Source organism: Parvimonas sp. KA00067 (genome assembly GCF_001553085.1).
GTDB classification, from domain to species: Bacteria; Bacillota; Clostridia; order Tissierellales; family Peptoniphilaceae; genus Parvimonas; species Parvimonas parva.
Genome location: NZ_KQ960149.1, coordinates 1 through 46,223, shown reverse-complemented (window position 1 = coordinate 46,223; position 46,223 = coordinate 1). Strand labels below are relative to the sequence as shown.

42 protein-coding genes and 1 other annotated feature are annotated in these 46,223 nt (G+C 30.5%); of the genes, 32 read left to right on the top strand and 10 right to left on the bottom strand.

Translation table 11 applies throughout. The features are described 5' to 3' along the window. Positions 1–48 precede the first annotated feature (48 nt). Both HMPREF3181_RS03980 and HMPREF3181_RS03975 read right to left on the bottom strand, forming a co-directional pair. Positions 49–1,575 (bottom strand): BCCT family transporter, encoded by a 1,527-nt coding sequence (locus HMPREF3181_RS03980; RefSeq protein ID WP_068473326.1) that lies wholly within the window; start codon positions 1,573–1,575, stop codon positions 49–51. A gap of 1 nt (position 1,576) precedes the next feature. Next, positions 1,577–3,328, bottom strand: coding sequence for an NTP transferase domain-containing protein (locus HMPREF3181_RS03975; RefSeq protein WP_068473323.1), 1,752 nt, complete (start codon positions 3,326–3,328; stop codon positions 1,577–1,579). A gap of 287 nt (positions 3,329–3,615) precedes the next feature. Here HMPREF3181_RS03975 and HMPREF3181_RS03970 point away from each other — a divergent pair, with 287 nt between their 5' ends. From HMPREF3181_RS03970 to fni, 3 genes are read left to right on the top strand one after another with little or no spacing between them, the layout of a single operon-like run. Beyond that, entirely contained in the window at positions 3,616–4,158 is a 543-nt protein-coding gene (locus HMPREF3181_RS03970; RefSeq protein ID WP_068473319.1) for an isochorismatase family protein, read from the top strand. Between the two features lie 12 nt (positions 4,159–4,170). After that, positions 4,171–5,160 carry an LCP family protein gene (locus HMPREF3181_RS03965; protein ID WP_068473316.1) on the top strand — a complete coding sequence of 330 codons (990 nt, stop codon included), beginning with the start codon at positions 4,171–4,173 and terminating at the stop codon, positions 5,158–5,160. An 11-nt stretch (positions 5,161–5,171) separates the two neighbouring features. Further along, entirely contained in the window at positions 5,172–6,188 is a 1,017-nt protein-coding gene (gene fni / locus HMPREF3181_RS03960) for a type 2 isopentenyl-diphosphate Delta-isomerase (RefSeq protein WP_068473314.1), read from the top strand. A 51-nt stretch (positions 6,189–6,239) separates the two neighbouring features. Here the strand turns inward: fni and HMPREF3181_RS03955 are convergent, their stop codons facing one another. The 7 genes from HMPREF3181_RS03955 to rpmH form a co-directional block, all read right to left on the bottom strand. Further along, entirely contained in the window at positions 6,240–7,484 is a 1,245-nt protein-coding gene (locus tag HMPREF3181_RS03955) for an MFS transporter (protein ID WP_068473311.1), read from the bottom strand. Between the two features lie 306 nt (positions 7,485–7,790). After that, on the bottom strand, positions 7,791–9,161 hold the full coding sequence (mnmE, locus tag HMPREF3181_RS03950; protein WP_068473308.1) for a tRNA uridine-5-carboxymethylaminomethyl(34) synthesis GTPase MnmE: 1,371 nt from the start codon (positions 9,159–9,161) through the stop codon (positions 7,791–7,793). Between the two features lie 85 nt (positions 9,162–9,246). Further along, positions 9,247–9,924 carry an RNA-binding cell elongation regulator Jag/EloR gene (gene jag / locus HMPREF3181_RS03945; protein WP_068473305.1) on the bottom strand — a complete coding sequence of 226 codons (678 nt, stop codon included), beginning with the start codon at positions 9,922–9,924 and terminating at the stop codon, positions 9,247–9,249. A 16-nt stretch (positions 9,925–9,940) separates the two neighbouring features. Then, positions 9,941–10,639 carry a YidC/Oxa1 family membrane protein insertase gene (locus HMPREF3181_RS03940; RefSeq protein ID WP_068473302.1) on the bottom strand — a complete coding sequence of 233 codons (699 nt, stop codon included), beginning with the start codon at positions 10,637–10,639 and terminating at the stop codon, positions 9,941–9,943. A gap of 9 nt (positions 10,640–10,648) precedes the next feature. Next, complete coding sequence (yidD, locus tag HMPREF3181_RS03935) at positions 10,649–10,849, bottom strand: membrane protein insertion efficiency factor YidD (RefSeq protein ID WP_068473624.1); 201 nt, start codon at positions 10,847–10,849, stop codon at positions 10,649–10,651. A gap of 8 nt (positions 10,850–10,857) precedes the next feature. Further along, entirely contained in the window at positions 10,858–11,199 is a 342-nt protein-coding gene (gene rnpA, locus HMPREF3181_RS03930; RefSeq protein WP_068473299.1) for a ribonuclease P protein component, read from the bottom strand. A gap of 67 nt (positions 11,200–11,266) precedes the next feature. Next, positions 11,267–11,401 (bottom strand): 50S ribosomal protein L34, encoded by a 135-nt coding sequence (rpmH, locus tag HMPREF3181_RS03925; protein WP_068473295.1) that lies wholly within the window; start codon positions 11,399–11,401, stop codon positions 11,267–11,269. Between the two features lie 590 nt (positions 11,402–11,991). Between rpmH and dnaA the strand changes: the two genes are divergently transcribed. The 12 genes from dnaA to HMPREF3181_RS03865 all read left to right on the top strand — a co-directional run bounded on the left by dnaA (position 11,992) and on the right by HMPREF3181_RS03865 (position 25,531). Further along, positions 11,992–13,407 carry a chromosomal replication initiator protein DnaA gene (gene dnaA, locus HMPREF3181_RS03920; protein ID WP_068473292.1) on the top strand — a complete coding sequence of 472 codons (1,416 nt, stop codon included), beginning with the start codon at positions 11,992–11,994 and terminating at the stop codon, positions 13,405–13,407. A 378-nt stretch (positions 13,408–13,785) separates the two neighbouring features. Continuing rightward, on the top strand, positions 13,786–14,892 hold the full coding sequence (gene dnaN, locus HMPREF3181_RS03915) for a DNA polymerase III subunit beta (protein WP_068473289.1): 1,107 nt from the start codon (positions 13,786–13,788) through the stop codon (positions 14,890–14,892). 9 nt (positions 14,893–14,901) lie between these two features. Beyond that, on the top strand, positions 14,902–15,123 hold the full coding sequence (locus HMPREF3181_RS03910) for an RNA-binding S4 domain-containing protein (RefSeq protein WP_068473285.1): 222 nt from the start codon (positions 14,902–14,904) through the stop codon (positions 15,121–15,123). A 2-nt stretch (positions 15,124–15,125) separates the two neighbouring features. Further along, positions 15,126–16,226, top strand: a complete 1,101-nt coding sequence (locus HMPREF3181_RS07515) for a DNA replication/repair protein RecF (RefSeq protein WP_156435987.1) — start codon at positions 15,126–15,128, stop codon at positions 16,224–16,226. Then, the gene (gyrB, locus tag HMPREF3181_RS03900) at positions 16,219–18,135 is read left to right on the top strand and encodes a DNA topoisomerase (ATP-hydrolyzing) subunit B (RefSeq protein WP_068473281.1); all 1,917 of its coding nucleotides are present in this window, start codon (positions 16,219–16,221) and stop codon (positions 18,133–18,135) included. Before HMPREF3181_RS07515 ends, gyrB begins: the two co-directional genes overlap by 8 nt. A gap of 9 nt (positions 18,136–18,144) precedes the next feature. Beyond that, on the top strand, positions 18,145–20,574 hold the full coding sequence (gene gyrA, locus HMPREF3181_RS03895) for a DNA gyrase subunit A (protein WP_068473279.1): 2,430 nt from the start codon (positions 18,145–18,147) through the stop codon (positions 20,572–20,574). 11 nt (positions 20,575–20,585) lie between these two features. Further along, positions 20,586–20,891 carry an STAS domain-containing protein gene (locus HMPREF3181_RS03890; RefSeq protein ID WP_068473276.1) on the top strand — a complete coding sequence of 102 codons (306 nt, stop codon included), beginning with the start codon at positions 20,586–20,588 and terminating at the stop codon, positions 20,889–20,891. Between the two features lie 2 nt (positions 20,892–20,893). After that, positions 20,894–21,241: an ATP-binding protein gene (locus tag HMPREF3181_RS03885; protein WP_068473273.1), complete on the top strand. Its 348-nt coding sequence runs from the start codon at positions 20,894–20,896 to the stop codon at positions 21,239–21,241. 4 nt (positions 21,242–21,245) lie between these two features. Next, positions 21,246–22,013, top strand: a complete 768-nt coding sequence (locus tag HMPREF3181_RS03880) for a SigB/SigF/SigG family RNA polymerase sigma factor (RefSeq protein ID WP_068473269.1) — start codon at positions 21,246–21,248, stop codon at positions 22,011–22,013. A 326-nt stretch (positions 22,014–22,339) separates the two neighbouring features. Next, the gene (locus tag HMPREF3181_RS03875; protein ID WP_068473267.1) at positions 22,340–23,476 is read left to right on the top strand and encodes a cysteine desulfurase family protein; all 1,137 of its coding nucleotides are present in this window, start codon (positions 22,340–22,342) and stop codon (positions 23,474–23,476) included. Further along, on the top strand, positions 23,476–24,648 hold the full coding sequence (thiI, locus tag HMPREF3181_RS03870; protein WP_068473264.1) for a tRNA uracil 4-sulfurtransferase ThiI: 1,173 nt from the start codon (positions 23,476–23,478) through the stop codon (positions 24,646–24,648). Before HMPREF3181_RS03875 ends, thiI begins: the two co-directional genes overlap by 1 nt. Continuing rightward, positions 24,638–25,531 (top strand): DMT family transporter, encoded by an 894-nt coding sequence (locus HMPREF3181_RS03865; protein WP_068473261.1) that lies wholly within the window; start codon positions 24,638–24,640, stop codon positions 25,529–25,531. Before thiI ends, HMPREF3181_RS03865 begins: the two co-directional genes overlap by 11 nt. Positions 25,532–25,684: 153 nt before the next feature. Here the strand turns inward: HMPREF3181_RS03865 and brnQ are convergent, their stop codons facing one another. After that, the gene (gene brnQ / locus HMPREF3181_RS03860; protein WP_068473258.1) at positions 25,685–27,016 is read right to left on the bottom strand and encodes a branched-chain amino acid transport system II carrier protein; all 1,332 of its coding nucleotides are present in this window, start codon (positions 27,014–27,016) and stop codon (positions 25,685–25,687) included. Positions 27,017–27,100: 84 nt separating this feature from the next. Next, positions 27,101–27,327, bottom strand: a binding site (T-box leader). A 190-nt stretch (positions 27,328–27,517) separates the two neighbouring features. Here brnQ and HMPREF3181_RS03855 point away from each other — a divergent pair. From HMPREF3181_RS03855 to glpK, 17 genes are all read left to right on the top strand, one after another. Further along, entirely contained in the window at positions 27,518–28,204 is a 687-nt protein-coding gene (locus tag HMPREF3181_RS03855; RefSeq protein WP_068473256.1) for a Crp/Fnr family transcriptional regulator, read from the top strand. Between the two features lie 238 nt (positions 28,205–28,442). After that, positions 28,443–29,276, top strand: a complete 834-nt coding sequence (gene modA / locus HMPREF3181_RS03850; RefSeq protein ID WP_068473253.1) for a molybdate ABC transporter substrate-binding protein — start codon at positions 28,443–28,445, stop codon at positions 29,274–29,276. Positions 29,277–29,322: 46 nt separating this feature from the next. Then, a complete protein-coding gene (gene modB / locus HMPREF3181_RS03845; RefSeq protein WP_068473250.1) occupies positions 29,323–29,985 on the top strand; it encodes a molybdate ABC transporter permease subunit in 663 nt (220 codons plus the stop codon). 19 nt (positions 29,986–30,004) lie between these two features. Then, positions 30,005–31,048: a sulfate/molybdate ABC transporter ATP-binding protein gene (locus tag HMPREF3181_RS03840; protein ID WP_068473248.1), complete on the top strand. Its 1,044-nt coding sequence runs from the start codon at positions 30,005–30,007 to the stop codon at positions 31,046–31,048. A gap of 22 nt (positions 31,049–31,070) precedes the next feature. Then, entirely contained in the window at positions 31,071–32,012 is a 942-nt protein-coding gene (moaA, locus tag HMPREF3181_RS03835) for a GTP 3',8-cyclase MoaA (RefSeq protein WP_068473245.1), read from the top strand. 1 nt (position 32,013) lies between these two features. After that, a complete protein-coding gene (gene moaC, locus HMPREF3181_RS03830) occupies positions 32,014–32,517 on the top strand; it encodes a cyclic pyranopterin monophosphate synthase MoaC (protein ID WP_068473243.1) in 504 nt (167 codons plus the stop codon). Continuing rightward, complete coding sequence (locus HMPREF3181_RS03825) at positions 32,498–32,935, top strand: MOSC domain-containing protein (protein ID WP_068473240.1); 438 nt, start codon at positions 32,498–32,500, stop codon at positions 32,933–32,935. Before moaC ends, HMPREF3181_RS03825 begins: the two co-directional genes overlap by 20 nt. 536 nt (positions 32,936–33,471) lie before the next feature. Beyond that, complete coding sequence (locus tag HMPREF3181_RS03820) at positions 33,472–34,476, top strand: ABC transporter ATP-binding protein (protein ID WP_068473236.1); 1,005 nt, start codon at positions 33,472–33,474, stop codon at positions 34,474–34,476. Beyond that, the gene (locus HMPREF3181_RS03815; RefSeq protein ID WP_068473234.1) at positions 34,476–35,411 is read left to right on the top strand and encodes an ATP-binding cassette domain-containing protein; all 936 of its coding nucleotides are present in this window, start codon (positions 34,476–34,478) and stop codon (positions 35,409–35,411) included. Before HMPREF3181_RS03820 ends, HMPREF3181_RS03815 begins: the two co-directional genes overlap by 1 nt. A gap of 1 nt (position 35,412) precedes the next feature. Continuing rightward, positions 35,413–36,369, top strand: coding sequence for an oligopeptide ABC transporter permease (gene opp4B / locus HMPREF3181_RS03810; protein ID WP_068473231.1), 957 nt, complete (start codon positions 35,413–35,415; stop codon positions 36,367–36,369). Positions 36,370–36,385: 16 nt separating this feature from the next. Then, positions 36,386–37,300 (top strand): ABC transporter permease, encoded by a 915-nt coding sequence (locus tag HMPREF3181_RS03805; RefSeq protein ID WP_068473228.1) that lies wholly within the window; start codon positions 36,386–36,388, stop codon positions 37,298–37,300. A 578-nt stretch (positions 37,301–37,878) separates the two neighbouring features. Beyond that, positions 37,879–39,645, top strand: a complete 1,767-nt coding sequence (locus HMPREF3181_RS03800; RefSeq protein WP_068473225.1) for an oligopeptide ABC transporter substrate-binding protein — start codon at positions 37,879–37,881, stop codon at positions 39,643–39,645. A 542-nt stretch (positions 39,646–40,187) separates the two neighbouring features. Next, a complete protein-coding gene (locus HMPREF3181_RS03795) occupies positions 40,188–41,975 on the top strand; it encodes an oligopeptide ABC transporter substrate-binding protein (protein ID WP_068473222.1) in 1,788 nt (595 codons plus the stop codon). A 310-nt stretch (positions 41,976–42,285) separates the two neighbouring features. After that, positions 42,286–42,972: a 5'-methylthioadenosine/adenosylhomocysteine nucleosidase gene (locus HMPREF3181_RS03790; protein WP_082713897.1), complete on the top strand. Its 687-nt coding sequence runs from the start codon at positions 42,286–42,288 to the stop codon at positions 42,970–42,972. 2 nt (positions 42,973–42,974) lie between these two features. Continuing rightward, the gene (locus tag HMPREF3181_RS03785; protein WP_068473220.1) at positions 42,975–43,826 is read left to right on the top strand and encodes an ATP-binding cassette domain-containing protein; all 852 of its coding nucleotides are present in this window, start codon (positions 42,975–42,977) and stop codon (positions 43,824–43,826) included. A 1-nt stretch (position 43,827) separates the two neighbouring features. Beyond that, complete coding sequence (locus HMPREF3181_RS03780; RefSeq protein WP_068473217.1) at positions 43,828–44,487, top strand: hypothetical protein; 660 nt, start codon at positions 43,828–43,830, stop codon at positions 44,485–44,487. Between the two features lie 8 nt (positions 44,488–44,495). Next, positions 44,496–45,986, top strand: a complete 1,491-nt coding sequence (gene glpK, locus HMPREF3181_RS03775) for a glycerol kinase GlpK (protein ID WP_068473214.1) — start codon at positions 44,496–44,498, stop codon at positions 45,984–45,986. Positions 45,987–46,223 lie beyond the last annotated feature (237 nt).

Here is a 46,223-nt window from a genome sequence, read left to right as displayed (position 1 = left end):
GGTTACAGAGTCGATAAAAATGGAAGATGGATAAAATAAAAAAGGGGGCTATCCCCTTTTTTTGTTCTCGTTTAAGTAATTCTTAGCATCTTTAAAAAAGCTAAAAACTATTAATAAAACTATTATTCCTATCGGAAATGCTGAAATAATAGCAATGGATTGTAAACTATACATAGATTTTTCCATAAATATCAATGAAATTGGAAATAATATAAATACTATTGACCAAAATACTTTTACCAATCTATGAGGTTCTTCGTTTATTGGCAATTTTTTATATGAATATGATGCTATTACCATTGTTAATGCATCAAATGTTGTTGAATAAAAAGCTATCATAGTTATAACCAACAGCAAAAGTCCTATTTCGGTAAAAGGTAATGTGTCAAAAATTTTAAGGATAGCATCTGAATGACTTCCTCCGTTTGATATAAATCCTGATATATCAATTCCTTTTTTTAATTGGACACTCATTCCATAATTTCCAAGAATTATAAATGAGGTAAATGTTCCTAAAATTCCCCAGGAATATCCACCTAGAATTGTCTGTTTAATAGTTCTTCCTTTTGAAATTTTTCCGATGAAAAACGGAGTTGCAACACACCAAACCATCCAATAAGCCCAATAATAAATTGTCCAATGTTGTGGAAATGAAGTTTCTCTAAGTGGGTCCATCCAAGTTGATAATCCGATAAAATTTTGTAATAAATTTCCAACTGCACTAAAACCTGTCTCTAGAATATATCTTGTTTCTCCTCCTAAAAACAAAAAGTAAAATAGTAGTGCAAAGAAAAAATATGAACAGAAATTTGCAAGTGTTGAGATTCCTTTCATTCCAAATAAAACTGCAAAAGTATATACAAAGGCAATCAAAAGCAAAATTAAAACGGTTAAAATGGTACTGTTTTGAATGTGAAAAACTTTTGCTATTGATGAAGATAATAAAGGTGTTGCAAGTGAAAAAGTAGTCGCCGTTCCTGCTATAAGTGCAAAAACTGCTATCAAATCTATAATCTTACCAACAATTCCGTCAACCCTATTTCCCAAAATTGCTCTACAACCTTCTGAGAATTTTTGTTTTTCTCTTCCTCTAACATGTAACATAAAACCAAAAGCCACCGCAAGGATTATGTAAAAGCTCCAAGCTATTGGCCCCCAATGAAATAGTGGATAGGTAGATGCCCATTTTTGAATTCCACCCATATTTTTAATATGTGCTTCATTTGAATATAAAGCCCATTCACATAATGAATAAAATAGAATATCTGCCGCCATTGTGGATGTAAAAATCATAACGCCCCAAGTAAAAGATGAAAATTCTATCTTATCGTCTTTTTTTCCAAGTTTTATTGTCCCATATTTTGAAAAAGCAATATACAAACTGCAAAGAAGTATTCCAACACCTAAAATTGCATAGTAAATTCCAAAATCATCACCTAAAAATGTTCTTATACTTTCCAAAACAAAAGTAGAACTTTCAGATTGAAATAAAAATAATATACTTACTATTACAACTCCTACCAATGGAACAATCGTAGCTATCCAGTCTATTCGATTCTTTAAATTATTTTCCATATTAAAAATCCTCTCCTAATAATTCTTTTACAATCTTATAATAATCTTTGGCATATCTGTATTGTTTAAGAGAATACTCTCCAAACTCGACACCAAAATCTAACTTATACTCACACCAATTACTCCAAAGTAATCCGCAACAAGCAATATATGCATAAATTTTTATTTTAGTATTTTTTGGTACCCCACCTTCAAAGTATATATCAATCAAATTATCAATCTGTTTTTTATCGTAAAGAGAGTATATGCAAAACATTGCAATATCTATATCAGGGTCTTGCATAGATGCATATTCCCAGTCAATCAAACGAAGAGATGAGTCTTTTGAAAACAAAAAGTTATCACAATTTGCATCAATATGAGCTAGACATTTAGTTTTTATATTTTTTTCTATAAAATCTTTTAAAGAAAAAATTTTTTCCTTTGTATCCTTATAATCAGAATAAATAGATTTTTTATTTTTCCATAAAGATTCATAAAAATTTATTTTTTCAAAAATATCAAATTCGTGATTTACTTTTAAATTCAAAGAATGTAACAGCTTTATTTTTTCCATACATTTTTTTAAATCATCATTATTTTTGTCATCACAAGTTCTTGAATTTTCAATAAACTTTGTAATTTTATAGCCGTTTTCGGGATTGATATAAACTAAATCATCACAAATTCCTTTATCTTTTATAACAGAATACACTTGGGCCTCTTGCTTTCTATCTATAAGTTCTGAAGTTCCCTCTCCTGGAATTCTCATAATATATTTTTCACCTTTAACAGTAAATATAAATGAACGATTTGTCATTCCTTTTTTTAAAACTTTAATTTCCTTAATATCTTCAATTCCAACATTTAAACAATCACATATTATATTTATCGCATCTGTTTGCAAATTATTAGAACCGCTGTCAATTTCTCTTAGCTGTTCGTAAGTATTTATTTCAAAATATTTTTTTGAACTAACAAGTTTTGGATAAATTAAAAATTTATTATCCTTAGTCAATGCACTTTCCCAAAATAAATTTCTATTTTTATTAAATTTAACTAAATCAGATACTCTTTTCTTTACAAAATCAGCCTCTTTTCCACAAAGGTAAGAAATCCCAATCATTTTATTTCCATTTTCCGTTTCGCATGCACAAACAAGATTGTTTTTCTTATTTACCTTTACAGTACTATTTTCATCAAGCTCATCTGTAACCATATACCAAGAATATGTTTCAACTTCATTAAATGGATTTTCCTTACACAAAATATCACAAGGAATTATATATGAATTATCTAAATTTTCCAAAACCAAATTTAATGAAAATAAATTATTTTTAGTAGCGTACTGTGGATTAATAATAAGTTCAACACCAAATTTATCTATTAAATACTCAAACTTTTCCTTTAAAAACCCTACAACAACAAATATCTTATTTATTCCTTTTTCCCTTAATTGCCTTATAGTTCTCTCTATTAAAACCTCTCCATTAACTTCAAGCAGAGCCTTTGGCGTTTCTACATTTATAGGTACCATTCTCATACCGAAACCTGCAGACAAAATAATGGCACTTTTTGGACGGTTATCATTTATTAATTTTTTTGAAATATTTGTCAAATTGATATTTTCATCAATATATTCATTTTCCAATAAATTTTTTATAGCCTTATTTACAGCTCCTAGAGAATATCCTGTTAACTTTGACAATTCTCTTTGATTAGTATATTTATTTTTATAAATATGCTTTAGTATATCTAAATCAATTCTGTTCATAAACACCTCTTAATATTACTTTATGAACATTATATATTAAATATTACTAAAAGTCAACAAATTTTATCTAAAATTGAATAATAAATTTAAAAAATTATAAAATTTTTTTGCTTTAAAATTCTAATAACAAATATTGTGTCTTAATTAAAATGTTAGCTTTTTTTAATAGAATTTTACCAATATTTTCACAAAATATGAAAAAATTTTCCATTTCTGTTGAAAAAATATCTATAAAATGATAAAATAGTTACCAATGGTTTATATTTTAATTTAGAATGGAGAATTTTATGAAAATAGAAAATATGATTTTATTGGTGTTGGACATTCAAGAAAGGCTAATGCCGGTAATAAAAAATAATGAAAGAATAATAAAATACACAGATATTTTGATTAAGGCTTGTAAAGAGCTTAACATCCCGATAATTTATACCGAACAATATCCTAAGGGGATTGGAGAAACTGTTACAGAAATTAAATCCTCTTTGTTAGATGCAAATGCAAAATATTTTTCTAAAAATTGTTTCTCTGCTTATCCGATTATTGAAGATGAGCTTTTGAAACTTAAAGAAAACGGAAAAACTTCTATAATCGTTACGGGTGTAGAAACTCATATTTGTGTATATCAAACAGTTAGAGATTTAAAAGAGCATTTTGAAGTTTTTGTTCCTTTTGAAACTGTCGGTTCAAGAAGTGAAGAAAATTTAAAAAACGGCTTGGATTTAATTAAAGAATTGGGTGCAAGTGTTACTAATGTTGAAACTATCCTTTTTGATTTGATAAAAACGTCAGAGCATAGTAGTTTTAAGGTAATTAGTAAATTAATAAAATAGGGAGAGCGTTATATGAAAAAGAAATTTATAATAACTTTTGTAATATCTTTAGCTTTATTTGCAGGAATATTTTGGGTAGCTAATAAAGTTTTAGATGTTATGGAAGTTACTTCAAAGGTAGAATTTTTAGGCCATGATTTAGGCGAAGGCAACATTATTGAGCAAGTTGTTGATAATGAACTTTTATTTTTAGTTCTTGGACTTGATAGCGATGACTTTAGTGGTGCTACTACTGAGCAAAACAGAACAGATACGATGATTTTAGCAAAAGTTAATTTTGAAACGGGAAAGGTAGATATTTTATCCATCCCTCGTGATTCAAGAGTTATGGTTAGAGGACAGTTAGACAAAATTAACCACGCTCATCACTTTGGCGGTCTTAAACTTGCTATGAAAACTACAAGAGATTTCTTAAACTTGGATATTGACTACTATGTAAGAGTTAATTTCTTCTCAGTTAAAGATATTGTAGATGTACTTGGCGGTATTGAAGTAGATGTTCCTGTTCAAGTTGACGTAGCAGAAGATAATGTTCATTTAAAACCGTGTAAACAAGTTTTAAATGGAAAGCAAGCTCTACAATTTGCAAGATTTAGAGCAGGATATGCTGAAGGAGATATGGGTCGTGTTAAATCTCAACAATTAATCATAAAAGCTCTTGTAAAAGAATTGACTAAACCTAAAAATCTTGCGAAAATTCCGGAAATTTTAGATGTTGTAAAGAAAACTGTAAATACAAATATTCCTTTCTCTACAATAGCAAAATCAGCTTTAAAAGCAGGTAATTTAAATGTAGATAAGATGAATACACAAATTGTTCCGGGTGAACCTGCTTATATAAATAACATAAGTTATTTTATTCCAAACCGTTCAAAATTAAATACAATTGTTAAAGAAATGTTTGGTGATTATTTAATTAATCAAAATAACGGCTCACAAATAAATACTAATAAAAACAAAAATACAAACAACAATACTAATAATAACAACAATAACAATTAATTAGGTTAGATATGGAAAACGAAAGAAAAAAAGAACATATAGAAAATTTTTTAAAGAGTAATTTTAAATCGAATACTTTGTTTGAAAATGTATATATCGAACACTTTGCATTAACAGACTTAAACTTCGATGAAATCGACACTTCGGTTGAATTTTTAGGAAAAAAACTATCTTTTCCACTTCTTGTAAATGCAATGACAGGAGGCGCTGAAACTTCTTTTGATGTGAATGAGGATCTTTCAAGACTTTGTAAAAATTTCAATCTTGCATTTGAAGTTGGTAGCCAAAAGGTAGCTTTAAAAGATGAGGAGCTTGTTGAAACTTTTACGGTGGTAAATGATGTCTTGGACAAGAAAAATATTTTAATTTCAAACCTTTCTGCATTATCAAGTCTTGATGATGTCAAAAAAAGCATTGAAATGATTAACGCTGATGCAATTTCTCTTCACCTAAACCCTGCTCAAGAGATTGTTCAGTTTGAGGGAGATAGAAATTTTTTCGGTATTTTGGAAAATATTGAAAATATTGTAAAAAATATTGATGTACCGGTAATTGTAAAAGAAACAGGCTGTGGCATTTCGAAGAAAACTTGTGAAAAACTACTTAGCGTTGGAGTAAAATACATTGATGTAAGCGGTTTTGGTGGAACAAATTTTATTGAAATCGAAGATTTAAGAAGAACAGACTTGGACTTTACAAATATTTACAGTTGGGGCATACCAACCGCAAAATGTATCATAGATTGCAGAAAAATTTCCGATGATTTTACATTAATCGGCTCGGGTGGAATAAAAACTGGAGAGGATATTGTAAAAGCAATCGTACTTGGTAGCGATATGGTTGCCATTGCAGGAGAAATTCTAAGATATTTAATCCATGGAGGATACAAATTCGCAGAAGATTACTTAAAATCTTTGATATACCAAACAAAGATGATTATGTTACTACTTGGAGTAAAAAATATCGAAGAATTAAAAAAAGTTGAATATAAAACATTTGGAAAATTAAAAGATATATGTGAATATTAAAAAATGAGAGTTTTGATAACTCTCATTTTTTTATACTAAGAAAGGGAGACCTTAAAAACTCTTTGTCTTTAAATCTACTTTTAAAATATATGGTACAAATACAAATACCAATAAAACTAATCCTGAAAAAATGAATATATATGAGCTTTTGAAATTATCAAATAAAATAGAATAGAATAATATCCCAAGTGGATTTAAAAGCTGACAACCCGTTTCAATAATACTAAAAACTCTACCCTGATATTCATGTGGAACAGCCTTTGTAAACCATACAAACATCGGAGTATTTACAAAATTTCCAACAAAATTAACTCCAAATGCAAATATCACAAATACTATAAAATATGAAAAAGTGCTAAGTTTAAATAAAAGGGCAATTCCTAAAAATAATAAAACTCCAGCAGTTCCACGTATCCATTTAAAAGAAAACTCCAAAGGACTTTCTATATCTTTCATCATTGACAAAATTATAGATGAAACTATCATTGCTACTGGAAATGTCGCATTTACAATACCGTAAAGATAATCAGAAATCTTAATCTCATTAATCAAAACATAGGGCAGTCCAACCGAAACAGACGCAAAAATGAAATTTATAAACATCGCAAAGAAGATAATAAAAACTAAAACTTCTTTGTTTCTTATATATTTGATACCTTCGACGAACATCTTTAAAACTTTCTTTTCTTCATAATTCTCTGTTACTTCAGTCTTAATAAGATTAAAATTAATAAAAAGTACAATTAAAATAGTTATAAACTCAATAACCGCTTCCAAAAGCACAAAATAGATTAACTCTAATTTTGTAAGTAAAAAAACTGCTAAAACCGGAGAAATAATATAAACTCCTGAAGATGCTATCTGTTGAAAGGATTTTACCTTTTGAATATACTCTTCACATACAACTTTTTTTACAGAAGATGCAAAAGCATTATTTAAAAATTGATCTGCAACTTTTAAACAAATTAATAACATATAGGTATTAATTAAATTAGTTTCGGCATTAGAATTTAAACTTAAAGCATATAAAAGCAAACTTACAATACTAAAAAGCTGAGCAATTACAATTACAATCTTCTTATTATACTTATCTACAACAGCTCCAACAAAAGGAACTAAAACAAGAGCAACCAAAGGTCCTATAACTTGAGAAATACCAAAATTTAAAGCAGACTCAGTCTTTTTTAAAATCAAAAGTCCAATAATAAATGACAAAATAGAACTACCAAAATTTCCCGTTATAGTTGTCATAATTAATTTTATCATCTGTTTTCTTGATTCTTTTACAATATCCATAACTTTTACCTCTTAACACTTTATTTTGATTATATTATAAAACATATAATATAATATGTCAATAGTTTTTTGAGAATTTTTTTGTTGGTGATTAGTTTGGGGGATTGTAATTATTATTTAAGTCCTTTACAGGACCTACTATTGCTTGTTCACAAGCAATAGTAGGTCTGACGCAAAGATTGTTCAAATCTTTGATTTGAGTACAATCGACTGCGGAAATCTCACACTTATGCTTGCACACAAGCATAAGTGAATGTATCACAGATACATAAATAATTTCCCATAAAAAAAGACGGTGCACCGTCTTTATTTTCCAATACAGAAATTTGAAAATATATTGTCCAATATATTCTCTGAAATATTTTCTCCGATTATTTCTCCAAGCAATTCGTAGGAACGTCTTAAATCAACTTCACAACAGTCGAGTGGTACCATATTTTTAATATCTCCATAGAATGATTTTAAAAATTCCAATGAAGTTTTAAGACTGTTTTCATGTCTAACATTTGTGATTAATGCCTTATCTTTTATTTCTATTTTTCCATCGAAAAACATATCAATGATTGATTTTTCAAGTTTTGAAATACCTTCATTTTTAAGTGCAGAGATTTCTATAAGCTCAAAATTAATTTTTTCTTTTAATTTTTCTACATTCAAATTTTTATCCAAATCAACCTTATTTAAAATTCCAATAGATTTAGTTGTATTTGCAAGATTTATTATTTTTTCGTCTTCTTCGTCCAATTCTCTTGAAATATCGAACAAAACTAAATTCAAATCTGAATTTTTAACGGCCTCAATTGACTTTTGAACACCGATTTTCTCAACTACATCTGCAGTTTCTCTGATACCTGCAGTATCATTTATATTTAATTTGATTCCGGCAAGTTCAATATCCTCTTTAATTAAATCTCTTGTAGTTCCTGCAATATCTGTTACGATTGCTCTTTCTTGTCTTAGGATTCTGTTAAGTAAAGAGGACTTTCCAACATTCGGCTTTCCGATTATTGAAACATTTATCCCGTCTTTTAAGATTTTTCCCTTGTTTGACTCTCCAAGCAGATTTTCCATATCACTTATCAAGTTTTCAGTTTTTAAAATTACATTATCAAGTGGCAATTCCTCTTGCATATCTTCTGTGAAATTTATAGAATACTCTACAAAACTCAAAATATCAAGAAGTTTTTCTCTAAATTCTTTAATTTTCTTACTTAAATGTCCCTCTAATTGATTGATAGCACTCTTATGAGAAAATTCAGTCTTTGCCTTTATTAAGTCGATAACACCCTCAGCTTGAGAAAGATCAAGACGACCGTTTAAAAAAGCTCTTTTTGTAAATTCTCCCTTTTCAGCCAATACCGCTCCATTTTCAAGACATAGATTTAAAACTCTTTTAAGACAGACAATCCCTCCATGAGTGAAAATTTCAACAACATTTTCTCTAGTGTATGTATGAGGTGCAAACATAAAACAAGTCATAACTTCATCAACAAGTTCGTCTTGGTCGTAAATATGTCCGTATTTCATCATTCTGTTGGAGTTTTTATCTATTTCTTTTTTATCAAAAGGAATAAAAATCTTTTTTACAATATCTATTGAATTTTCTCCACTTAATCTTACAATGCCAATACCGGCCTCTCCAGTAGCAGTTGCAATAGCAACAATAGTATTTTCCATATTTTCTCCTTCAACGGGTGGGTGCCCGGGAATATTGTTCCACAATAAAGCAAAAGAACGCCTAAACGTTCTTTTTTGTTGCATATTAAAATTTAGGTTTTATTACAACCTTTCTATAAGGTTCATCACCTTCGCTAACTGTAAATACACCTTTCATATTGTGTAAAGTTGCATGAACAATTCTTCTTTCGTAAGCATTCATAGGTCTAAGTCTCATAACTTTTCTATACTTAATAGCTTTTTTAGCAAAAGTCATAGCCATTTCTCTTATAGATTCTTCTTTTCTCTTCTTATATCCATTTACATCTAAATAAACTCTTTTTTCTAAAGAAGTATTTCTTCTGGCAAAAATATTTAAAATGTATTGGATACTTTCTAAAGTTTCTCCTGATTTTCCGATTAACATCTTGAAATCTTCAGATTTTTCAATATCTATACTGATTGCTTCTTCATCTTCACTAAAGATTAATTCACAATCTGTTCCCATTTTTGAAATTAAATCTCTTAAGAAAACTTCTAATTTTTCTATATATTCATTTTTATCTATATTGTTTTCTTCTTTACAACAAGTTTCTTTAGACATTTCTATTTTTTCATCTTTTAATGTAACCTCAACTAAAGCATCTCTTGAGCCAAAGCCAAGAAAACCGCTCTTTGGTTTTTCAATTACATTAACATCAACACAAGAAATGTCAACTTTTAATTCATCTAACGCAAGTTTTACAGCTTCATCAATAGTTTTTGCTGATTTTGTAACGCTCATCATTTGCCCCTTTCTACTACTTACTTTCTTTTCTATTTTCATAAGCAGTTAAAGCTAATCTTAATAAAATTTCAACAACATTTGTACATGCCCAGTAAAGAGCAAGACCTGCTGAGAAACTTCTAGCTGAAATAAATATTATCAAAGGAAATATGTATTTCATAGTATCCATAGATTTTGCAGCAGGGTTATCTTGTTGGTCCCTATTGCTCAAATCAAGATAAATATATTGAGTAACAGCATTTATCAAAGGAAGTCCATATAAAAGTGGGTCAGGTGCAGATAAATCCTTTATCCAAAAGAAATTTTTCATAACATCAGCCTTTGCATCCCCAAAGATATATAACAAAGGTTCTCTCATTACTGAGAACATAGCTAAAACTAGAATCAAGTTGAAAATCATAGGTAGGCAACCACCTAATTGTTTAATTCCATGCTCCTTATTGAACTCCATAAGCTTCATATTCATAGCTTGTTGGTCATGTTTATATTTTTCTCTTATCTTTTGTTGTTCTTTAGCAAATTTTGCTTGAATCTTTTGATTTTTTATAGTACTTAAAAATACAGGGAAAAGTACAACCTTAAAAATTATTGAAATTATAATAATACTAATAGCTAAATATGAAATACTAGCCGGTTCAGTAGGTAAAATTGACGCTACCCCTTCATAAATAAATTTCAATAATGACCCCATTAAATTTCTTAAAAACGCCATTAATTCCTCCTATTTTAGTGGGTCATACCCACCTTTTCCAAAAGGATTACATCTTAAAATTCTCCATATAACTAAAAAAGTCGCCTTGAAAAAATTATATTTTTGATATGCTAAAATCGCATATTCCGAACAAGTTGGAGTAAATTTACACTTACCAAAACCCAAAAGTCCTGAAATATATTTTCTATAAAACTTTATAAGTAAAATCATTAATCTTCTCAATTTAAAACCTTCTTCAAAGCACAATTTATAAGTCTTAATAAAGACTTCTCAAGTTCAATGTAATCAATCTCTAAAGTGTTTTTTTTCGGTAAAATTACCATTTCATAACCTAAACCTAAATCGCACACATTAAGTCTAATAATCTCTTTTATTCTTCTCTTAATCAAATTACGCTTGTTTGCCTTTCCAAACTTTTTAGTAATGGAAACCCCAAACCTAGCTCTTTTTTTATTTGTTGGTCTAATAAAAATAGTGAATTCCTTATTCCAAAAATTCTTACCACGTCTATAAACAGTTTGAAATTCTCTATTTTTTCTTAATCTAATTTCCTTTTTCATACATCATCTTTCTATACATTAAAAAGCACAAATGTGAAGTTTAGAAAAAGGCCACACTAATGTTGGCCTATGCTGATAAAACTTTTCTATTTTTAAGTCTTCTTCTCTTTAATACAGTTCTACCTGCTTTTGTACTCATTCTTTTTCTAAAACCGTGAATTTTACTTCTTTTTCTTCTATTTGGTTGATAAGTTCTTTTCATTATAGATGACACCTCCTTGTTATAATCACCTTTAGGTTATTTAATAAAACACTACCATAAATTATAAGCTATTTAGAGTATAATTGTCAAGTCAAAAATACAAAAAAATTACAAATTTTTATACATATTTAGAGCAAACATATTTAAAGCAAAGTTTTTTTCCTTTTTTATCCAAGTAATTCAATCAAAACTCTTCTTTATATATTAATTTGAATTTTTTATCTGTTTTTGGTATAATTTAACTGTATAAAAATCTTTAAATATTTTAAAATTTTTTTTAAATTTAAGTTCGTTTGGGCTTTAATTTTTTTTGATTTTATTTTTTACAAAATCGTAATATGTGGATAAGTGGAATAAATATGTGGATAAATTGTTTATTATTTTTTAATAAATTTTGAAAAATTTTTTTAAAATTTGTATTTTTAAGCATTTTTTTATAAACAGGATAACTTTTAAATTATTGTGGATAACTTTTTAAAGTCTTTAAATAATTTTTTTGAAACAGCTTTTAAATGTTTAAATTTAAAGCTTTTAAAAATTTTATTCACTGTGGATAAATATGTTAATAACTTTTTTATGAGGAGTAATTTATGTTTGAGAATGAAATAATGGTCGATAGTTTATGGCTTGAAGTTTGTAATGAATTAAAAACAAAACTTGGGGAAAGCCGATTTGCTACTTGGATTGACGTTTTAAAGCCAATTTGTTATGTGGATAACAAGTTGATGGTGCTTTGTCAATCGAATTATATTAAAAATTTTATAAATGGTAATTTTAAGGAATATATTGAAGATGCAATAAATAACCAACTTTTTCCTTTGACTCAAGAAAAATCCGAGCTTTTACCTGTTGTTGCAACAGATGAAGTTTATTTAAATGCGATTAAAAATTCAGGTGGACAAACTTCGTTTTTTACAACTAGTAGTGAAAAGGGGAATAAAAAAGGAAAGTTAAAGAAGATTTCTTCTTCAAATAATTCTTCTTCTTTTCCTGATAAATTTACTTTTGACAATTTCATAAAGGGTAAAAATAACGAGTTTGCAATGGCTGCAGCTGAGGCAGTTGCCAAAAATCCTGCCGGAACTTACAACCCACTTTTCATTTATGGAAACTCAGGACTTGGAAAAACTCACCTTATGAAGGCAATAGGATATGAAATTCAAAAACATTTTGATTGTAAAGTTTTATACTTAAGTAGTGAAAAATTTACGATTGATTTGATTGATTCAATTAGGGATAAAAATCAAAATTCTGAATCCGAATTTAGGAAAAAATACAGAAATGTTGATGTTTTGCTTATTGACGATATTCAATTTATCGCTGGAAAAACTGCAACTCAAGAGGAATTTTTCCATACTTTTAATGAATTATACAGTAGAAATAAGCAAATTATCATTTCATCTGATAGACCACCTAAGGAAATCAAAAATCTTGAGGATAGGTTAAAAAGTAGGTTCAATATGGGCTTAACAGTTGATATTCAACCACCTGATTTTGAAACTAGAATGGCTATTTTACAAGATAAAATTAAATATGAGCCGATAGCTTTGTCGAATGATATTTTAGAATTTATCGCAATGAATATAAAGACGAATATCAGGGAGCTTGAGGGAGCTTTAATCAATGTTTTGGCACATTACAAGCTGAAAAAAGATGCTCCGATGACTGTTGATTATGTCAAAGGAATTTTATCTGAAAAGTTAAATGAAATGAATAAAAAAGAATTAAATATCGACTTGATTAAAGAAACTGTTAGTAATTACTTTAAAATAGAAATTTCTGATTTAAGCTCTAAAAATAGAGCGAGTTCAATCGCTTATCCAAGACAGGTTGCGATGTACCTTTGCAGAAATATGTTAGACTGTGCTTTGGGAAATATAGGTTCTGCTTTTGAAAAGGACCATACGACTATAATGCACGGTGTTAAGAAAATTGACGAAAAGATAAAGACGACAGAGTCCGTAAGACAAGATGTAGAGAACATAAAAAAACTTTTAGAAGATTAGTAAAGCCTGCTAAAGGTAAGGAAAGTACCATGTTCAAAGATTTCTCTTTGCACTTTCGTTTGGCTAAGATGAGCTAAGAGTGTAAAGAGAATGGTAATGTATGTTACAAAAAAGTAATTTTTGTTTTAAGGAAATTTTTAGTTATTCAACTTATATTGTTTAAAAGTCGGTGGATAAGTTGTTGATAACTTTTTATAAAATTTTTGTTGTTAATTGTGTTAATAAGTTTGTGATTAATATGTAAGTTATACAGTAGTTATACAGTCGGGAAATGTGTTGATTTAAATGTTAAAGAGTGATATTTGAGTTATCCACAGCCCCTACTACTATTACTACTAAATATATATATTTTTTTATGTATGAAAAAAGGAGAATATGATGGAAATAAAGATAATGCAAAACGAACTTTTGAGTTTGATAAATATATCTTTAAGAGCGATAAGTTTAAAAAATAATACTTCTATATTAGAAGGGATTTTATTTATCGCAAAGGATAATAAATTAACTTTAAAGTCAACTGATTTAGAACTTGCTATCGAAACTTCAACTGATTGTAAGGTTGTTGAGGATGGAGAAGTTTTACTTAATGCAACTATGATTTCTAATATAATAAGAAAATTACCTAATGATGAGGTAACTATAAAGGTTGATAGAGAAAAAGTCTTTATTCAAAGTGAAAATTCAAAATTCAATATTATTGCAATGGATATTTATTCATATCCTGAATTTCCAACTTTTGAAAATAAGGTTGATTTTACTGTTCAAGAAAATTTACTTAAAGTTGCTACTAAGCAAACTATTTTTGCAGCAGCGATTGATGATTACAGAATTGTTTTGAATGGTGTTGATGTTGAAATTGAAAATGGAAATGTAGATTTTGTTGCTCTTGACGGTCATAGAATTGCAAAGAGAAGTTTTAAAATTTCAGAAAATGTTGAAAATAAGGTAATTATTCCTCCAAGAGCTTTAAATGAACTTTCAAAGATTGTTCCGGAAGGTTCTGTTGTAGGCGTTTCTTTGGTTAGAGGAAGTGCAATTTTCACTTTTGAAAATACAATCTTTTCAACTAGAGTAATAGAGGGAGAATATTTAAATTACAGAGCTTTATTCTCTTATGAGCATAAGACTAAGGTAGTTGTTACAAGACGTGATTTGATAAATGCGATTGAAAGAGCAAATATTATCTACAAGGCTGAAAAAGGCGATTTAGTTACTTTCAGCATTGACGATACAAGTATTTTAGTTGAGGGTTCTTCTGAAATTGGAGATTTAAAAGATATTATCGACATTAAAAAAGAGGGAGATGACTTAAAGATTGCCTTTAATTCAAAATATGTTTTAGAGGGTCTAAAGACAATCGAACAAGATACTGTCGTAATAACATTTAACGGTAGAGCCGGAGCTTGTATCATAAGACCGGAAGATGAAAATATTAACTATACTTATTTAGTTTTACCGGTTTTACTACAAGATTATCAATATTAGGAGTTTAAAATGGAAGAAATTTTTATTGAAACCGAATTTATAAAACTTGACCAATTATTAAAATTTGCAGGGATTGTTCAAACGGGAACCGATGCAAAATACTTCATTTCTGAAGGGTTGGTTTTAGTTGACGGTAAAGTTGAAACAAGACGTGGAAGAAAAATCTATGATGGAATGATTGTTAGAGTAATGTTAGAAACTGAAGAAACTGTAATTGTTAAAAAGAGGTAAGTTTGATAGTTGAAAAAGTACATTTAACCAATTTTAGAAATTTAAAGGATATTTCTTTTGATTTTAAGGAAAATATAAATATCTTGGTTGGTAAAAATGGAATCGGAAAGACGAATGTTTTAGAGGCGATTTATTTTTCTCTTGTTGCATCAAGTTTTAGAGCTATAAAACAAGAGGATTTTATAAGTTTTAAAGAGAATTTTACAAAGGTTGATACCTTTGTTAAGGAAAAGGGATTTGAAAATAAAATTTCTTTTTTATACACAGACGATAAGAAAAAAGTTTTTAAAATAGATGATATTAAGCTAAAAAGTGTAAATGAGCTTTATGATTTTTCGAATGTTTTAGGATTTTTCCCTGATGAGCTTAGAATTATTACGGAAAGTCCGAATTACCGTAGAAATTTTTTTGACAGCTTTATTATGAAAATGATTAAAGGCTACAAGCAAAAGTTGAATATGTATAGAAATGTGATTTTTAGAAGAAATCTACTTCTAAAAGGAATGAATTTGTCAAGTTTTTATAAGCAAGAGATGAATGCTTTGACAAAAAAATCTGCACTTTTATGCTATGAGATTGCTTTAGAGAGAAAAAAGATGATTGACTTAATAAATAGAGAAATAAATTCCATTCATCAAAAGTTAGCAGGAGAAACTCTTTACATAGAGTATGAGTCAATTTTATCTGATTACAATAAGTCTGAAAGTGAGTGTTTAAAGGAAATTTTAGAAAATTTTTCAAAGTCTTATAAATTTGATTGCGAGAATAAAACTACAAATTTTGGAGTTCACAAAGAGAATTTTAAATTTATTTTAAATGGAAATGACGCGAAGAGTTTTTCTTCACAAGGTCAAAAGAGAAATATTATAATTACAACTAAAATGTGTCAAAAAAATATCTTTGAAGAGTTCAAAGGTGTAAAGCCTATTATCTTGCTTGACGATTTGTTCAGCGAGCTTGATGAGAATAGAAGATATGAGATTTTAGACTATTTAACTGAAAATCAAGTCTTTATAACGACGACTGATTTGTCATTTGTAAATAATTATAACAATGTAAATATCATAGAAATGGAAAATGTTAGAAAGGGAAGATATGAGTAAAGAAAAAATTAGAGATTATGGTGCGAAAAATATTAAGGTTTTAACCGGACTTGAGCCTGTTAGACTTAGACCTGGTATGTATATCGGTTCAACAGGGGCAAAGGGACTTCATCACTTGGTTTACGAAGTTGTTGACAACAGTATTGATGAGGCTTTGGCTGGTGTTTGTGATACGATAACTGTTAAGATTTATAAAGACAATTCTGTTAGCGTTGAGGATAATGGTAGTGGTATTCCGGTTGAAGTACATCCACAAACTGGAAAATCAACTCTTGAAACAGTTTTGACTATTCTTCATGCAGGTGGTAAGTTTAATAATGACGCTTATCAAGTTTCAGGTGGACTTCATGGCGTTGGTGTTTCTGTTGTAAACGCACTTTCAGAATGGCTTGTTGCCAATGTTAAGAGAGATGGAAAACTTTATGAGCAAAAATTTTCAAGAGGGGATGCGACTTCAAAATTAGAAGTTGTTGGAACTTCAAAAGAAAATGGTACAATTATAACTTTTAAACCGGATAGCGAAATTTTTGATACAACTATTTTTGAAAAAGAAATTTTAAGAAATAGATTTAGAGAAATGGCATTTTTAAATAAGGGTGTTAAGATTGTTTTTACAGATGAAAGAGAAGATTTTAATGAAACTTTCCATTATGAAGGTGGAATTAAGTCATTTGTTGAGTATATGAATAGAAATAAAAATGCACTTCACAGTGATGTTATTTACTTCCAAGGCGAAAAAAATAATTCACAAGTTGAAATTTCAATGCAATATACAGACGGATATTCTGAAAATATTTTAACATTTGCTAACAATATTCACACTCCAGAGGGTGGAACTCACTTAGTTGGTTTTAAAACTGCCCTAACTCGTGCGATAAATGACTATGGAAGAAAATATAATCTAATAAAAGATAAGGACTCAAACCTTCAAGGTGATGATACGAGAGAAGGTCTTACAGGTATTGTTTCAATAAAGCTACCAAATCCACAATTTGAAGGACAAACTAAGGCTAAGCTTGGAAATAGTGAGAGTCGTGGGATTGTTGAAACTTTCCTTTATGATAACCTAATGACTTTCTTGGAAGAAAATCCAAAGGTTGGTAAAATCATTATAGAAAAGGCGCAAAACAGTGCAAGGGCTAGAGAGGCTGCAAGAAAGGCAAGAGATTTAACTCGTAAAAAATCTATCCTTGACAATACAACTCTACCCGGAAAGTTATCCGACTGTCAAGAGAGCGACATTTCTGTAAATGAAATTTATCTTGTCGAAGGGGATTCTGCCGGTGGTTCTGCAAAACAAGGTAGAGATAGTAAATTCCAAGCCGTTTTACCACTTAAAGGTAAGATTATGAATGTTGAAAAGGCAAGAATTGATAAGATTTTAGGTTATGAAGAAATCAAATCAATGATTACTGCTTTTGGTACAGGAATCGGAAAAGATTTTAATTTAGATAATTTAAGATATGGAAAAATAGTTATTATGACCGATGCCGACGTTGACGGTGCGCATATTAGAACGCTTATTTTAACTTTCTTCTATCGTTATATGAAAGAATTAATCGAACAAGGTCATGTTTATATCGCTCAACCACCACTTTACGGAATAATCAAAGGGGTTAAGGTTGTAAAATATTGTTGGACTGATGAAGAATTACAAACAAGTTTAGATGAACTTGGTCGTGATGCTCATAGAATTCAAAGATATAAAGGTCTTGGGGAAATGAACCCTGCACAACTTTGGGAAACTACAATGAATCCTGAAAACAGACTTTTCCTACAAGTTAAAATCGATGATGAAGAGCTTGTTTCAATAGACGAAACTTTCTCAACTCTTATGGGAGATAAGGTTGAGCCAAGACGTGAGTTTATCGAACAAAATGCTAAATATGTTAAGAATCTTGACGCATAGGAGGAATAAATGGCTGAAATAGAAAATAAATTAAATATAATAGATGTAGATATTGAAAAAGAGATGAAAAGTTCATATCTTGACTATGCGATGAGTGTAATTGTGGCAAGAGCTTTACCTGATATAAAAGACGGATTAAAGCCTGTTCATAGAAGAATTATTTACGCTATGCAAGGTCTTGGACTTTTACCTGACAAGGCTTATAAGAAATCTTCAAGACTTGTTGGGGAAGTAATGGGTAAGTATCACCCTCATGGTGATTCTGCAATTTACGATGCAACTGTAAGACTTGCACAAGATTTCAACTTGCGTTACCCTCTTGTTGACGGGCAAGGAAACTTTGGTACAATTGACGGCGACGGTGCGGCTGCTCCTCGTTATACCGAAGTTAGAATGCAAAAACTTGCTCTTGAAATGTTAAGAGATATAAATAAAGATACAGTTGATTTCGTTCCGAACTATGACGAAAACGAAAAAGAACCTGTCGTTCTTCCAAGTAAATTTCCAAATCTTTTGGTAAATGGTGCTGCCGGTATCGCTGTTGGTATGGCTACAAATATGCCACCACATAATTTAACTGAAGTAATTGATGCGACTTGTGAATATATCGATAATTTCGATATTTCCATCGAAGAGCTTATGCAATTTGTAAAAGGGCCTGATTTTCCGACAGGTGCTAATATTATGGGTCTTGAGGGAATTAAACAGGCTTATCATACAGGACGTGGAAAGATTACTGTAAGAGCAGTTGCAAATATTGAAGAATATAATAATAGAAATAGAATTATAATTACAGAAATTCCATATCAAGTTAATAAAACTAATTTGATTATGAAGATTGTTGAGCTTATCAAGGATAAGAGAATTGAAGGAATTTCAGACTTAAGAGATGAAAGTAATATGAAGGGGATTAGAATTGTAATCGAATTAAAAAGAGATGCAAACCCAAATATTATTTTAAACAATCTTTATAAACATACACAAATGCAAACAACTTTTGGGGTTATAAACCTTGCGCTTGTAAATGGAGAGCCGAAAGTTTTAAACTTAAAGGAATTAATCGGATACTATGTTGAGCATCAAAGAGATGTAATCACAAGAAGATGTAAATTTGAACTTAAAAAAGCTGAAGATAGAGCACATATTGTTGAAGGACTTTTAAAGGCAATCGACCATATTGATGAAATCATCAAGATAATTAGAGCATCTTACTCTGATGCTTGTGAAAAACTTATGGAACGTTTCGGCTTTACTAAAATTCAAGCTGAAAGTATCCTTGAAATGCGTTTAAGAAGACTTCAAGGACTTGAAAGAGAAAAACTACAAGATGAGTACAATTCTCTAATCAAAGAAATTGCAAGACTTAAAGAAATCTTAGGAAACGAAAGATTAATCTTAAATATAATCAAAGAAGAGCTTTCTGAAATAAAAACAAAATTTGGAGATGAAAGAAGAACTGAAATCAAACCAAACTTTGATGAAATCGAAATTGAAGAGTTAATCAAAGAAGAAGATGTTGTAATAACTCTTACAAAACAAGGTTACATCAAGAGAATTCCTGAAGATACTTACAAAGTACAAAATAGAGGAGGAAAGGGAGTTGTCGCTCTTACAACAAAAGAAGACGACTATGTAGATAGTCTTTTTGTAACTTCAACTCATAGTATGATTTTATTTTTCACTAACAAAGGTAGAGTTTATAAACTTAAGGCTTACGAAATTCCAGAAGGAAAAAGACAAGCTAAAGGACAAAATATAATAAATCTTTTAGAATTGATGCATGGAGAAAAAGTTAATGCAGTAATACCGGTAAAAGATGCTGGAGCTGATGAATACTTAATTATGGCTACAAAGAATGGTACAATTAAGAGAACTTCAGTTGAACTTTTCAAGTCAATCAGAAAAGTTGGAATGAAAGCAATTAACTTAGTTGAGGACGATGAACTTATTCAAGTTAGAGTTTCAACTGTTGAGGACTCTGCAATCCTAGTAACTAAAAAAGGACTTGCAATCAAATTTGCCCTTTCAGATATTAGAGAAATAGGAAGAAGTGGACAAGGAGTTAGAGGAATCAAACTTGATAAAGATGATGAAGTTGTTTCAATGAATCTTGACTCTGAAGGAAAACACCTACTTGTAGTTTCTGAATACGGATTTGGAAAGAGAACCTTAGCCTCAAACTACAAAGTACAAAATAGAGGCGGAAAGGGTGTTAAGACATACAAAGTAACAAACAAAACGGGATATGTCGTTTCATCAAAAATCGTAAATCAAAATGATGAAGTTATCGTGCTTTCACAAAGTGGTGGAATCATAAGACTTCTAGTTAAAGATATACCTGTAAAAGGTAGAGATACACAAGGAGTTATCATCAAAGACGTAAATAAAGATGATGACAAAATAGTTGCAGTTGCAAAATATGTAAATGACGTTGAGTAGGGAGGTACGAAGTGGAACTAAAAGTTGATTTAAGAAGAGAAGAAGAAACACTTTTTGTTGATTTACAAGGAGATTTAGACATTAACTCAAACAAAGAATTAAAAGAAAAAGTTAATTCCGCCCAGGGCGTTAAAAAAATAATAATAAATTGTGAAAATCTTTCTTATGTTGATTCAACAGGACTTGGCGCTTTCATAAGCATCTACAAAAACATAAAAGAAAAAGGCGAAGGACTTGTAATAAGAGGATTAAAACCACATATCAAAAAAATCTTTCTTATTACAGATTTAGATAAAGTTTTTGAAATAGAGGAGTAATTATGGATAAAATATTTGTAAAAATTCCTTCAGAAAAAAAATATATCTCAACAATAAGACTTTTGGTCGCTTCCATAGCCAATACAATCGCTATGGATATTGAAAATATAGAAGATTTGAAAGTTTCAATTTCTGAAGTTATGAATTTCTTTGTTGAAAAATGTGAATTTGTAGAAATCGCAGTCAATGTTCTTGAAGATAAAATGGAAATAGAAGTAAGCTCAGACATTTCAATCTCAGGAATACAAGAACGAGAAGAAAATAAATTTGCTCTACTAATCCTAGAAAGCTTAGTTGACAAAATAGAATTTAAAGAAAAAAGTATATTTTTAGTTAAAAACAAAGGATAGAAATATGAAGAAAAAGGGATATAACAAACCAGATTCAGAAAAAATAAAAGCTCTTTTTAGAGAATATTTTGAAAATCCCACACCACAACTTAGAGATAAATTAATCGAAAAAAATCTATATATGGCTGAAATTTTAGCTAAAAAATATGTAAATCGTGGAATAGACTACGACGATTTGTTCCAGGTCGCAAGCCTTGGACTAATCTATGCCATAGATAGATATGACATTTCAAAAGGCTTTGAATTTTCAAGCTTTGCAATGCCAACTATCGTTGGAGAAATAAAGAGATATTTTAGAGATAAAGGTTGGGTAATTCGGGTTCCAAGAAGAATACAAGAGAACTCTAAAAAAGTTAATAATGCAAAATATCATTTAACACAAGAGCTTGGAAGAACTCCAACAATTAAAGATATTGCCGACTATGTAGAACTTTCAGAAGAAGACGTACTGGAAATTATGGAAGCTAGTAAAGTTTATACACCTCAATCCTTAGATCAAAGTTTTGAAAACTCAGACAGCGAAGACAAAGATACAAACCTAATCGACATAGTTGGAGAAGACGACAAAGAATTTGATTTTGTCGATAACCAAGACTTCATCAAAAAAACTTTAACAAAATTAACCGAAGTAGAAAAACAAATAATACTCGGAAGATATTTTGAAGAAAAAACGCAAGTTGCCCTTGCAAAAGAACTAAACATTTCTCAAATGACCGTAAGTCGCCTTGAAAAAAAAGCCCTTGCCAAGTTTAGAGAAGAGTTGAATATGTAAATTTATGAAATAAAAAATCAACGGGTTTCCGTTGATTTTTTTGTTGGGGAATGTATAATTTAAATAATTTGATGTATCTACGATATATTCACTTATTCTTGTAAACAAATAAGTTAGGGCTAGATTGACTAACGCTCGGGATGAGGTAGTGAGGGGTTTTAAATGTTAAGATACTATGACGTGAAAAATTTTCGTACTGGTCATAATGAGTAATTGTGTAAGCATACATCGAAAAAAAGTACAAATTAAAATCTTGTAACTCATTGCTTATTTTACGGATTTATATTACAATAATATAAGAAAAAGTATGTTTTTAAGGAGTTTATATGATTTATTTAGATAATGCGGCGACTACGGTTGTTCGTGATGAAGTTATAGATATTATGGTTAAGTATTTGAAAGAGTCCTTTGGGAATCCGTCATCTCTTTATGATTTCGGTTATTCTGTTTCGAGGGATATAAATTCTTGTAGGGAAGTAATTGCGAAGTACATAAATGCAAAGAGCGAGGAAATTTTTTTCAATTCTTGTGCGACTGAGGGGAATAATACTGCGATTTTCGGCTCGATTTCAAGTGCAAAGGGAAAGAATATTGTTTCAACGGATATTGAACATTCTTCTGTTTACAATGTGTTTAAGTCTTTAAAAGAGAAAAAAGAGATTAGGAGCTTAAAGCTTGATGATAGGGGCTATATCGATATTCAAAGTGTAAAAAATCTTGTTGACGAGAATACAGAAATTGTTTCAATCGCTTATGTTCATAATGAACTTGGGGTTATTCAAGATGTTGAAGGCATTGGAAAGGCGATTAAGGAAAAAAATAAGAAATGTATTTTTCATGTCGATTCTGCTCAGGCCTTTGGTAAGGTTAATATTGATGTTAGAAAATCAAAGATTGATATTTTAACTTTGAGTGGGCATAAGATTCATGCTCAAAAGGGAATTGGTGCAATTTTTGTAAATAAAAATATAAATTTAAGACCTTTTGTTTTGGGTGGAGGTCAAGAAAAGGACTTTCGCTCAGGTACTGAAAATGTAGCGGGTATAATGGGTTTAAAGGTTGCGACTGAATTTATGTATGAAAATCTTGAAAAAAGAAAAGAATATTTGCATCATCTAAGAGAGCTTTTAATAGGGGGTATTTCAGAAATCGAAAATCACAAATTTTTGACTAATGAAAATGGCGTTCCAAATATTGTAACGGTAGCTTTTGAAAATATTAGAAGTGAGGTGCTTTTACATTTCTTGGAAAGCGAAAAGATTTATATTTCAACAGGCTCTGCTTGTAGCAAGGGTAAAAAGAGTAGAACTTTTGATGGTATAAAACTTCAAGATAAGTACAGCGATGGTGTAGTTAGAATTTCAATGTCTGAGTTCAATACGGAGGAAGAGATTAAAATTTTTATAGAAAAACTTAAAAAATATATTGATGAAATTAGAATGATTATGAGAAGGGGAAGATAATGGATTATTTAATTAGTGTTAGCTTTGGAGAATTGACTTTAAAGGGAGATAATAGAAAAGATTTTGAAAATAGAATTATAAGAAAGATTAAAAAGGCTATCTCAAATTTTGAAGTCGAAGAATTTTACAAGGAGCAAGGCAAGGTCTATATCAAGGCTGATAAAGAGCTTTTTGAGGAAATGATTGAGCAAATTAAAAAAGTTTTTGGGATTTTTTATATTTGTGAAGTTTTACGTTGTGAAAAAAATGTAGAGAGTATAAAAGAGGCGACAAAGACTTTAATAGGTGATTTGGAAATAAATGAGGAAAAAACTTTTAAGGTTTTCGTAAATAGAGTTGATAAGAAATTTACTCCAAAATCTCCGGAACTTTCAAGAGAACTTGGTGGTGTAATTCTTAAAAATTTTGGCAATCTTTTAAAGGTTGACGTTCATAATCCACAAATGCCTGTTTATGTTGACGTTAAGGAATATGCTTATGTCTATGTTAAGAGATATAGAGGTTTTGGTGGACTTCCAATCGGCTCAAGTGGTAGGGGACTTCTACTTCTTTCAGGAGGTATCGACAGTCCCGTTGCAGGTTTTGTTATGGGAAAAAGAGGTATGGAAATCGGCGCGATACACTTCCATTCTTATCCGTTCACAAGTGAAAGAGGCGAAGAAAAGGTTAAGGACCTTGCAAAAATTCTTTCAAATTATGTTGGGAAATTTTCAATGACAAGCATAAATCTTTTACCTATTCAAAAAGAGATTGCAAGTAAATGTCCTGAAAAGGAAATTACAATTTTAGGTAGAATTTTTATGATGAAGATAGCTGAAAAACTTGCGATAAAACAAAATTATCACGCTTTGATTACAGGAGAAAGTCTTGGACAGGTTGCAAGTCAAACTATTCAAGGAATTACAGTTGTGGATAAATCTACTGAAATATCAATTTTAAGACCTTTAATTGCAATGGATAAAACTGAAATCATTGATATTGCAAGAACGATAGACACTTACGAAACAAGCATCTTGCCTTTTGAGGATTGCTGTACTGTGTTTTTACCAAAACATCCGGTAACAAAACCAAAGATTGAAGATATAAATAACAGTTTATCTCTTTTAGAAGTTGATAAACTTATTGATGAAGCATTGGCAAATAAGAAAGTGTATGAAATAAATGAACAATAATACGAAAGGTTTTTTATATACGATTTTAGGGGCGATTTGTTGGGGATTTTCTGGATTTTGTGGAGATTATTTGTTTTCTGTTAAAAAAATTTCTCCACTTTGGGTTGCTCCGGTAAGACTTTTAACGGCATCTGTGATTTTATTTGTAATTTCACTTTTTGTCGTCGGTAAAAAAACTTTTGAGCCTTTAAAAGATAAAAAAGACATTTTACGACTTATAAATTTTGGAATATCAGGGCTTGTCGGAGCCCAATTTACTTATCTTATGGCAATTTCCTATTCAAATGCAGGAACTGCAACAGTTTTGCAATATTTGGGAGTGTCTTATTTGGTTATCTATGTTTGTATAAGAAATTTAAGACTTCCAAGCAAGGTTGAAAGTATTTCCCTAGTTTTTGCATTAATCGGAACGTTTTTAGTTGCAACACATGGGAATATCAACAGTCTTTCCATAAATCTGAATGCTTTGTTTTGGGGACTTCTTGGAGGAGTTGGACTTGTAACTTACAGCTTAACACCGGTTGTGCTACTAAAAAAACATAATTGCTTTTCTGTTTTAAGTTATGCAATGTTTTTTGGTGGAGTTTTTTTGAGTTTGATTTTAAGACCGTGGAATATTGCTGTTGAATTGGATTTTTTAACAATAATGGCATTTTTAGGACTTGTGGTAATTGGAACGGTAATTTCATTTTTCCTTTATATGAGCGGAGTTAATCTCATAGGCCCGATAAATGCAAGTCTTTTAAATACCTGCGAGCCGTTGTCTGCAATTTTATTTAGCGTGGTGCTTTTGAATTTAAAATTACAATTAATCGACTTTGTCGGCTTTGCATTTATAATATCAACAGTTTTCATCTTGAAATTAGGAATGAGAGGAAAGTAATAGGAAATCTAGTGAATAATTTAATTTTATACTCAAAAAGGGGTCTTTTCGACCCCTTTTGTAATATATTTTTCTACCGAAAGTTTTAGTAAATTCGGTTATTTTTAAAATATCTTCCATAAAAACTTTCTTTTTATTTGAATAGTAATTCATTTATTCAAAAACTTTATCACTTTTGCTTTCCAAAACTTTTGAACTAAGTCCTATAAACCAGGCAATCATCATCGGGATAACCCAGCCAAGACTTAAGCTGTAAAGAGGAAGTCTTGAAACTATATTTGTAATAATAGGTAGGTTTATATTTACGCTTTGCAGGGATTCTACAACGGCTATGAATGTTACGACATAACAGATTAGTCTGTATGTGAATTTGTTATATGAAAAATATTTTTCAGTAAGTCCAAGTACTATTAAAACTATTGAAACCGGATATATAGCTATTAAAACAGGAACGGACACTTTTAGGATAGTGTTAAGTCCGAAGTTTGCAACTAGAAAAGAAAGGAAAGTCCAAAAGATTATCCATTTATTATATGAAACTTTTTCCTTTGTTAAGCCCTCAAAATATTTACTTATACTTGTTATAAGTCCGATACAAGTTGTTAGACAGGCAAGAGTAAAGATGCTTGCAAGTAAAACTATACCAAATTTTCCAAATACATATTGAGAAACAGTTGTTAAGATTTCGGCGCCGTTTTTTGCATTTTTAGTCAAGCCCGAAGTTGTCATTCCAATGTATGCAAGCATTGCGTAGATTACAAAAAGGAAAGAGCCGGACACCAAACCAACCTTAACAGTATAACCTACAACTTTGTTTTCGTCATCAACTTGAAAAGATTTAATCGCAAGAGAGATTACAAGACCGAAGTTTAACGCTGCGATTGTATCCATTGTATTGTAGCCTTCTAAAAATCCCTTAACAGTTGAAGAAGTTGCATAATCTCCAACAGGGCTTGTTACGGCATTCGGATTTTTAAAAAGTACGCCTAAAAACATTATAGTTATTAAAAGTAGAAGAGATGGTGTTAAAAATTTTCCCATTCTTGAAACTAATTTGCTTGGCTTTAAGCAAACCAAATAAGCGACAAAGAAGAATACAAAAGTGTAAATAAGTCTTGAAAAAGTAACAGATACATTTGTTGGTAAAAATGGAGCAACTGCCATTTCAAAAGGCAGACTTCCAGCTCTTGGGATACCAAGACCCGGCCCTATTGCCATATAAATCATTGTTGTAAAAATTATCGCAAAGTATTTGTCAACTTTTCCTGAAAGACCTGCAAGACCTTTAGTCTTTGCAACACATACAACACCCAAGATTGGAAATACAACGGCAGTTATACCGAAGAAAAGTAGGCTTTGAAAAGCAGAACTTCCTGCTTGCTTTCCAAGAAGAGGAGGGAAAATTAAATTTCCTGCTCCAAAAAATAAACCGAATAGCATTATTGCTACACTAAAAAATTGTTGTTTTGATAAATTGTTTTTCATAAAAACCTCCTGAATTTGAATTTGAATTTGAAATTGTATTGTTTGTTGTTTCTTCGCAATAAAAAAGTCCTTTGTTCTAATAGAACAAAGGACGAAATATTTTCCGCGGTACCACCTTATTTTTTCAAAAAATGAAACACTCAAACATCTAACAATGTCGGGTTTTTGTAACGCAAACCACTGCGGGATCCCTTACTTAATTCACGAATCCTTTAAAAAAGATGATTTTCAAAAATCTTCCGTATTAGTTCTCACCAAACACTAACTCTCTGAAACTTTCAATTTTCTACTCTTTCTTTCAAATTTATTATTATGTTAGATATTTTACCACCTAAAAAAATATTTGTCAATATATTTTTGTGATTTTCTTAAAAATAACTTAACAATATTACATTGATACTTTGGTTTAATTTTTATAAAGTGAAAATTTATGTTCATCTGTTGATTTTATTTGTATTTAATGATAAAATTATTGACACACAAAAGTTTTAGGAGGTTTAAATGAAGAAACAAGATGTAAATTTACAAAAGCTGAATATTTTTTCTGATTTATCTAATGAAGAAATTGATGAATTTAAAAAAGAACTTAATATATTAAAATATAAAAAGAATGCTTTTTTGTTTAAACCGGAAGATAAGGCTGAAACAATGTATATTATTGCAAGTGGGAAGATAAAAGTTTTTACTATAAGCAGTTCAGGCATTGAGCAAATGCTATATATTTATCAAAAAGATGACTTTATCGGCGGGCTTAATCTTTTAAAGAGGACAGCATATATTTACTACGGACAAGCCATTGAAGATACTTTGGTAATTTCACTTTCAAGGGAATGTTTTGACAAAATTATAAGTAAATATCCAAAGGTTACGATAAAAATTTTAGAGGAGTCATTTTTAAGAATACGTCATGCAGAGGATTTGGTAACAAGACTTATAGAAAATAGCGCAGAATTAAAAGTTGCCTCTCTATTGCTAAGCCTTGCAAGAAATTTTGGTGTAAAAAAAATTGACGGAATTTTACTTGAATTAAATATAAGTCGTGAAAATATGGGCTCATTTGCAGGACTAACAAGAGAAACCGTAACGAGAAAACTTGCAGAACTAAATGCAAATGGAGTTATCGAACTTATCGAAACGAAAAAAATACTAATAAAAGATGTAGATTACTTAAAGAATATAATAGGATAGAGATAATGGAAAATTATCTCTTTTTTTGTAAAAAAATGATAATAGTATTTCTGAAAGAAATAAAAATTAAGATTCTTATATGTATCGAATATACATAAAAAAATTTACTAATTGGTTTTTTTGCAAATCGTTAGATTTTTTTTAAGATAACTCAACCTTAGTTGTTGACTTATTTCTATTTAAGTGTTAGAATTTAATTGACTAATAAAAGTCAAATAAATTTTAAAAGGAGATTTATATGAAGGGATTTTTAAAAAAATTTTTAGTTCTGGCTTTGGCAGTTGGAATGTTAGGAGCTTGTTCTCCAAAACAAGCAGAGCCTAAGAAAGACACAAAGGTTGAAAAAAAAGAAGGCACTGAAAAGAAAAAAATTACAGTTTTTGCTGCAGCTTCAATGACTGAAACAATGGAACAAATCAAAAAAGTATATGAAGAAAAACATAAGAATATTGAATTAGTTTATACTTTTGATTCTTCAGGTACATTAAAGAAACAAATTGAACAAGGTGCACAAGCTGATATTTTTATCTCAGCAGCTCAAAAACAAATGAATGCTTTAGATAAAACTAAAACAGCGGACGCGAAAGTTGTTATTGATGAGGCGAGTAGATTTAATCTTTTAGAAAATAAAGTTGTACTTGCTGTTGCTAAGGGAAATCCTGCAAAAGTTGAAAAATTTGAAGATTTAGCAAATGATAATATCACAAAAATTGCACTTGGAAACTCTGATGTTCCTGTTGGACAATATTCCGAAGAACTTTTGAAAAATTTAAACATTTGGGAAAAAATTCAACCAAAAGTTACTTTAGGTAGCAACGTAAAAGAAGTTACAACTTGGGTTAAAGAAGGTGTTGCAAGTTGTGGTATAGTTTATGCAACTGATGCTTATTCAGCAGGACTTGAAGTTGTTGCTACTGCAAAAGAAGGAATGATTAAGACTCCTGTTTTATATCCTGCAGCAGTTTTAAAAAATTCTAAGAATGCAAAAGAAGCTAAAGAATTTTTAGAATTCTTAAAAGGCAATGAATGTAAGGCAATTTTTGAAAAAGTTGGCTTTGCAATAGCAAAATAATTTAAAAAATATTTTTAAAAAATAGTAGTACGAAAGGGAAGTGTTTATGGATCTTTATCCTCTTTTAAATTCGCTGAGAATTGCATTAATATCTTCTGTGATAACTTTTTTTATCGGAATATTCTTGGCATATTATATTTCAAAACTTAATAGATTTGTAAGGGGAATTTTGGATGTTATCCTAACACTTCCTTTAGTATTACCACCGACGGTTATCGGCTTTTTCATTTTGAGATTATTATCTCCGAGAAGTGCAATCGGAAGTTTTTTCTTGGAAAAATTTTCAATAAGACTTGTTATGAACTGGTATTCTGCAATCTTTGCAACTGTAGTCGTAACTTTTCCTCTAATGTATAGAATAGCCAGAAGTTCTTTTCAAAATTTCGATATGAATTTAAAATATGTTGCTCAAACACTTGGAAAGAGTAATACTTGGATTTTTTGGAGAATTACTTTACCTAATTGTAAACAGGGTATTTTAGCGGGACTTGTTTTAAGTTTTGCAAGAGCCTTAGGAGAATATGGAGCGACAAGTATGGTTTCAGGCTACACTCCAAACGATACGGCAACAATTTCAACAACTGTTTATCAACTTTGGAGAACGGGAAATGACGCTTTGGCTTATAGATGGGTGCTTGTAAATGTTGTAATTTCATTTACAGTTCTTGTCGTTATAAATATGTTGGAAAAGAAAGCGGTTAAAGATTAAATAAAAATTGGAGTAATTTATGATTTATGTTGATATTGAAAAGAATTTTGGAAAATTTAATTTAAGAACGAAATTTGAATTTGACAATGAAATAATGGGACTTTTGGGAGCGTCAGGAAGTGGAAAAAGTCTTACTTTAAAATGTATTGCAGGAATTGAAAAACCCGATAAAGGAAGAATTATATTAAATGATAGAGTACTATTTGACTCTGAAAAAAAGATAAATATTTCTCCAAAGGATAGAAAAATAGGTTATTTATTTCAAGATTATGCCCTTTTTCCAAATATGAATGTATATGAAAATATTAAAGTGGGTATAAGAGAAAAAGAGAATTTTGATAAATTCATTATAGAAAAACTTGAAGAGATGAGGATTTCTCATTTAAAAGATAAAAAAATTTATGAAATTTCTGGTGGAGAAAAGCAAAGAGTTGCTCTTGCGAGATTACTTATAAATAAGCCGGAAATTATACTTTTAGATGAACCTTTTTCTGCCTTGGACGACTATTTGAAATGGAAAATAGAATTGGAAGTTGGGGAAGTTTTAAGAAAATACAATATTCCTACAATTTTAGTTTCACATAGTAGAGAAGAAGTCTATCGACTTTGTAAGGAAATCTGTGTAATGTCAAGTGGAAAAAGCGAAGAGCTTATGCAAAAAAAAGAGCTTTTTAAAAATCCAAAAACTTTTTCGTCCTGCCTTATTTCAGGTTGCAAAAACTTTTCCGAAATTGAAAAAATTTCAGAAAATAGACTTTTTGCAAAAGATTGGAATGTTGAACTTGAAACTAGCGATGCAATTTTAGAAAATCATAAACTTTTAGGAATTCGTGCTCACTTTATTGAATTTATAAAGTCAGATAAAAATTCATTTGAAGTTGAAGTTGATAAGGTTATTGAAGATGTATTTAATTATATAATCCTAGTTCGTAAAAAAGGTGCAAGAAAATCCATAAGGGTTGAAGTAACAAAGGATATTTGGAAAAAGGTTGAAAACGAAAAAAATCTTTTTATAACTTTAAAAAAAGAAGATTTAATTTTGCTAGAAGAGAAAAATAATTAAATAAATCGAGATAGGAGATTATATGAAAGATAGATTTGGAAGAAATATCACCTACCTTAGAATTTCAGTTACCGATTTATGTAATCTTAGATGTAAATACTGTATGCCCGAAAGTGGGGTTGAAAGTCTTTGTCATAGTGATATTCTATCCATTGAAGAAATTGTTGAAATAGTTAAAATCGCATCGAAAAACGGAATAAAAAAAATTAGGTTGACAGGCGGGGAACCTTTGGTTCGTCGCGGTTTTATTAATTTGTGTAAAGAAATTTCTAAAATTGATAAAATAGAAGATATTGCAATAACGACAAATGGAGTTCATCTAAAAGCTATGGCAGATGAACTTTTTGAAAATAAGGTTAGAAGAATAAATTTTAGTCTTGACACTTTGGTAAAAGAGAAGTACAATGATATAACCAGAAGAAATGATTTTGACAAAGCTATGGAGAGTCTTTTTTATGCGATTGAAAAAGGTTTTAAGGTAAAGCTTAATGTCGTTCTAATCGGTGGCTTTAATGATGATGAGATAGAAAATTTTGTGAATTTAACCAAAGATTATGATATAGAAGTGCGTTTTATCGAGCTTATGCAAATAGGTGAAAGTGCAAATTGGAGTAAGGATAAATTCATTTCAAACAAGATTGTTTTAGATAAAATTCCTGATTTGGAGTTTGAAGGAGTGTCAGGCGTTGCAAAAATTTATAAAATAAAAGGCTATAAGGGGAAAGTCGGTCTTATAAGTCCAATAAGTTGCTCTTTTTGTGAAGATTGCAATCGTATAAGACTTACAAGCGACGGGAAACTAAAGCCTTGCCTACATTCAAGAGATGAAATAAATCTTAAAGGGCTTAGTGGCAAAGAATTAGAAGAAATTTTTAAAAAAGGAATTTATGAAAAACCTGAAAAACATCATCTTGAAGACGGAAAAAGTGAAAGTACAAGAGATATGAACAAAATCGGAGGTTAAAATGGAAGAAAAAGTTTTAACTCATATTAATGAGCAAGGTCGTGCAAAAATGGTCGATGTTGGCGAAAAGGAAAAGACTAAAAGAATTGCCAAGGCATTTGGGAAAGTTAGATTAAATGAAGAAACTTTTAATATCGTTGTAAACAAAAAGGCGAAAAAGGGTGATGTTCTAGCCGTTGCACAAGTTGCTGGAATTATGGGAGCAAAAAAAACTTCCGATATTATTCCAATGTGCCACCCGATAAACTTGGTCGGGGTCGATATTGAATTTAATATGAATTACGAAAAGTTTGAGATAGAAATCATTGCGACTACAAAATGTGTAGGAGAAACAGGGGTTGAAATGGAGGCTTTGTCTGCCGTTTCGATTACAGCTTTGACGATATATGATATGTGTAAGGCTGTTCAAAGAGATATTGAAATAACGGATATAAAACTGTTGGAAAAATCCGGTGGTAAAAGCGGAGATTTTATAAGGGGGAAAGATGAAAGTTTTAGCAGTTAGTATAAGTGAAAAAAAGGGAACAAAAAAACATCCCGTAGAGTACATAAATTTAATAGAAGATTACGGAATTGAGGGCGACGCTCATGCAGGAAAATGGCATAGACAAGTAAGTTTGCTTGGAGTTGAAAGTATGGAAGAAATGAAAAAGAAACTTCCCGAACTATCAGCAGGAGATTTTGCAGAAAATATTTTAACCGAAGGAATTGTTTTGTATAAATTACCGATAGGAACGATTTTAAAAATTGGCGAATGTACTCTTGAAGTTACACAAATAGGAAAGGAATGTCATCTAGGCTGTGAAATTAGACATTTGGTTGGCGACTGCGTAATGCCGAGAGAGGGAATTTTTACAAAAGTAATCAAAGGTGGGAAAATAAAAGCAGAAGATGAAATTGAAATCGTAGAAGGAACTGTTTAGACAGTTCTTTTTTGTATAGATAAATTAAGATGAACTAAATTTTAAAATAAAAAAATTTTTATAATCTTCTTTGTTTAAATTTTTTCAATTTGTAATTTTATTCAAAAAAATTTTTACATTGCACCAAGATAAACTGCTGAAAGTTGCTTGTTAGTTAGATAAATTGATATTAGAAATGAATTTTTTTCTAAAAATCAAGGGCGAAAATGAATAAATATACAAATGGAAAAGTATGTATTATTTTGAACAATAAACTTTAAAAATGTTTTCAAGGCACTTGATTATTCTTCATAAATATTGTATAATTATAACTAAATTTATAACATAAATCCATTCATTGATAAAAAACGATTTATTTTTTTATCTTTTAAAGAAATTTATTTCTATTTTTATGCTAAAATTTTTATCTTTTAAATTTTAGTTCAGTTTTTATTTCTTTTAACTTTAGCTTGTTACGTAAATGTAGTAATGCTTTGAATGTATTTATGATTTTATAGAGAATAATACTAAAACACAAGTTTAGGGGGAGAGTATCAATGGATGAAAAAGAATTACTTTTGGAAGTAAAGAACTTACATACAAGTTTTAGAATCCGTGATGAATATTTTGACGCAGTAGATGGCGTTGATATGAAATTATTCTCTGATGAAGTACTAGCGATAGTAGGGGAAAGTGGTTGTGGTAAATCAACTTTAGCTACTACTATTATGGGTTTACATAATCCGAACTTCACTCGTTCAACAGGCGAGATTATTTTTGAAGGAAAGAATTTAGTAGGTTTGTCAGAAAAAGAATTTAATGAAATTAGAGGAGAAGGTATTGGAATGATTTTCCAAGATCCACTTTCATCTTTAAATCCTTTACAAAGAATCGGAAAACAAATCGAGGAAGGTTTGATTTATCATACAAAAATGAATGCTGAAGAGAGAAAAGCTAGAGTTTTAGAATTGATTGAACAAGTAGGTATTCCTAATCCGCCTCGTGTTGCTAGACAATATCCACATGAATTATCAGGTGGTATGAGACAAAGGGTTATCATCGCTATTGCACTTGCTTGTAAGCCAAAGATTATTATAGCTGATGAACCTACAACTGCACTTGACGTAACAATTCAAGCACAAATACTAGACCTTTTGGTTTCTATTCAAAAGGAAATTAATGCTGGAATTATTTTGATTACTCACGATTTGGGTGTTGTTGCTCAACTTGCAGATAGAGTTTGTGTAATGTATGCAGGACAAATTGTTGAACAGGCACCTGTTTTAGAGCTATTTACAAATCCAAAGCACCCATACACAAGAAGTTTATTAAACAGTATTCCTCAAATGGATGCAGATGATGAAGATTTATATGTTATACAGGGAATGGTTCCTTCACTTAAAAATTTACCAAGACAAGGTTGTAGATTTAAAGCTAGAATCCCTTGGATAAAAGATGAAGAACACGAAGAAAATCCGACAATGCACGAAGTTGCACCGGGACATTTTGTAAGATGTACTTGTTACAAAAATTTTCATTTTAATGAAAAGGGGGATAATTAATGAGCTTTTTAGAAATTAAAAACCTAAAAGTTCACTACCCAATCAGGGGAGGTTTTTTCAATAAGATTATAGACTATGTTTATGCTGTTGACGGTGTTGATATGTTTATCGAAAAGGGAAAAACTTATGGACTTATAGGAGAAAGTGGTAGTGGTAAAAGTACTATCGGTAAATCTATAATCGGTCTTGAAAAGATTACAAGTGGAGAAATTATTTTTGACGGAAAACACCTTACTAAAAGAATGGTAAGAAAAGATAAAGAATTTACAAGAGATGTTCAAATGATTTTCCAAGATAACATGGCGAGCTTAGACCCTAAGAAAAGAGTTATAGACATCATTGGAGAACCTTTAAGAAACTTTGAAAAGATGACTGTAACTGAAGAAAGAAAGAGAATTTTAGAACTTTTAGATATAGTTGGTATGCCGGAAGATGCTTTGTATAAATATTCATTCGAGTTTTCCGGTGGACAAAGACAAAGAATAGGTGTTGCCAGAGCTATAAGTTTAAATCCTAGACTTATCATCGCTGACGAACCCGTTTCAGCACTTGACCTTTCAGTTCAAGCGCAAGTATTGAACTTTATGAAAAAGATTCAAAAGGATTTAGGTTTATCTTACCTTTTCATTTCTCACGACCTTGGGGTTGTAAAACATATGTGTGATTATATCAACATTATGTACAGAGGAAGACTTGTTGAAAGAGGAACAAAGGAAGATATCTACAAAAATCCACAACATATCTACACTAAGAGATTAATCGCTGCAATCCCTGGAACTGACCCAAGAGTTAAAGACGAATTAATCGCTAACAGAATAAAAGTAGAAGAAGAATATAAAGCTTTAGAAAAAGAGTATTATGATGAAAATGGTAAAGTATTCGACTTAATTAAACTTTCAGATACTCACTATGTAGCAAAAAAGGAGGTAAAATAATATGTGGAAAACCGTATTAAGAAGATTCCTTCTAATGATACCTCAATTAGTAATATTAAGTATTTTAGTGTTTATTTTAGCTAAATTAATGCCAGGAGATCCATTCACAGGAATGATTACTCCGACAACTGACCCTAAACAAATAGAAGCATTAAGAATAAAATATGGTTTCTATGACCCATGGTACCAACAATATTGGAGATGGATTACAAATATGTTCCATGGAGATTTCGGTACAAGCTATACATTTAAAATGTCTGTATCAGCTCTTTTAGGACAAAGAATCGGAAATACTTTCTGGTTAGCATTACTTTGTTTGATATTTATGTACACATTAGCATTACCACTAGGTATTTTATCAGGTAGATATAGTGGTTCAAAATTTGATAAAGCAGTTACATTCTACAACTTTGTAACCTATGCGATTCCTGGATTCATTTTCTATTTGTTAATGATTCTGTTATTTGCATATACATTGCATTGGTTCCCAGCATCAGGTTCAGTTGACCCGGGATTATCAGGTTTTTCTTATGTATTAAATAGATTACATCATATGTTGTTACCTGCAATTTGTTACGCTTTAATTGCTACAACAGGAACTGTTCAATATTTAAGAAATGAAATTATAGATGCAAAGAGTTCTGACTATGTAAGAACTGCAAGAAGTAAAGGTGTACCTATCGATAAAGTGTATTCACATCATATCTTTAGAAATTCACTTTTACCAATCGCTGCATTCTTCGGTTTTCAAATAACTGGTTTGATTTCAGGTTCTGTATTTATGGAAACAATATTCGGTTATCCTGGAATGGGTAAATTATTCATCGAAGCTGTACTATCAAGAGATTACTCAGTATTAACAGCATTGATTATGATTTTTGGATTTTTAACTTTACTAGGAAGTTTGTTATCAGACATCATTATGAGTATAGTTGACCCAAGAATAAGAATAGAATAATAAGGGGAGTGATAAAATGAGTAAAGAAAAAGAAATGAAAAAAGATGCTTCCCTAGATAAGAAAAATGTTACACCTAGTGCATTTAAAGTAATTGTTAGGGAATTTAGAAAAGATAAATTAGCAACATTTTCACTTGGAGTGTTCATATTAATACTATTAACAGTATTTATCGGAAGTTTGTTCTTCAACTTAGAAGATGTTATGAGAGTAAACCTTATGGACTCATTCTTAAGACCTGGAGAAGAAGGATACTTCTTAGGAACCGACCAAGCAGGACGTCCACTTTTAGGACAACTTTTCATCGGAACTAGAAACTCAATCATCATCGGTTCATCAGTAACTTTCTTAACAACAGTTACAGGTATAATTGTTGGTTTGATTATCGGATTCTACGGTGGTATTGTAGATAATATCATAATGAGAATTATAGACTTTATCCAAGTATTACCGGTTCTTATGATTATCATCGTATTCGTAACATTAGTTCCATCATACAATATGGTTACATTTGTATTCATCATGAGTGTATTCTATTGGTGTGGTATTGCCAGACTTGTTAGGTCAAAAGCCCTTTCAGAAGGAAGACGTGACTATATAAGCGCATCAAAAACAATGGGAACACCATCATGGAAAATAATGGTTGGAGGAATATTACCAAATATCAGCTCAATCCTAATCATTGACGCAATCTTAGGATTAGCAGGAAATATGGGTATTGAAATTGGACTTACATTCCTTGGATTCGGTTTGCCACCTGGAACACCATCACTTGGAACTCTTATTAATAAGGCGCTAGACCCTACAATATTAAGAGATAGAATGTATATCTGGTTCCCTGCATCAATGTTAGTACTCGTACTAATGCTTTCAATCAACTATGCTGGACAAGCATTAAGAAGAGCATCAGATGCAAAACAAAGATTAGGTTAGAAATAAAGATAATAAAAAGTTTAAAAAGTCGTTGTTTCCAACGACTTTTTTGTTGCATTTTTAAGTTATGCTTAGATACATTCCATTACCTTTGTATAAATGACAGAAAGGTAAATGAAATCCCTACTACGCAGTGAACACATAATTTAAGATAAAAATTGATGATAGAACACAACTAGGGTAAAAATCCAAAAGATTTGTTGCCTTACAATTAAATCGGAATTATACTTGTCCAAAAAGTTGTATCACTTAAACATGAATTTATACCTAACTTCAACCTCAAAAACCTTACTAAAGTTCTAAAAACCACAACATTAACAAATATTTGTTCTAATTTATTCCATAGATAAAAGAAAAGTTAAAAAAATTTACAATTTTTTTCAAAAAGGTATTGCAAAAAATATTTATTTGTAGTATAATATGATAAAGTTAAATAGAAGAAATACAAAAGAAGTGTAAAATACTTCTTAATTTTATATCTTCTATAAAACACGATAAAGTGAGATGTTGATAACGCATTTTACCGATTTCTGCATATCACGATGAAATTGTGTTAATACATAAAGGGGGATTAAGATATGAAAAAATTATCTAAAGTCGTTGCTTTGGCCTTGGCAACAACATTTTTATTTACTGCTTGTGGTAGTAAAACTGGAGAAAAGAAGAAAGAAGAGAAAAAAGTTGGTGTTCAAGACCAATTAGTTATTGAAAATGAAGGAACACCTGTTAAAGATGCAACTCTTAAGATTGCATACATAAGTGATTCACCATTTACCGGAATTTTCCATCAAGCATTTGCCAGTGGTAATCCCGATATGGAAATTTTAACTTATTCTACAAATGGAGCTTTCGCTGTTGATGAAAACTATAAATTAATAAACGGTGGTGGAGCCAATATTGAATTTTTACCAAAAGAAAGAAAAGCAATCGTAACTATTCATGAAAAATATACTTGGAATGACGGTACTCCTGTAACGTCAGCAGACTTTTTAGAATATTATAAAATTCTAGCTGATAAAGATTATACAGGCGTTCGTTTTGACGATGATATGCAAAATCTTGAAGGTATCGTTGAATATCACGACGGAAAAGCAAAAGAAATTTCAGGTTTTAAAACTATAAGTGATAAGAAATTTGAACTTACATTCAAAGTTTTTAACCCTAGTATCCTTTGGGGTGGTGGAATTCCACCTGAACCTGTTCCAAGTCATAAGTTAAAAGACATTCCTGTTAAGAAACAAGAGGAACATGACATTACTAGAAAGAATCCTCTTTCTCCTGGACCATACTACATTAAAGAAGTAGTTCCGGGACAACAAGTTGTTTTTGAGGCTAACCCTCATTACTATAAAGGTGCTCCAAAGGTTAAAACTGTTGTTTGGAAGATTGTTCCATCAGCTCAAATCGTTGCAGCTTTACAATCAGGTGAATATGATTTAACTGTTGGTTTAAATTCCGACCTTTACAGCAAAGTTAAAGAGTTAAAGAATGTTAAAATCGGTGTTAAAGATGAGTTATCTTACACTTATATAGGATTTAAATTAGGTAAATGGGATAAAGAAAAAGAAGAAGTTGTAACAGACCCTAATGCTAAAATGGCAGATGTTAAATTACGTCAAGCTATGGCTTATGCTATTGACAATGACGCTGTTGGTGAAAAATTCTACCAAGGTTTAAGAAGAAATGCAACACAACTTATGATTCCTGAATTTAAAGAATTCTATGATGAGTCTTTAAAAGGATATACTTGTGATATGGAAAAAGCTAAAAAACTTCTTGATGAAGCAGGATACAAAGATACTAATGGTGATGGAATAAGAGAAGATAAAAATGGCAAACCATTTAAGATTAAATTCGCTTCAATGTCTGGTGGTGCTATCGCTGAACCTATAGCTCAATACTATATCCAACAATGGAAACAAATTGGTTTAGATGTTGAACTTACTACCGGAAGACTTATAGAATTTAACTCATTCTATGAAAAAGTTAAAGCTGATGACCCTGAAATAGATATTTACCAAGCAGCTTGGGGAACCGGCTCAAACCCTAACCCAACAGGTCTTTATGGAAGAAAAGCTCAATTTAACTACCCAAGATTTGCAACTCCTGAATTAGATAAAATCTTAGATAAGATTAATTCTTTTGAGGCAGTTGATAAAGATTACAGATCAAAAGCATACAAAGAATTTGCAAATTATATGTTTGAAAATGTACCGGTAGTACCTACATTATTCAGAAAAGGTATCGTTGCTGTAAATAACAGAGTTAAGAAATGGGATACAACTCCTGGTAAGAATTTTGGCTTATTCGATGTTGAATTAACTAAAGACGCACCTGTTAAATAGATAAAATAAGGCCAAAAGGAACCACGAAAGTGGTTTCTTTTTTTGTGGAAAATTGGCTAAACTTAAGGAGAGTATATCAGCTAAATAACCTATTTTTTACATTAGAAAAATATTTTCCGAACTTAAACTTTTTAAAATCATATATGATAACTCTAATCAGTTATAAATGTTAAAAAAATGTAATGATTATAAAAAATAAAGAAATTTTATTTTTGTAAAAAATTGACAAAAACACAAACATTTGTAACGTTGAAATTAAGCCATTATTATTATTAAATTTTTGCACTTAAAATAGAAATCTAAATGATTAAGTTAAGTGATAATACAGTAGTCAAATTTAAAATATTGATTAAATTTTATTTTTTTCGGGAAAAGCCTTTTATTTTAATTTTTTATATGCTATAATATTTGATGTAAAGATAAGATATGTTTATTAGATGTTGATTTTAGCTCATCTAATGTGTATATATGATTTTTTGTATTATACAACTTAGAAAACGATTTATCTTGAAAATATTTATTTTTCTCAAGGAGGAATGATGATGAAAAAAGCATCAAAATTAACAGCTTTAGCCTTAGCTAGTTTAATGATACTTTCAGGTTGTGGAGCTAAAGGCGGAAAAAAAGAAGAAAAGAAAGCTGAAGGATTTAAACCAAATCCGGTTGTTGAAAACGAAGGAAAAAATATTGAAAATGGTACTTTAAAGGTTGGTATCATTGGAGAATCACCTTTCAAAGGCGTATTTAATGAGGCTTATGCTCAAGACGGTTTTGATATGGGTATTATGCAATGGATAGGTCAATCAGGATTCTTCGATTCAGACCCTGACTTCAAAAATGGAGATACTGGACAAGGTAAGTTTGAATTCAAACCAGAAGAAAAGAAAGCAATTCTTACAATTCATGAAAAAGCGACTTGGAGTGACGGAGTTCCTGTTACTGCAAAGGACTTTTTAAGATATTACTTAATCATTGGTCATAAAGACTATACAGGTATTCGTTTCGGTTCTGACTACTTAAATGTTGTTGGTATGAAAGAATATCATGAAGGAAAAGCTAAAGATGTTTCAGGTGTTAAAGTTCTTGATGACAAACACTTAGAAATCAACTTTATTGAATTTGACCATTCAATATATTGGGGTAAAGGAATACCTTTTAACCCAGTTCCAGATCATATTTACAAAGATATTCCTGTTAAAGAACAAGAAGCTCATGACGCTACAAGAAAGAATCCTTTATCATGTGGTGCTTATGTAATTAAAGAAATCGTACCTGGACAACAAGTTATAGCTGAAGCTAATCCACATTATGCATTTGGAAAGCCAAAAACTCCAAAAATTCAAATTAAATTAGTTCCATCAGCTCAAGTAGTTGCTGCAACAAAATCCGGTGAATATGATATTATCGATTCATTCGGTTCAGATTTATATGAAAAATTCAAATCATTAAAGAATGGTAAAGTTGTTACTAACTATGCAGGTGGATATGGATACATTTCATTCAAATTAGGTAAATGGGACAAAGAAAAGAACGAAGTTGTAACAGATCCTAATGCTAAAATGGCTGATAAGAACTTAAGAAAAGCAATGGCAATGGCTGTTGATAGAGATACTGTAAATAAGAAATTACTTAACAATTTAAGTAATCCTCTATACCAAATCATTCCACCATACTTTGCTACAATTTATGATAAAGACTTCAAAGGTATCCCTTATGATTTAGAAGGAGCTAAAAAACTTCTTGATGAGTCAGGATACAAAGATACAAATGGGGACGGAATAAGAGAAGATAAAAATGGTAAACCATTAAAGATTAAATTTGCTGCAATGCAAGCTGGAGCAACTCAAGAACCAACTGTTACTTTCTTTATACAACAATGGAAATCAATCGGTTTAGACGTTGAACTTACAACAGGAAGATTAATCGAATTTAACTCATTCTATGATAAGCTTATGGCTGATGACCCGGAAATCGATATGTACATGGCTGCTTGGAATACAGGTACTAACCCTGACCCTTCAGGATTCTATGGAAAACATGAAAATTTCAATATGATGAGATTTACTTCTCCTGAAATGGATAAATTGTTAAAAGATGTTGTTACTTTAGACAATGTTGATCCTAAGGTTAGATTAGACCATTACAAAGCAATTAGCAAGTATTTAGTTGCTGACGAAGCTATCGTAATTCCAACTTTCTCTAACACTACAAAAGCATTTGTAAACAACAGAGTTAAAAAGTATGATATCTCATTACCAGAAAAAGATAAAGCGCCATTTAGAAATTCTGATATTGAATTAACTAAAGACGCTCCAGAAGTGGATAAATAGAAAATAAAATTTTAAAAGTGCAGATTATTCTGCACTTTTTTTGTGGAAAAGTAGCTGAAGTTGGGGACTTTGCTTTGCTATATGCTATGAGGTGAAAATTTAGATACCCAATTTCTACAAAAAAATCAAAAAAGCCTAAAAAATCAATGTATATCCCTTTTTTATAGACTTCAACTGTGATATAATTAAAATAGGATTATGAAATAATCCTATTTTAATTTCATCATAGTTTACTTTGAATTAATTGTATAAAAGAAAATTGTGATATAATTAAAATAAGATTAATAAGATAAGAATACAAGGAGGAAATATGATAGGGATTATAAGTGCTCTTAATGAGGAGTTAATGGAAATTATAGATAAAATCGAAACTAAGAAGGTGGTTAAAGGTTTTACTTTTTATCTTGCAAATATTTATGATAAGGACGTTGTTCTTGGTATTTGTGGTGTTGGTAAGGTAAATTCTGCGATGTACACTCAAAGTATGATAGATAATTTTTCTCCTGATACGATTATAAATATAGGAGTTGCCGGTTCTACTGATGATGCTGTAAAGATTGGTGACTTGGTTATAGGGACTGAATATTTTTACCACGATTTTGACTGTACCGAGGCAGGCTACACTATGGGACAAATTCCTGCTCTTAGGGATGTTAAATTCATTGCAGATAAAAGGCTTGTTGACCTTTCTTATGAAAAGGCTAAAAAGGTTTTGTCTGAGGACAAGATTTTTAAAGGGATTATAGCGACAGGAGATGTCTTTGTTGCTAAAAAAGAAATAAAGGATAGAATTAAAAAGAGCTTTAACTCACTTTGTTGTGAAATGGAAAGTTGTTCAATCGTGCATACTTGCCATTTGAATAATGTTAAGTATTTGGCTTTGCGTTCTATTTCCGACAATGCAAATGAGGAGGCAGACTGCGATTTTGAAACTTTTGTTGCAGAGTCAAGTAAGGTGGTTAAAAGTATTATTTTAGACATTATAAAGGAAATATAGCTATGATTGAAATTAAAAACTTAAAAAAGAATTATGGTAAATTTGTTGCTATTGAGGATTTTAATTTACAGATTGAAGAGGGGAAGGCTTACGGCGTTTTAGGTAGGATTAATTCCGGTGGAACTACGATTTTCAATCTTTTATGTAATTATACTTTAAAAGATGATGGAACTATTTTAATCGATGAGAAAGAGCCTGAAGATGCTCGTGATTTGATCTATATGTGTCCTAAAATGGAGTTTTATAGTGGATACACCCTAAGACAGGTTTTGAATTTTATTGCCGATTTTAATGATGAATTTGATTTGGCTTATGCTTTGGAGCTTTGTGATTCTTTTAAGCTGGAGCTGGATAAGAAATTTAAGGCTGAGGAAAATGTTCAAAATTGTACGATTTTTAAAACTATCGTTACGATTTGTATGAAAAAGAAATATTTGCTTTTCAATAAGCCTGAAATCGGACTTTCAAGTCTTGATATTAGAAAACTTAGCGATATTCTTATGGGGAATATTAAGAGAAATGGCTACACTCCAATAATTCATAGCAAAAATGTAAATTATTTCTTCGACTATCTTGACTATATAATTATAATAAAGGATAAAAAGGTTGTGCTTTTTGAAAGTCGTGAAAGGCTTGAAAAGATGGTTTATTCGATTTCCGGCTCTCTTGACCTCATAAGTACAGCTGTTAAGGATAAAAATGTCTTGGCGATTAGAACTCTCAAAAACTTTTCTAAACTCAAAATTGCATACATTTTAGCAAAAGATGAGGACGAACTTAGAGCACATGGTAGTAGGACTGTATCTTTAAAAGAGATTTACGAGGCCATTACTATGGTTGAAGGAGGTCATTAGTATGAAAAAAGGACTTTCACTTTCTTTAAAATTACTATTTAAAACTTTTTTAATGGGGATTTTAGTTTCTGTTTTGTTTGAATTGGTATTTTTAAAATTTACTAAATTTTTAAATATAGATGTTAATTTTGATGTGGAAATTTTTTGGATGATACTTGTTGCAAGCTTTTTGACTTATATCTTCTCGAAGAAAAATATAGTCAATCACTTATTTATAAATGGTTGTAGCAGAAAAAGGATAAGTACTATCAGGATTTTAAGTTGTATAATTTACGATGTTTTGTTCTTTTTGCTTTTTATTTTGTATGAAATTTTTTATGGAGATTTGATTTCTAACATTACAGATACCGGCACTATTATTCATTTGGCTGTTGTGTATTTTTCTATAAATTTTGTATCAGAAATATCTACATTTTTGAATTTGATTTACAAAAGTATCTCTATAAAAAAGGGAAAAGGCATAAATAAAACTTTTTATAGATACATTTACTCTTTTATTTTTATCGCCTTGGCCTATTCATATAGATTTATTTATCCAATTATTCAAAAGTACTATAATGATATAGTGTCAATTGTGATTTTAGTTGTTGTTTTTGTGTTACAAGTTTTACTTGCTTATATTAATAAAAGAATAATTTTGAAGGTTGATATAAGAGCTTAGGAGGATTTATGGACGGATATATATTAGCGCTTGACCAAGGAACGACAAGCTCAAGAGCGATTTTGTTTGACAATTTAGGAAATATCAAAGGCGTTTCACAAAAGGAATTTAGACAAATTTTTCCAAAAGCCGGCTGGGTTGAACACGATGCAATGGATATTTGGGCGACACAATCGGGAGTTTGTAGGGAAGTTTTGGAAAAAAACTTTATAAGACCGACAGAAGTTCGTGCGATTGGGATAACAAACCAAAGAGAAACGACGATTGTTTGGGAAAAAGAAACCGGAAAGCCTGTATATAATGCGATTGTTTGGCAATGTAGAAGAACTGCCGAGATTTGCGAAGATTTGAGAGAAAAGGGATATGAAGATTTAATTTTTGAAAAAACCGGATTAAAACTTGATGCCTATTTTTCGGCTACAAAAATAAAATGGATTCTTGACAATGTAGAGGGAGCAAGAGAAAGGGCCAAAAGAGGAGAACTTCTTTTTGGTACAGTTGATACTTGGATAGTTTGGAACTTGACAAGAGGTAAGGTGCATATAACCGACTTTTCCAATGCCTCAAGAACTATGCTTTTTAATATAAATACATTGCAATGGGACGATGAAATCTTGGAGATTTTAAATATACCAAAAGCGATGTTACCCGAAGTTAAAAATTCAAGTGAAGTTTACGGACATACAGATGAATACACATTTGGAGGGGCAAAAATTCCTATTGCATCTGTAATTGGCGACCAACAATCTGCATTGTTCGGACAAGCGTGTTTTGAAAAAGCTGAGGCGAAGATAACATACGGAACAGGAGCGTTTCTTTTGATGAATATAGGAAAAGAAGTGATGAAGTCAAAAAAAGGACTTTTAACGACAGTTGCTTGGGGATTGAACGGAGAAGTAACATATGCCTTAGAGGGAAGCATATTCATCGCAGGAGCAGGGATTCAATGGTTAAGAGATGAACTTAGATTGCTTTACGATGCAAGTCTATCTGAACAATATGCAAACTTAGTTGACGATACTGAAGGAGTTTACATAGTTCCGGCATTTACCGGACTTGGAGCTCCATATTGGGATATGAACGCCAAAGGAGCGATGTTCGGACTTACAAGGGGAACGAAAAGAGAGCATATTATTCGTGCCACTTTGGAATCAATAGCCTACCAATGCGTTGACGTCTTTAATTGCATTGAAGAAGATACAAATATAAAGATACAAAATTTGAAAGTTGATGGTGGAGCAAGTGCCAACGGATTTTTATTACAATTTCAATCCGATATGTTGAACACGGAAGTTATAAGACCGAAAGTTTTGGAAACAACTGCAATGGGCTGTGCATTCCTTGCAGGACTTGCAGTCGGCTTTTGGGAAAGTACGGATGAAATAAAGAAAATTTGGGAACTTGATAGAAAATTTGAACCGAAAATGAATGAAACGGTTAGAGATGAAAAATTGAAAGGCTGGCATAAAGCTGTATCAAGAACATTAAATTGGGATTAAAATGAACGAGATGTAAATCATCTCGTTTTTTAGTTGATGTTTATGGTATTGGTTTCTTTAACTTTAGCCACAAACAAAACAGAGAACCCTAGAACCTTGTTATTTAATAAAAAAATTTAATAAAAAGCATAAAAAAATTAATAAAGGATAAAAAATATGCCAAAAGAGCATTGACGGAAGGAGTAAAGGTTGATATAATATTAAGGCACTTGAGGGGAGGCCTTTGAGAGTTATAGA

Excerpts from the sequence above, each read along its gene's own strand:
- gyrA (WP_068473279.1), top strand. The coding sequence starts at position 18,145 with ATGGCTGAAATAGAAAATAAATTAAATATAATAGATGTAGATATTGAA.
- gyrB (WP_068473281.1), top strand. The coding sequence starts at position 16,219 with ATGAGTAAAGAAAAAATTAGAGATTATGGTGCGAAAAATATTAAGGTT.
- glpK (WP_068473214.1), top strand. The coding sequence starts at position 44,496 with ATGGACGGATATATATTAGCGCTTGACCAAGGAACGACAAGCTCAAGA.
- HMPREF3181_RS03885 (WP_068473273.1), top strand. The coding sequence starts at position 20,894 with ATGGATAAAATATTTGTAAAAATTCCTTCAGAAAAAAAATATATCTCA.
- rnpA (WP_068473299.1), bottom strand. The coding sequence starts at position 11,199 with ATGAAAAAGGAAATTAGATTAAGAAAAAATAGAGAATTTCAAACTGTT.
- HMPREF3181_RS03955 (WP_068473311.1), bottom strand. The coding sequence starts at position 7,484 with ATGGATATTGTAAAAGAATCAAGAAAACAGATGATAAAATTAATTATG.
- modB (WP_068473250.1), top strand. The coding sequence starts at position 29,323 with ATGGATCTTTATCCTCTTTTAAATTCGCTGAGAATTGCATTAATATCT.
- HMPREF3181_RS03855 (WP_068473256.1), top strand. The coding sequence starts at position 27,518 with ATGAAGAAACAAGATGTAAATTTACAAAAGCTGAATATTTTTTCTGAT.
- HMPREF3181_RS03780 (WP_068473217.1), top strand. The coding sequence starts at position 43,828 with ATGAAAAAAGGACTTTCACTTTCTTTAAAATTACTATTTAAAACTTTT.
- jag (WP_068473305.1), bottom strand. The coding sequence starts at position 9,924 with ATGAGCGTTACAAAATCAGCAAAAACTATTGATGAAGCTGTAAAACTT.
- thiI (WP_068473264.1), top strand. The coding sequence starts at position 23,476 with ATGGATTATTTAATTAGTGTTAGCTTTGGAGAATTGACTTTAAAGGGA.
- HMPREF3181_RS03785 (WP_068473220.1), top strand. The coding sequence starts at position 42,975 with ATGATTGAAATTAAAAACTTAAAAAAGAATTATGGTAAATTTGTTGCT.
- HMPREF3181_RS03865 (WP_068473261.1), top strand. The coding sequence starts at position 24,638 with ATGAACAATAATACGAAAGGTTTTTTATATACGATTTTAGGGGCGATT.
- modA (WP_068473253.1), top strand. The coding sequence starts at position 28,443 with ATGAAGGGATTTTTAAAAAAATTTTTAGTTCTGGCTTTGGCAGTTGGA.
- HMPREF3181_RS03875 (WP_068473267.1), top strand. The coding sequence starts at position 22,340 with ATGATTTATTTAGATAATGCGGCGACTACGGTTGTTCGTGATGAAGTT.
- mnmE (WP_068473308.1), bottom strand. The coding sequence starts at position 9,161 with ATGGAAAATACTATTGTTGCTATTGCAACTGCTACTGGAGAGGCCGGT.
- HMPREF3181_RS03815 (WP_068473234.1), top strand. The coding sequence starts at position 34,476 with ATGAGCTTTTTAGAAATTAAAAACCTAAAAGTTCACTACCCAATCAGG.
- HMPREF3181_RS03820 (WP_068473236.1), top strand. The coding sequence starts at position 33,472 with ATGGATGAAAAAGAATTACTTTTGGAAGTAAAGAACTTACATACAAGT.
- moaA (WP_068473245.1), top strand. The coding sequence starts at position 31,071 with ATGAAAGATAGATTTGGAAGAAATATCACCTACCTTAGAATTTCAGTT.
- yidD (WP_068473624.1), bottom strand. The coding sequence starts at position 10,849 with ATGATTTTACTTATAAAGTTTTATAGAAAATATATTTCAGGACTTTTG.
- HMPREF3181_RS03970 (WP_068473319.1), top strand. The coding sequence starts at position 3,616 with ATGAAAATAGAAAATATGATTTTATTGGTGTTGGACATTCAAGAAAGG.
- HMPREF3181_RS03790 (WP_082713897.1), top strand. The coding sequence starts at position 42,286 with ATGATAGGGATTATAAGTGCTCTTAATGAGGAGTTAATGGAAATTATA.
- HMPREF3181_RS03965 (WP_068473316.1), top strand. The coding sequence starts at position 4,171 with ATGAAAAAGAAATTTATAATAACTTTTGTAATATCTTTAGCTTTATTT.
- moaC (WP_068473243.1), top strand. The coding sequence starts at position 32,014 with ATGGAAGAAAAAGTTTTAACTCATATTAATGAGCAAGGTCGTGCAAAA.
- rpmH (WP_068473295.1), bottom strand. The coding sequence starts at position 11,401 with ATGAAAAGAACTTATCAACCAAATAGAAGAAAAAGAAGTAAAATTCAC.
- dnaN (WP_068473289.1), top strand. The coding sequence starts at position 13,786 with ATGGAAATAAAGATAATGCAAAACGAACTTTTGAGTTTGATAAATATA.
- brnQ (WP_068473258.1), bottom strand. The coding sequence starts at position 27,016 with ATGAAAAACAATTTATCAAAACAACAATTTTTTAGTGTAGCAATAATG.
- HMPREF3181_RS03880 (WP_068473269.1), top strand. The coding sequence starts at position 21,246 with ATGAAGAAAAAGGGATATAACAAACCAGATTCAGAAAAAATAAAAGCT.
- HMPREF3181_RS03910 (WP_068473285.1), top strand. The coding sequence starts at position 14,902 with ATGGAAGAAATTTTTATTGAAACCGAATTTATAAAACTTGACCAATTA.
- opp4B (WP_068473231.1), top strand. The coding sequence starts at position 35,413 with ATGTGGAAAACCGTATTAAGAAGATTCCTTCTAATGATACCTCAATTA.
- HMPREF3181_RS03825 (WP_068473240.1), top strand. The coding sequence starts at position 32,498 with ATGAAAGTTTTAGCAGTTAGTATAAGTGAAAAAAAGGGAACAAAAAAA.
- HMPREF3181_RS03795 (WP_068473222.1), top strand. The coding sequence starts at position 40,188 with ATGAAAAAAGCATCAAAATTAACAGCTTTAGCCTTAGCTAGTTTAATG.
- HMPREF3181_RS03840 (WP_068473248.1), top strand. The coding sequence starts at position 30,005 with ATGATTTATGTTGATATTGAAAAGAATTTTGGAAAATTTAATTTAAGA.
- HMPREF3181_RS03975 (WP_068473323.1), bottom strand. The coding sequence starts at position 3,328 with ATGAACAGAATTGATTTAGATATACTAAAGCATATTTATAAAAATAAA.
- fni (WP_068473314.1), top strand. The coding sequence starts at position 5,172 with ATGGAAAACGAAAGAAAAAAAGAACATATAGAAAATTTTTTAAAGAGT.
- HMPREF3181_RS03980 (WP_068473326.1), bottom strand. The coding sequence starts at position 1,575 with ATGGAAAATAATTTAAAGAATCGAATAGACTGGATAGCTACGATTGTT.
- dnaA (WP_068473292.1), top strand. The coding sequence starts at position 11,992 with ATGTTTGAGAATGAAATAATGGTCGATAGTTTATGGCTTGAAGTTTGT.
- HMPREF3181_RS03805 (WP_068473228.1), top strand. The coding sequence starts at position 36,386 with ATGAGTAAAGAAAAAGAAATGAAAAAAGATGCTTCCCTAGATAAGAAA.
- HMPREF3181_RS03800 (WP_068473225.1), top strand. The coding sequence starts at position 37,879 with ATGAAAAAATTATCTAAAGTCGTTGCTTTGGCCTTGGCAACAACATTT.
- HMPREF3181_RS03940 (WP_068473302.1), bottom strand. The coding sequence starts at position 10,639 with ATGGCGTTTTTAAGAAATTTAATGGGGTCATTATTGAAATTTATTTAT.